Source organism: Allobosea sp. R86505 (assembly GCF_042466375.1).
Lineage (GTDB): Bacteria > Pseudomonadota > Alphaproteobacteria > Rhizobiales > Beijerinckiaceae > Allobosea.
In genome coordinates this window covers 3,187,354-3,244,818 of record NZ_JAXHPY010000001.1, presented here as the reverse complement: position 1 = coordinate 3,244,818, position 57,465 = coordinate 3,187,354, and the positions used below count along the sequence as shown (strand labels likewise).

47 protein-coding genes (1 of these 47 only partly in view) are annotated in these 57,465 nt (G+C 68.2%); 20 read left to right on the top strand and 27 right to left on the bottom strand.

Annotated elements, in window-relative coordinates; genetic code table 11:
• Positions 1–39: 39 nt before the first annotated feature.
• The gene (locus SJY11_RS15600; RefSeq protein ID WP_376987566.1) at positions 40–954 is read right to left on the bottom strand and encodes an AEC family transporter; all 915 of its coding nucleotides are present in this window, start codon (positions 952–954) and stop codon (positions 40–42) included.
• Between the two features lie 269 nt (positions 955–1,223).
• Between SJY11_RS15600 and SJY11_RS15595 the strand changes: the two genes are divergently transcribed.
• On the top strand, positions 1,224–1,598 hold the full coding sequence (locus tag SJY11_RS15595) for a hypothetical protein (protein WP_326912101.1): 375 nt from the start codon (positions 1,224–1,226) through the stop codon (positions 1,596–1,598).
• A 74-nt stretch (positions 1,599–1,672) separates the two neighbouring features.
• On the opposite strand, the gene ruvX is transcribed toward SJY11_RS15595, so the two are convergent.
• From ruvX to SJY11_RS15580, 3 genes are all read right to left on the bottom strand, one after another.
• A complete protein-coding gene (ruvX, locus tag SJY11_RS15590; protein WP_376987564.1) occupies positions 1,673–2,179 on the bottom strand; it encodes a Holliday junction resolvase RuvX in 507 nt (168 codons plus the stop codon).
• A gap of 65 nt (positions 2,180–2,244) precedes the next feature.
• Positions 2,245–3,222, bottom strand: coding sequence for a tripartite tricarboxylate transporter substrate-binding protein (locus SJY11_RS15585; RefSeq protein ID WP_376987562.1), 978 nt, complete (start codon positions 3,220–3,222; stop codon positions 2,245–2,247).
• A 78-nt stretch (positions 3,223–3,300) separates the two neighbouring features.
• Positions 3,301–4,065: a GntR family transcriptional regulator gene (locus SJY11_RS15580; RefSeq protein ID WP_376987560.1), complete on the bottom strand. Its 765-nt coding sequence runs from the start codon at positions 4,063–4,065 to the stop codon at positions 3,301–3,303.
• 86 nt (positions 4,066–4,151) lie between these two features.
• Between SJY11_RS15580 and SJY11_RS15575 the strand changes: the two genes are divergently transcribed.
• The 5 genes from SJY11_RS15575 to SJY11_RS15555 all read left to right on the top strand — a co-directional run bounded on the left by SJY11_RS15575 (position 4,152) and on the right by SJY11_RS15555 (position 8,880).
• Positions 4,152–4,439 (top strand): UxaA family hydrolase, encoded by a 288-nt coding sequence (locus SJY11_RS15575; RefSeq protein ID WP_376987558.1) that lies wholly within the window; start codon positions 4,152–4,154, stop codon positions 4,437–4,439.
• A 75-nt stretch (positions 4,440–4,514) separates the two neighbouring features.
• Complete coding sequence (locus SJY11_RS15570) at positions 4,515–5,795, top strand: UxaA family hydrolase (RefSeq protein WP_192641521.1); 1,281 nt, start codon at positions 4,515–4,517, stop codon at positions 5,793–5,795.
• Between the two features lie 90 nt (positions 5,796–5,885).
• Positions 5,886–6,950, top strand: a complete 1,065-nt coding sequence (locus SJY11_RS15565; RefSeq protein ID WP_376987556.1) for a YeiH family protein — start codon at positions 5,886–5,888, stop codon at positions 6,948–6,950.
• 23 nt (positions 6,951–6,973) lie between these two features.
• Positions 6,974–7,903 carry a hydroxyacid dehydrogenase gene (locus SJY11_RS15560; protein WP_376987554.1) on the top strand — a complete coding sequence of 310 codons (930 nt, stop codon included), beginning with the start codon at positions 6,974–6,976 and terminating at the stop codon, positions 7,901–7,903.
• The gene (locus tag SJY11_RS15555; protein WP_376987553.1) at positions 7,900–8,880 is read left to right on the top strand and encodes an Ldh family oxidoreductase; all 981 of its coding nucleotides are present in this window, start codon (positions 7,900–7,902) and stop codon (positions 8,878–8,880) included. The genes SJY11_RS15560 and SJY11_RS15555 overlap by 4 nt, the downstream gene beginning before the upstream one ends.
• 115 nt (positions 8,881–8,995) lie before the next feature.
• Here SJY11_RS15555 and ade read toward each other — a convergent pair whose 3' ends face one another.
• Complete coding sequence (ade, locus tag SJY11_RS15550) at positions 8,996–10,696, bottom strand: adenine deaminase (RefSeq protein WP_376987551.1); 1,701 nt, start codon at positions 10,694–10,696, stop codon at positions 8,996–8,998.
• A 244-nt stretch (positions 10,697–10,940) separates the two neighbouring features.
• Here ade and SJY11_RS15545 point away from each other — a divergent pair, with 244 nt between their 5' ends.
• The 3 genes from SJY11_RS15545 to ssb all read left to right on the top strand — a co-directional run bounded on the left by SJY11_RS15545 (position 10,941) and on the right by ssb (position 12,730).
• Positions 10,941–11,225: a GIY-YIG nuclease family protein gene (locus SJY11_RS15545; RefSeq protein WP_376987549.1), complete on the top strand. Its 285-nt coding sequence runs from the start codon at positions 10,941–10,943 to the stop codon at positions 11,223–11,225.
• A gap of 21 nt (positions 11,226–11,246) precedes the next feature.
• Positions 11,247–11,945: a metal-dependent hydrolase gene (locus tag SJY11_RS15540; protein ID WP_376987547.1), complete on the top strand. Its 699-nt coding sequence runs from the start codon at positions 11,247–11,249 to the stop codon at positions 11,943–11,945.
• Between the two features lie 254 nt (positions 11,946–12,199).
• Positions 12,200–12,730 (top strand): single-stranded DNA-binding protein, encoded by a 531-nt coding sequence (ssb, locus tag SJY11_RS15535; protein ID WP_326912112.1) that lies wholly within the window; start codon positions 12,200–12,202, stop codon positions 12,728–12,730.
• A gap of 121 nt (positions 12,731–12,851) precedes the next feature.
• On the opposite strand, the gene SJY11_RS15530 is transcribed toward ssb, so the two are convergent.
• The 11 genes from SJY11_RS15530 to SJY11_RS15480 all read right to left on the bottom strand — a co-directional run bounded on the left by SJY11_RS15530 (position 12,852) and on the right by SJY11_RS15480 (position 23,071).
• Positions 12,852–13,724 (bottom strand): flagellar motor protein MotB, encoded by an 873-nt coding sequence (locus tag SJY11_RS15530; protein ID WP_376987545.1) that lies wholly within the window; start codon positions 13,722–13,724, stop codon positions 12,852–12,854.
• A 22-nt stretch (positions 13,725–13,746) separates the two neighbouring features.
• The gene (motA, locus tag SJY11_RS15525) at positions 13,747–14,610 is read right to left on the bottom strand and encodes a flagellar motor stator protein MotA (protein ID WP_376987543.1); all 864 of its coding nucleotides are present in this window, start codon (positions 14,608–14,610) and stop codon (positions 13,747–13,749) included.
• A gap of 147 nt (positions 14,611–14,757) precedes the next feature.
• Positions 14,758–15,279: a hypothetical protein gene (locus SJY11_RS15520; protein WP_376987541.1), complete on the bottom strand. Its 522-nt coding sequence runs from the start codon at positions 15,277–15,279 to the stop codon at positions 14,758–14,760.
• A gap of 12 nt (positions 15,280–15,291) precedes the next feature.
• Positions 15,292–16,227, bottom strand: coding sequence for a nucleoside hydrolase (locus SJY11_RS15515; RefSeq protein WP_376987540.1), 936 nt, complete (start codon positions 16,225–16,227; stop codon positions 15,292–15,294).
• Positions 16,228–16,370: 143 nt separating this feature from the next.
• Positions 16,371–17,135, bottom strand: coding sequence for an ATP-binding cassette domain-containing protein (locus SJY11_RS15510; protein ID WP_376987538.1), 765 nt, complete (start codon positions 17,133–17,135; stop codon positions 16,371–16,373).
• Between the two features lie 135 nt (positions 17,136–17,270).
• Positions 17,271–18,212 (bottom strand): sugar ABC transporter substrate-binding protein, encoded by a 942-nt coding sequence (locus SJY11_RS15505; RefSeq protein ID WP_376987536.1) that lies wholly within the window; start codon positions 18,210–18,212, stop codon positions 17,271–17,273.
• 31 nt (positions 18,213–18,243) lie between these two features.
• On the bottom strand, positions 18,244–19,200 hold the full coding sequence (locus SJY11_RS15500) for an ABC transporter permease (protein ID WP_376987534.1): 957 nt from the start codon (positions 19,198–19,200) through the stop codon (positions 18,244–18,246).
• A gap of 4 nt (positions 19,201–19,204) precedes the next feature.
• Positions 19,205–19,984: an SDR family NAD(P)-dependent oxidoreductase gene (locus SJY11_RS15495; RefSeq protein WP_376987532.1), complete on the bottom strand. Its 780-nt coding sequence runs from the start codon at positions 19,982–19,984 to the stop codon at positions 19,205–19,207.
• Positions 19,985–19,988: 4 nt separating this feature from the next.
• Entirely contained in the window at positions 19,989–20,801 is an 813-nt protein-coding gene (locus SJY11_RS15490; RefSeq protein WP_376987530.1) for a BtpA/SgcQ family protein, read from the bottom strand.
• A gap of 6 nt (positions 20,802–20,807) precedes the next feature.
• Positions 20,808–22,346, bottom strand: coding sequence for a xylulokinase (locus tag SJY11_RS15485; protein WP_376987528.1), 1,539 nt, complete (start codon positions 22,344–22,346; stop codon positions 20,808–20,810).
• The gene (locus SJY11_RS15480; RefSeq protein ID WP_376987526.1) at positions 22,343–23,071 is read right to left on the bottom strand and encodes a GntR family transcriptional regulator; all 729 of its coding nucleotides are present in this window, start codon (positions 23,069–23,071) and stop codon (positions 22,343–22,345) included. The genes SJY11_RS15485 and SJY11_RS15480 overlap by 4 nt, the downstream gene beginning before the upstream one ends.
• 152 nt (positions 23,072–23,223) lie before the next feature.
• Between SJY11_RS15480 and SJY11_RS15475 the strand changes: the two genes are divergently transcribed.
• Complete coding sequence (locus tag SJY11_RS15475; protein ID WP_376987524.1) at positions 23,224–24,336, top strand: M20 family metallopeptidase; 1,113 nt, start codon at positions 23,224–23,226, stop codon at positions 24,334–24,336.
• Between the two features lie 252 nt (positions 24,337–24,588).
• Here the strand turns inward: SJY11_RS15475 and gyrA are convergent, their stop codons facing one another.
• On the bottom strand, positions 24,589–27,300 hold the full coding sequence (gyrA, locus tag SJY11_RS15470; RefSeq protein WP_376989342.1) for a DNA gyrase subunit A: 2,712 nt from the start codon (positions 27,298–27,300) through the stop codon (positions 24,589–24,591).
• Between the two features lie 497 nt (positions 27,301–27,797).
• Here gyrA and SJY11_RS15465 point away from each other — a divergent pair, with 497 nt between their 5' ends.
• Positions 27,798–28,430, top strand: coding sequence for a MarC family protein (locus tag SJY11_RS15465; protein WP_376987522.1), 633 nt, complete (start codon positions 27,798–27,800; stop codon positions 28,428–28,430).
• 119 nt (positions 28,431–28,549) lie between these two features.
• Positions 28,550–30,619: a caspase family protein gene (locus SJY11_RS15460; RefSeq protein ID WP_376987520.1), complete on the top strand. Its 2,070-nt coding sequence runs from the start codon at positions 28,550–28,552 to the stop codon at positions 30,617–30,619.
• 22 nt (positions 30,620–30,641) lie between these two features.
• On the opposite strand, the gene SJY11_RS15455 is transcribed toward SJY11_RS15460, so the two are convergent.
• The 8 genes from SJY11_RS15455 to SJY11_RS15420 all read right to left on the bottom strand — a co-directional run bounded on the left by SJY11_RS15455 (position 30,642) and on the right by SJY11_RS15420 (position 40,559).
• Complete coding sequence (locus tag SJY11_RS15455) at positions 30,642–31,838, bottom strand: E22 family MetX-like putative esterase (protein ID WP_376987518.1); 1,197 nt, start codon at positions 31,836–31,838, stop codon at positions 30,642–30,644.
• A 97-nt stretch (positions 31,839–31,935) separates the two neighbouring features.
• A complete protein-coding gene (locus tag SJY11_RS15450) occupies positions 31,936–33,693 on the bottom strand; it encodes an AsmA family protein (RefSeq protein ID WP_376987517.1) in 1,758 nt (585 codons plus the stop codon).
• A 217-nt stretch (positions 33,694–33,910) separates the two neighbouring features.
• The gene (locus tag SJY11_RS15445; RefSeq protein WP_376987515.1) at positions 33,911–35,563 is read right to left on the bottom strand and encodes an ABC transporter permease; all 1,653 of its coding nucleotides are present in this window, start codon (positions 35,561–35,563) and stop codon (positions 33,911–33,913) included.
• Positions 35,564–35,586: 23 nt separating this feature from the next.
• Positions 35,587–36,600, bottom strand: a complete 1,014-nt coding sequence (locus tag SJY11_RS15440; protein WP_376987512.1) for an extracellular solute-binding protein — start codon at positions 36,598–36,600, stop codon at positions 35,587–35,589.
• Positions 36,601–36,788: 188 nt separating this feature from the next.
• Positions 36,789–37,868, bottom strand: a complete 1,080-nt coding sequence (locus SJY11_RS15435) for a DUF2865 domain-containing protein (RefSeq protein ID WP_376987510.1) — start codon at positions 37,866–37,868, stop codon at positions 36,789–36,791.
• A 168-nt stretch (positions 37,869–38,036) separates the two neighbouring features.
• Positions 38,037–38,450, bottom strand: a complete 414-nt coding sequence (locus SJY11_RS15430) for an MAPEG family protein (protein ID WP_376987508.1) — start codon at positions 38,448–38,450, stop codon at positions 38,037–38,039.
• Between the two features lie 142 nt (positions 38,451–38,592).
• Entirely contained in the window at positions 38,593–40,086 is a 1,494-nt protein-coding gene (gene guaB, locus SJY11_RS15425; RefSeq protein WP_376987506.1) for an IMP dehydrogenase, read from the bottom strand.
• Between the two features lie 161 nt (positions 40,087–40,247).
• Positions 40,248–40,559 carry a hypothetical protein gene (locus tag SJY11_RS15420; RefSeq protein WP_376987504.1) on the bottom strand — a complete coding sequence of 104 codons (312 nt, stop codon included), beginning with the start codon at positions 40,557–40,559 and terminating at the stop codon, positions 40,248–40,250.
• Positions 40,560–40,802: 243 nt separating this feature from the next.
• Between SJY11_RS15420 and SJY11_RS15415 the strand changes: the two genes are divergently transcribed.
• The 4 genes from SJY11_RS15415 to SJY11_RS15400 all read left to right on the top strand — a co-directional run bounded on the left by SJY11_RS15415 (position 40,803) and on the right by SJY11_RS15400 (position 43,824).
• The gene (locus tag SJY11_RS15415) at positions 40,803–42,263 is read left to right on the top strand and encodes an MFS transporter (RefSeq protein ID WP_376989341.1); all 1,461 of its coding nucleotides are present in this window, start codon (positions 40,803–40,805) and stop codon (positions 42,261–42,263) included.
• A gap of 64 nt (positions 42,264–42,327) precedes the next feature.
• Positions 42,328–42,579: an AbrB/MazE/SpoVT family DNA-binding domain-containing protein gene (locus SJY11_RS15410; protein ID WP_376987502.1), complete on the top strand. Its 252-nt coding sequence runs from the start codon at positions 42,328–42,330 to the stop codon at positions 42,577–42,579.
• The gene (locus SJY11_RS15405) at positions 42,576–42,971 is read left to right on the top strand and encodes a type II toxin-antitoxin system VapC family toxin (RefSeq protein WP_376987501.1); all 396 of its coding nucleotides are present in this window, start codon (positions 42,576–42,578) and stop codon (positions 42,969–42,971) included. Before SJY11_RS15410 ends, SJY11_RS15405 begins: the two co-directional genes overlap by 4 nt.
• A 100-nt stretch (positions 42,972–43,071) precedes the next feature.
• Positions 43,072–43,824, top strand: coding sequence for a creatininase family protein (locus SJY11_RS15400; protein WP_376987499.1), 753 nt, complete (start codon positions 43,072–43,074; stop codon positions 43,822–43,824).
• A gap of 24 nt (positions 43,825–43,848) precedes the next feature.
• On the opposite strand, the gene SJY11_RS15395 is transcribed toward SJY11_RS15400, so the two are convergent.
• A complete protein-coding gene (locus SJY11_RS15395; protein ID WP_376987497.1) occupies positions 43,849–44,688 on the bottom strand; it encodes an RlmE family RNA methyltransferase in 840 nt (279 codons plus the stop codon).
• A 45-nt stretch (positions 44,689–44,733) separates the two neighbouring features.
• Positions 44,734–45,891, bottom strand: coding sequence for a Ppx/GppA phosphatase family protein (locus tag SJY11_RS15390; protein WP_376987495.1), 1,158 nt, complete (start codon positions 45,889–45,891; stop codon positions 44,734–44,736).
• A 251-nt stretch (positions 45,892–46,142) separates the two neighbouring features.
• Between SJY11_RS15390 and glpK the strand changes: the two genes are divergently transcribed.
• From glpK to SJY11_RS15370, 4 genes are all read left to right on the top strand, one after another.
• Positions 46,143–47,672, top strand: coding sequence for a glycerol kinase GlpK (gene glpK, locus SJY11_RS15385; RefSeq protein ID WP_376987493.1), 1,530 nt, complete (start codon positions 46,143–46,145; stop codon positions 47,670–47,672).
• Positions 47,673–47,914: 242 nt separating this feature from the next.
• Positions 47,915–49,630: a type I secretion system permease/ATPase gene (locus tag SJY11_RS15380; RefSeq protein ID WP_376987491.1), complete on the top strand. Its 1,716-nt coding sequence runs from the start codon at positions 47,915–47,917 to the stop codon at positions 49,628–49,630.
• Between the two features lies 1 nt (position 49,631).
• On the top strand, positions 49,632–50,948 hold the full coding sequence (locus SJY11_RS15375) for an HlyD family type I secretion periplasmic adaptor subunit (RefSeq protein ID WP_376987489.1): 1,317 nt from the start codon (positions 49,632–49,634) through the stop codon (positions 50,946–50,948).
• A gap of 364 nt (positions 50,949–51,312) precedes the next feature.
• On the top strand, positions 51,313–57,465 hold the 5' portion of the coding sequence (locus SJY11_RS15370; RefSeq protein ID WP_376987488.1) for a putative Ig domain-containing protein. The gene runs 5,418 nt beyond the window's last position; only the first 6,153 of its 11,571 coding nucleotides appear in the window; its start codon is at positions 51,313–51,315; its stop codon lies beyond the right edge, outside the window.

Sequence of the window (57,465 nt, the reverse complement as noted above, 5' to 3'; positions counted from 1 at the left end):
AACGTGTATCGACTCAAAATCTCAAGTGATTGTATCGGCCTATGTGAGGAAAACAACGGCCAGCGGCAGCGTCGCTAGGGCGAGCAGGGTCTGCAGCGTCGTGATCTCGGCCATCAGGGGCGCATCGCCGCCGAGATCGCGGGCGAGGAAATAGGCCGCCGTCGCCGTGGGAACGGACGCCGCGACGACCGTCATGGTCAGGGCAGGGCCCGAAAGGCCGAGATGGCGCGCGATCGTCCAGGCCAGCAGCGGCATCACCACGAGCTTGGTCACGACCGCGACGACATGGGCGATTCGGGGCCGCGCGAGGCTGCGCAGGTCGAGCCCGGCACCGACCGCGAGCAGCCCGACTCCCAGTGCCGCGCGTCCCATCACGTCGAGATAGCTCACGATGGCGGCCGGCAGCATCCATTGCAGCTGGTTGAGCAGGAGGCCGACGGCGGACGACCAGATGAACGGATTGAAGGCGATCGAGCGGATCGTCGCCAGCGGGCTCATCGGACGGCCATGGGCGAAGCGCGACAGCACCAGCACGCACATCACGTTGAGCAGGGGGATCATCGCCGCGACCGCGATCGCCATCAGCGTCGTCCCGTCGCGCCCCTGCAGGCCTGCCGCCAGCGCCAACGCGACGAAAGTGTTCCAGCGCACGGAGCCCTGGAAGATCGAGGTGAAGGCGGGACCGTCGACGCCCGCGCGCGCCAGCAGCGGGCGCGCCAGCAGCAGCAGGCCGGCGACGATCAGGATGGCCAGGACCAGGCTTAGCCCCATCGCCAGAACGGGCAGGCGGCTGAGATCGGCCACGGCGAGGGTGTGGATCACGACCGCCGGAAACAGCACCTGATAGGTCAAACGCTCGACGCCGAGCCAGTGGTTCGGCCCGACGATGCCGCGCGCCTTGAGGAACCAGCCCGTGGCGATGACGAGGAAGACGGCGATCAGGCTGGTCAGCATGGCTTTGGCGGGGAGAGGAGGGGCAGGGGCGCCCGGCGGTGCCCAGAAGGAACCGGTCCGGCCGTCGACCGTTGTCGCGGCAGACGGCGATGGCATCCGGAATGGATGGTCCGCTTCCATTTCATGGCCGTCGGCGGGGAGCAATGGCCCGGCCCTCTGGCCGCATTGCGTCTGCCGCAATCCGGCCGCGTTTGGTTCAGGCCGCATTCAACCGCCGGGGGCGAGACTGCCTCGAAATCGGGGCCGTTCCCGCAGACAGGAGATCCACCATGATGTCGCTGAGGAAGACCGCCATCGTCGCGCTCGCTTCGCTGAGCGTCGCATCCGTCGGGCTCGCCGCGCCGGCCATGGCCGCGGGCGCGCCCGCAGCCGTCGATCCGGCCCGGCTGGACAAGGCCCAGGCCGAGTACAGCCAGTACCGCTACCGCGGCCATCGCGGGGGCTGGCATCGCGGCAATCGCGGCGCGGCGATCGCCGCGGGCGTCGGGCTCGGCATTCTCGGCGCGGCGGTCATCGCCTCGCAGCGCCGGGCCTATGCCGATCCCTACTATGACGGCTACTACGCGCCGGCCCCGGTCTACGCGCCAGCGCCGGTCTATCGCCGCTACTATCACCAGCCCTACGACTTCCGCGACCATCGCTGAGCGTTGAGTAAAGAAGCGACTGAAGCCCGTGCGTGCAAACGCGCGGGCTTTTCGTTGACCCAGCCAGCCACTGCTCAGCGGCCTTCGGGAAAATCCTCGTCCGCGGCTGCAGCTTCCATCCGCGTTAGCCGGTCGAGCACGCCTTGGAGGATGTAGGCCGCCGCCATCTTGTCGACCACGCTGGCCCGCTTGGCGCGCGAGGCATCGGCTTCGAGCAGGGTGCGGGTGACCGCCAGCGTCGACATGCGCTCGTCCCAGAACAGGATCGGCAGCGGCGTCAGCGGCACGAGATGGCGCACGAAGGCGCGCGTCGACTGCACGCGCGGCCCTTCCGTGCCGTCCATGTTCAGCGGCAGGCCGACGACCAGCCCGGCGACGCCATACTTCGCGGCGATCTGCAGCAGCGCGGCGGCGTCCAGCGTGAACTTGATCCGCTTGATCGTCTCGAGCGGCGTCGCGATCCGGCGCTCCACATCGGAGAGCGCCAGACCGATTGTCTTGGTGCCGAGATCGAGGCCGAGCAGCCGCGCATGATCGGGCAGGGCGGCGAAGGTCTCGATCGGCACGACATTGCTGGACATGGCCGGCCCCTAGCATGCGCCGCCACGCGAGGCGAGCGGCGCATGCCATCGGCGGGGATCGGCCCTCAGCCCTGCGGCTTGACGCCCGCGGCCGCCAGCGAGGTCGCCCATTTGTCGACCTCGGCGGCGAACAGCTTGGCATGGGCCTCGCGGGTCATCTCGCTCTCGGGGAAGGTGCTGGTGCCGAAGGCCTTGAACTTCTCGACCACGGCCGGCGCCTTGATCGCGGTGCGCAGCGCGGCGTTGAGCTTGTCGAGCGCGGCGGCGGGCGTGCCCTTCGGCGCATAGAGGCCGTGCCAGATCGTCATGTCCAGCTTGGCTCCGGCCTCCGCCATCGTCGGAACGTCCGGAAGCACGCTGAGCCGCTGGGCCGAGGTCACGGCGTAGGCGCGGATGCTCTTGCCGGTGATCTGCGGGATGGCCGAGGTCGACTGGTCGCAGAGGATGTCGATCTGTCCACCGACGAGGTCGTTCATCGCAGGGCCTGTGCCGCGATAGGCGACCTGGTTGAACTTCGCCCCGAGTTGCTGGGACATCAGCACGGCGCAGAGATGCGAGTTCGAACCGACGCCCGCATGCGCGACCGTCAGCTTCTCGGCATTCGCCTTGATGTAGGGGAAGAACGACTTCGCGTCCGTCGGGGGCAGGGCGAGCTTGCTCGCGATCACCATCGGGCCGGTGTTGACCAGCCCGATCGGCGCGAAGGCGGTCTTGGTGTCGTAGCCGAGATTGTTGTAGAGCGCCGGCGCCGCGGCGAGCGCGAGGTGGTGGATCAGGATGGTGTGGCCGTCCGGTTCGGCGGCAGCGGCTCGCTTGGCGCCCGCCGTTCCGCCCGCGCCGGCGACGTTCTCGACCACGACCGGCTGGCCGAGCGCCTTGCTCATCTGTTCGCCGAGCAGGCGTGCAATCACGTCGCTCGGTCCGCCTGCGGCGTAGGAGACGATCACCGTGATCGGCTTGGTGGGAAAATTCTGCGCCTGCGCCGGCGCAGCCAGCCCCAGTGACAGCAACGCGGCCAGGGCCGCCCGTTTGGTTATGCTCATGCGTATTTCCTCCATGGGTCGTGATGAACGGCCGCTCTGCGTCGGCTTGGGTTGGATAGTTCAGGGACCTCGAACGCTTCAGCGCAGATCTGACAGGTAGTGAGCCTCCTCCGTCAGACACAGGCTGAACCGTCTCTCGACGGGCGAGTCCTCCAGCGACAGCGCGATCCGATCGATCGCGAGCGCCGGCGTTCCGGCGGCGACGCGAAGATGCAGCGCATCCTCGGCCGACAGGGCGACCGCCTTCAGGCGTTCGCGCGCATGGGCGACCGTGACGCCGTAGCGGGTCGCAAACAGGCTGTAGAGATTGTTCGGCACCGGCCCCTCGGCCAGGCCCGGGAAACGCTCTGCCGGCAGGCTCACCGTTTCGAGAACCGAAGGCCGGCCGCCCAGCGAACGGATGCGCCGGATGCGGATGACCGCTGCGTCCGGTCCCAGCTCCAGGGCAGCCTGCTCGGCCGCATCGACCGTCGCAACCTGGCAGGAGAGGACGGTGCTGTCGGGGAAGCGGGCCACTCCGTCATCGGGAACCAGCTTGAAGAACTGGAACAGGATGCGCTGCTCGTCATGCTCGGCGACGAAGGTGCCGCGGCCCTGCCGCCGCACCAGCAGGTTCTCGGCGGCGAGTTCGTCGAGCGCCTTGCGAACCGTCCCCTGGCTGACGCCGATCTCGCTCGCGAGCTGGCCTTCGCTCGGCAGCGCCATGCCGGGCGCCCAGGCGCCCTCGACGAGTCGCCGCACGAAATTCGCCTTTACCTGACGGTAAAGTGGCCGAAATCCGAGGATTTCGGCGCCGCCGCCGGTTTCGGCCGGCGCCGCAATTTCGAGCTTGTGCTCAGTCATGTGTCTTATATAAGACTTGCCGCGAGGCCGGTCGAGTCCTGAATTGCAGGCGGGAGCCGGGCGAAAGATCGCAGCGAGGAAATCCCATGAGCAAGCCCCACCTCCTGGTCCATGAGAAGAAGGACACCGTCGGCGTCGTCGTCGTCGAAGGCCTGAAGGCCGGCACCGACATGCTGTGCGTCGTCACCCACGACAATTCCGACTTCCGCCTGACCGCGAAGATGGACATCCCGATCGGCCACAAGGTCGCGCTGAAGGACATCAAGAAGGGCGAGACGGTCTGGAAATACGGCCAGGACATCGGCCAGGCCAAAGCCGATGTGAAGCAGGGCGAGCATCTCCACGTCCACAACGCCAAGACCAAGCGCTGGTGAGCGCTTCGCCGTTCTGACCGTGCCGCCAAGGGCTCCCGCAGGGTCGAGCCCGTCCAGCCAAAAGAGGAAACGTCCATGTCGATCGTCGCCAATTTCGATCTCGTCAAAGGCAAGCTCGCCCGCATCAAGGGTCGCAAGATCGAGGCCCCCGAGTTCAAGACCCCCGTCGTCCGCCGCCCGACCGGCCGCAACCTCGACTCCTTCTTCGGCTGGCGCCGCGAGAACGGTCGCGTCGGCGTTCGCAACCACGTCCTGCTGCTGCCGCTCGACGATCTCTCCAACGCCGCCTGTGAGGCCGTCGCCAACAACGTCAAGGGCACGCTGGCGATCCCGCACGCCTATGGCCGCCTGCAGTTCGGCGAGGATCTCGAACTCCACTTCCGCACCCTGATCGGCACGGGCTCCAACCCGAACGTCGCCGCCGTGGTCGTCATCGGCATCGAGGACGGCTGGACCAAGCGCGTCGTCGACGGCATCGCCGCGACCGGCAAGCCCGTCGTCGGCTTCGGCATCGAGGGCCATGGCGACATCTCGACGATTGCGCGCGCGTCCTATGTCGCCAAGGAATTCGTCCAGTGGGCGACCGAGCTGCAGCGCGTGAAGTGCGGCATCGAGGAGCTCTGGGTCTCGACGAAGTGCGGTGAGTCCGACACCACCACTGGCCTCTCCTCCTGCCCGACCGTCGGCAACATGTACGACAAGTGGATCCCGCGCGGCGTCTATGGCGTCTTCGGCGAGACCTCCGAGATCACCGGCGCCGAGCATCTCTGCAAGGCCCGCGCGGCGACGCCGGAAGTGGGCGAGCGCTGGTACAAGATGTGGAAGGCCTATCAGGACGACGTGATCGAGGCCCACAAGACCGACGACCTCTCGGATTCGCAGCCGACCAAGGGCAACATCGCCGGCGGCCTGACCACGATCGAGGAAAAGGCGCTCGGCAACCTCGAGAAGATCGGCCGCGAGTGCAAGTACATCGACATCCTCGAGCCGGCGCAGGCGCCGACCAAGGGGCCGGGCCTGTACTACATGGACACCTCCTCGGCCGCGGCCGAATGCGTGACCCTGATGGCGGCGGGCGGCTATGTCGTGCACACCTTCCCCACCGGGCAGGGCAACGTCATCGGCAACCCGATCGTCCCGGTCATCAAGATCACCGGCAACCCCAAGACGATGCGCACCATGCCGGAGCATATCGACGTCGACGTCTCCGGCATCCTGCGCCGCGACATGACGATCCCGCAGGCGGGCGATGCGCTGATCGAGAACATCGTGCGCACCGCCAACGGCCGACTGACTGCGGCGGAAGCACTGGGTCACCGCGAATTCTCGATGACCAAGCTCTACCGCTCGGCCTGAGCCGCTGCTAACAGCCGGGGCGCCGCCGCCAGTGGCGGCGCTCCGGCCGCCCTTTTTCCGCTCCGGCCTGCAATTCGGGAGCCGTCCGCCTTGTCCCCTGCGACCACGATCCGCGTCAGTGCCTGGCGTCCGCTCCTCGACGGCATCGCGCTGTCCGCCGCAGTCGCGGTCGCGGCCTACCTCGCCGAACCCCTGGTGAAATCCGCCGCCGGGGGCCGTTTCGGCATCCCGGCCGTGGTGATCGCCCTGATCATCGGCATGGTGCTGCATCCATTCGCGAACGCGCCGCGCTTCCAGGCCGGCATGACCTTCTGCGTCAAGAAGATGCTGCGCTGGGCGATCGCGCTGCTCGGCCTGCGCGTCGCGCTCGGCGACATCATCGCGCTCGGCCTGACGACCGCGCTCCTCGTCATCGTCGCGATGGCCGCCACGATCCTTTCCGGCTTCCTGCTGGCGCGCTGGCTCGGCCGCGAGACCGGCATGGGCGCGCTCGGCGGCGTCGCCACAGCCGTCTGCGGCGCCTCGGCTGCCCTCGCCACCGCCACCGTGGTGCCCGACTACAAGAGCAAGGCCGCCGACGTCGCCTTCACCGTCATCGCGATGAACGCGCTCTCGACGGTGGCGATGCTGGCCTATCCGCTGATCTGCGTCTGGCTCGGTTTCACGCCGTCGCAGACCGGCATCATGCTGGGTGCGACCATCCATGACGTCGCGCAGGTCGTCGGCGCTGGCCAGGCGGTCTCGGTCGAGGCCGCCAATGCGGCGATCATCGTCAAGCTGTTCCGGGTCTTCCTGCTGCTGCCCGCCGTGCTGATCGTCGGCTGGTGGCTGGTCCATGACGATGCGAAGCGGGCGGGAGACGTCGCCGGCAAGGCCAAGGTCCCGGTCCCGGTCTTCGCGATCATGTTCCTCGTGCTGTGCCTGGTGAACAGTGTGCTCGCGGTGCAGCCGGCCCTGGCCGGCGTCTATCCGCCGATCCGCACGCTCCTGCTGAGCGTCTCGACCTGGGGCCTGCTCGTCGCCATCGCGGCGCTGGGCTTGGGCACCTCGCTGGGCGCCATGGCGCGGCTCGGCTGGCGCCATATGGTGCTGGTCACCGGCACCAGCCTCGTCATCCTCGTCATCGTCACCGGCAGCCTGCTCGTGCTCGGCTGACGCCATCACCGGAAGGGCCTGCCATGACCGACATCGTCATCACGGAATTCATGGACGAGGCGGCGGTCGCGGCGCTGACGGCCCGCTACGACGTCCATCACGACCCCGAGCTCTTCGGCAAGCCCGACGAACTGGCGAAGCTGATCGCCGCCGTTCCCGCCCTGATCGTCCGCAACCAGACGCAGGTGAGGGGCGATGTCCTGGCGGCCGCGACGAAGCTGAAGGTCGTCGGCCGGCTCGGCGTCGGCCTCGACAACATCGACATGGACGCCTGCGAGGCGCGGGGCATCAAGGTCTTCCCGGCGACGGGGGCCAACAGCCTCTCCGTCGTCGAATACGTCATCGGCAGCGCCATGATGCTGCTGCGCGGCGCCTATTTCGCCAATGCCGCGATGGTGGCCGGCGAATTTCCCAAGACCAAGCTGATCGGCCGCGAGATCGCCGGCAAGCGGCTCGGTCTCGTCGGCTTCGGCGCCATCGCCCGCGACACCGCCGCCCATGGCCGTCTGCTCGGCATGACGGTCGCGGCCTACGACCCCTATGTCCCGGCCGACCATCCGGCCTGGGCTTCTGCCGAGCGGCTCGATCTCGATGCGCTGCTGGCGAATTCCGACGTCGTCAGCATCCATCTGCCGCTCACTCCCGAGACCAAGGGTCTCATCGGCCAGGATGCGCTCGCCCGGATGAAGCCCGATGCGATCCTGATCAACGCCGCGCGCGGCGGCATCATGGACGAGGCGGCGCTGGTCGCGGTGCTGAAGGCGGGCAAACTCGGCGGCGCGGCGATCGACGTCTTCGCCGAGGAGCCCCTGCGCGGCGCCGGCAAGCTCTTCGCCGATGTCCCCAACCTGATTCTGACGCCCCATATCGCCGGCAACACGGTCGAATCCAACGGCCGGGTCTCCGGGCTGGTGGCCGAGCGCGTCATGGCGGCGCTGGAGGGACGGCTGTGACCCGCGTCTCCTTCGAGCGGGCCGAGGCCCGCCTGACCGATCTCTTCGCCACTGCGGGCGCCTCGCCGGCCAATGCGGCCTCCGTCGCCTGGGCGCTGGTGATGGCCGAGGCCGACGGGCTCAAAGGCCACGGCCTGTCGCGCGTGCCGACCTATCTCGCCATGCTGAAATCCGGCAAGATCGACGGGCAGGCCGTGCCCAAGGCGAGCCGGCCGAAGCCCGGCGTGCTGGCGATCGATGCCGGCCACGGCTTCGCCTATCCGGCGATCGACCTCGCCATCGCCGAAATCCCCGATCTCGCCCGCGAGCAGGGCATCGTGGCGGCGCCGATCCGCCGCTCGAACCATTGCGGTGCCGCCGGCCTGCATGTCGAGCGGCTGGCGCAGCAGGGCCTTGTCGCGATGCTCTTCGCCAATACACCCGGTGCCATCGCGCCCTGGGGCGGTTCGAAGCCGGTCTTCGGCACCAACCCGATTGCCTTTGCCGCGCCGCTCGCCGGGCGCGAGCCGGTCGTCATCGACATGGCGCTGTCGAAGGTCGCGCGCGGCCCGATCGTCGCCGCCAAGCAGAAGGGGCAGGCCATCCCCGAGGGCTGGGCGCTCGACGTCCACGGCAAGCCGACGACCGATGCGACTGCGGCGCTCGCCGGCACCATGGTCCCGCTCGGAGACGCCAAGGGCGCGACTCTCGCCATGATGGTCGAGATCCTCGCCGCGGCGCTCGTCGGCGCACATTTCGGCTTCCAGGCCTCCTCCTTCCTCGACGCGGAAGGCGGCCCCCCCGATACGGGACAGCTCATCCTCGCCATCGACCCGCACGCCATGGGCGGCAACTGGTTCGACGAGCGCATGCGCGCGCTGGTCCACGCCATCGAGGCACAGGAGGGAACGCGCCTGCCCGGCGTCCGGCGCCTGACTCTGCGTGCCAAGGCGCGGGCCGAAGGGATTGATATGCCGGAGGAAATGCTGGCGGAGTGAACTTCGCGTCATGCTCGGGCTTGTCCCGAGCATCTCAGATAGGAGGAGGCCAAAGCCTTATCCTGCCCGAGATTCTCGGGTCTGCGCTGCGCTTCTCCCGAGAATGACGTGCCGGCTACACGAAGTCGAACGCATCGACATCGACGAGCCCCTTGTCGGTGATCTTCAGGTGCGGGATCACCGGCAGGGTCAGGAAGGCGACCTGCAGGAAGGGTTCGGCCAGCACGACGCCGAGCGCCCTGGCGGCCGCGCGCAGATCCTCGAGCCCGTGCCGCACGGTCTCGAAGGGCTGGTCGCTCATCAGCCCCGCCACCGGCAGCGCCAGTTCCGCCGTCACCACCCCGCGATCGGCCACCGCGAAACCACCGCCGATGGCGATCAGCCGGTTGGCGGCAGCGGCCATCGAGGCGGCGTCGACGCCGACCACGCAGAGATTGTGGCTGTCATGGCCGACGGAGGAGGCGATCGCGCCGCGCTTCATCCCGAAGCCATGGACGAAGCCCGTCGCGATGCCGCCGCTCTTGCCGTGGCGCTCGATCACCGTGACCTTGACCGCGTCCTGATCGAGATCGGGCAGGGCCTCGCCGTCGCGTGTTGGCAGCCGCAGCGCCAGCCGCTCGGTGATGATACGGCCCGGAACCACGCCGATCGCCGGCGTCTCGCCTTCGCGCGCCGCAACCCGGAAATCGGCCTCTGTAAGCGCCCGGCTCTTCACGCTGCCGAGCCCGACCGGCGCCACCGGCACGCGCTCAGTGAAGAGCCCATCCTCGACCAGCCGTCCGCCGGCGAAGACCCGCTTGACCGAGCAGGCCGCGAGGTCCTCGACGAGCACGATGTCGGCGCGCTTGCCCGGGCCGATGAAGCCGCGGTCGAACAGGCCGTAAAGCCGCGCCGCCGAGAGCGAGGCGATGCGGTAGGTCGCCAGCACATCGGCGCCGCGGGCGATGGCGGTGCGGATCATGAAGTCGAGATGGCCTTCCTCGGCGATGTCGAGCGGGTTGCGGTCGTCGGTGCAGAAGGCGAGGAAGGGCGAGGCGTCGCGCGAGATCAGCGGGATCAGCTGCAGCAGGTCCTTCGAGACCGAGCCCTCGCGAATCAGGATCGCCATGCCCTTGGCGAGCTTCTCGCGCGCCTCGTCGGCGGTGGTCGTCTCATGGTCGGTGCGGATGCCCGCGCTGAGATAGGCGTTGAGGTCCAGGCCGCGAACCAGCGGCGCATGGCCGTCGATATGCCGGTGCGAGAAGGCTTCGAGCTTGGCCAGGCAGCCGGGATCGCGATGGATCACGCCCGGAAAATTCATGAACTCGGCCAGCCCGATGACCTTCGGATGGTCCATCATCGGCGTCAGATCGCGGGCTTCCAGCCGGGCACCCGCCGTCTCCAGATGCGTCGCCGGCACGCAGCTCGACAGGTTGACGCGCAGATCCATCCGCATCGCCTCGGCACAGCGCAGGAAATAAGCGATGCCGTCGGCGCCGAGCACATTGGCGATCTCATGGGGGTCGCAGATTGCGGTGGTGACACCATGGGGCAGCACGCAGCGCTCGAATTCGAGCGGCGTCACCAGCGAGGATTCGACATGGAGATGCGTGTCGATGAAGCCCGGTACCGCGATCAGCCCGGTGGCGTCATGCTCGGCTTTGCCGGCATAGCGACCATGGGTACCGACGATCGTATCGCCGCAGAGCGCGATGTCCGATTCCACCAGCGCGCCCGTCACCAGATCGAGCAGCCTCGCGCCCCGGATCACGAGGTCGGCAGGCTCGTCGCCGCGCCCCTGGGCGATCCGGCGGGCGAGGGTGGCGGCATCGGTCATGGGGCGGACTTTCCGGTTGTGTCGATTCGCATGGGACCGGACTCTGGTCCCGCCACCACACCTATATCCAGCCTGACGTGGTCGTCCCGGGCAAGCGGCGCAAGCCGCGCCGACCCGGGACCCATTCCGGAACGATCCCCTATTGGCTCCGGTCGCCCTGTTCGTCCTTCTTCGGCGACTGTTCCGGAATGGGTCCCGGGTCTACGCTGCGCTTTGCCCGGGACGACCGCGCAGGGATGCTGGCATGTGGGTATATCTGCTCGCGAGCAAGAAGGGCGGCACGCTCTATGTCGGCGTGACCAACTCGCTGTCGCGCCGTGTCTGGGAGCACCGCCAACGCCGAGGCTCCGAATTCGCTTACGAGCATGTCGCTCTGCGCCTCGTTTACGCCGAACACTACAGCAATCCCGAAGACGCCATCGCGCATGAGAAGCGCATCAAGCACTGGCGCCGGGCCTGGAAAATCGCGCTGATCGAGCGCTCAAATCCCGACTGGAATGATCTATATGGCACCACCCATCTCGCCTGATCGCCTCGCAGGAGCCTTCGCATGAAACTGACCTGGTACGGCCATTCCGCCTTCCGCGCCGAGATCGACGGCGCCGTCATCCTGATCGACCCGTTCTTCACCGGAAACCCCGTCTTCGAGGGCAATGTCTCGGCGATCTCGCAGGGCGTGAGCCATATCGTCGTCACCCATGGCCATGGCGATCATGTCGGCGATACCCTTGCCATCGCGCAGAGCACTGGCGCGACCGTCATCACCAATTACGACCTCGCCATGCATCTGGCGTCAAAAGGCCTGAAGGCCTTCCAGCCGGTGAACACCGGCGGCACGATCGATCTCGGTGCCTTCAGCGTGACCTGGGTCCGGGCCGATCACTCGGCCGGCATGGGCGAGGCCGGGGTCCCCGTGCCGCTCGGCAACGCCAATGGCGCGATCATCAAGGCCAAGGGCGAAAAGACGCTCTGGCATATGGGCGACACCGACATCTTCTCCGACATGGCGCTGATCGCCGAGATCCACGGCGTCGAGGCCTGCATCTGCCCGGTCGGCGACCGCTTCACCATGGGCGGCAAGGTCGCGGCGCTGGCGATGACGCGCTTCGTCAAGCCGAGGGTGGCGATACCCTGCCATTACGGCACCTTCCCGCTCATCGACGCCAATGCCGACGCCTTCGTCGAAGGGCTGGCCGGCAGCGGTATCGAGGCACTGGTGCCGAATAAGGGCGAGGCATTCACGATCTGAGGCTCTCAAACTCTGCGTCGTCGTCCCGGCTCTGCGCGGCTTCGACGCTTGTCCGGGATGACGGTCCGCTTGTGGTTTTGTGCGGAGCCCCGGAAGGACGAACGAGACGGATGCGAGCCCGACGAAATCAGGGGACAACCTCGCGAAGGGGTCTTGAACAAAACAAGAACATCGTTGATAGTGCCGCGGTCGGCCGGTAGGGTCGCGCTCCGGTGGAAAGCCGGTTTCGATGTGCGCAGGAAATGGAGCCTCTCATGGCTGGTAGCGTCAACAAGGTCATTCTGGTCGGCAATCTCGGGCGCGACCCGGAAGTCCGGCGCCTCGGCTCGGGCGAGCCGGTCGTCAATCTGCGCATCGCCACCTCGGAAACCTGGCGCGACAAGCAGTCGGGCGAGAAGAAGGAGCGCACCGAATGGCACTCGGTCGTGATCTTCAACGAGAACCTCGCCAAGGTCGCCGAGCAGTATCTGAAGAAGGGCTCGAAGATCTATATCGAGGGCCAGCTCCAGACCCGCAAATGGCAGGACCAGTCTGGCGTCGAGAAGTACACCACCGAGATCGTTCTGCAGCGCTATCGCGGCGAGCTCACCATCCTCGATAGCCGCGGCCAGGGTGGCTCGGACGAGTATGGCGAGGGCGGCGGCATGATGGAGGATCGCTCCTCCGGCTCGTCCTTCGGCCGTTCGGGGCCGACGGGCGGCGGTGCGCGGCAGCCTGCGATGGCCGGTGGCGGTGGCGCCTCGCGCTCCTCGTCGAGCCATCTCGACGACGATATCCCGTTCTAGAGAGTACCGCGACCACGAGATCGAGCACGGAACATGAAGACGTTGTTTTGCAACGTCTTTTTGTTTGGTCGAGGGCGCCGGGGGCTGCTCGCCGGTCGGGCGTCGGCCGCGACGCCGGGCGTCAGCGTAGACCGCCCGGCGGCAGGGGCGGCGCCTCATTGATCAGGGTGATCGTCACCCGACGATTGGGCGAGAGATAGGGATTGTCGGGGAAGAACGGCTCGGTGTCGGCGCGTCCCGCCACGGCGGTGAAGCGGTCGCTGGGGAAGCCGGCACCCGACAGGATCTCGCGCACGGCGACCGCACGCCCGGCGGTCAGGCTCCAGGAATTGACGGCATGAACCGAGCCCGGGCGCGCGGCGGCCGTGTGGCCGGTGACGGACAGGCGGTTGGGCAGCCGGCGCAGTGTCGGCGCGAGCGCTTCCAGCACGCGGCGGGTGCGCTCATGGGGACGGGTCGAGCCCTCGGGAAACATCGAGCGGCCGTCCTGGTCCGCGAGGGAGACGTTCAACCCCTCCTTGGTCTGCTCAATGATGATGTTGCGCGAGATCTCGGCAAATTCCGGCATGGTCTGGAGCGCCTGCCGGATGCTGGCCGCGGCGCTGTGCTGGGACTGCGCGCCTTCGGCAGTGCGGCTGAGTTCGAGGTCGCTGGCGCGGCCTGTGCTGGACCGGCGCGCTCCCTCTTCCTTTCCGGAGGTGCCCATGGCCGCGTCGCGGGGCGTCGAGGATTTGTTGCCGGCCTTGTCCAGGGAGGTCCCCATCAGGATGCCGCCCGCGCCACTGGTTGTGGGGCTGACAGAGGCCGGCGCGAAGTATTCGGCCAGGCCGATCTTCTGCTCCTTCGTGGTCATGTTGATCAGCCACATCAGCAGGAAGAACGCCATCATGGCGGTCACGAAGTCGGCATAGGCGATCTTCCAGGCCCCGCCATGATGCCCATGGGCGGCCTTCTTGACCTTCTTGATGATGATCGGCTGGTCTGTCTTGGCCATCGTATTCCTGCTGGAGATTGGGTCAGACGGTGGCGGGGAGGGCGGAGGTCGCCGCCTCGACTTCGCTGAAGGTCGGGCGGACGTCGCTGAACAGAGCCTTGCGGGCAAATTCGACCGCCATCACCGGCGGCTGACCGCTGATATAGGCGAGGAGCCCTGCCTTGAGTGAAACGTAGTACTTGGATTCAGCCTCGAAGGTGCCCTTGAGCGAAGTCGCCATGGGCCCGAAGAAGCCGTAGGCGACGAAGACGCCGAAGAAGGTGCCGACGAGCGCGCCGCCGATCAGATGGCCCAGCACCTCCGGCGGCTCCGAGATCGACCCCATCGTCTTGATCACGCCGAGCACGGCGGCGACGATTCCGAGCGCCGGTGTTCCGTCGGCGAGCGACTGCATGGCTCCGACGATACGCTCCTGCTCCTGATGATGCGTCTCCAGTTCCTCATCCATGAGAGCGTCGATCTCATGGACGTTATCGGCGCCCAGCGACAGCATGCGCATGTAGTCGCAGACGAACTCGACCGCATGATGGTTCGCTGCAAATGTCGGGAAAGCGTTGAAGAGCGTCGAAGAGTGCGGATCTTCGATGTGCGGCTCGAGCGCGAGCAGGCCCTTCTGCTTCGCGAGCCTGAACATCGAAAACTGCATCGCCAGCAACTCGACATAGGCTTGCTGATTGTATTTGGGGCCTTTGAAGATGGTGCCGAACATGGCGGGCACGGCCTTGAGCACCGGCCCCTGGTTGGCGATCACGAAAGCGCCGATCGCGGCGCCGAGGATGATGACGTACTCCCAAGGCTGCCAGAGGACGCCGAGCTTGCCACCCATCGCTGCATAGCCGCCGAAGACGCAGAGAAAGACAACGATTGTGCCGACGATCAGCCGCATGGATTTGCCACCCTCGGTCCGCAGCGGGTACAGCCCCCGCCAAGCAACCACTGGACTGACCAAATGACCGATTAAGGTTAAGGGCGCGTTTAGAGCCGGCGGCCCCGAGCGGCCCCCAGCGGCGACTGCGACCGAGGGCGCGCCGCCTCAGCGGCAAAAATCGGCGCAGCCGGCCTCCCAAAAGGGTGCGTCGGGGCGCAACTCCGGCATCGAGGGCCGCGGCTTGGCGCCGGGCAGATCGACCGGCGTCGGCGCGACCAGTTCCCACCAGCGATGGGCGCATTGCGAGCGGAAGGCCATCTGCTCCGCAATCGAGGTGTCTTGCTTCGCCAGCGCCGCGTCGAGCGCCGCGCAGCTTTCGCGCAGCCTCGCGTCATGGCTGTCTGAGGGCTCGTTGGCATAGTCGTGAAAGGCGGCTGTGAAGGCCTCCATCTCGCGCGCGATGTGTGGCCAGTCGTGCCGGTTGAGATTCCAGGCGTCCATCCATTCGCGCACGACGGTCTCGACGGCGTCCGCCTTCGGCTGGTCCTTCACCTTGCGTGCCGTCGTCAGCATGTGCCGCATCAGCTCGGCGCGGGCATGGAGGCGCCGGGCGGAGAGCGCCGCCTCGCGCATATGGGCGATCGCCTCCGCCGCCTCCTGCTGCAGTGCGTCCACGAGATGGGGCATTGGCAATCTCCGTCAGGGCAAAGTGGCCAGCCGTTCGATCATCCGCTCGAACAGTGCTGTCGCCTCGACGGTGGCGACGACATGGGCGTTGGGCTGGCGCTTCAGCCGGCCGTTCCAGTCGATCGTGCTGCGGCCGCGCAGGGAGCCCGCGCCGGTCTCGATCTCGACGAAGCAGTCGCGCCCCGCAAACAGCTCCGGCCAGAGCAGGAAGGCGATGACGCAGGGGTCGTGCATCGGGTGGCCGGCCGTGCCGAGCCCGCCCGGGCGCGGGCGCGTCAGCATGCCGTGGACGGCCCGGCCGCAGGCGGTGCCGAGCGCGCCGATCCGCGCCACCTGCTCAGGGCTCGCGATCGCCTGCAGCGTGACGCCGAGCCCCATCATCACGATCGGTGCGCCGCAGCCGAAGACGATCGCCGCCGCATGGGGATCGACATGAACGTTGAATTCGGCCGCCGGCGTCATGTTTCCCAGCGCCAGTGCCCCGCCCATCAGCACGATGCGCCTGATCCTGGGCAGGATGTCGGGCGCCAGCCGAACGGCGAGCGCGAGATTGGTCAAAGGTCCCAGCGGGCAGAGCGTGATGCCGTCGTCCGGCGCCGCGCGGCAGAGCGCGATGATCGCCTCGACGGCGTGGCCCGGCGCAATTGCGCTCGCGGGCGATGGCAGGTCGGCGCCGGCGAGCCCGTCCGGCCCGCAGACGAATTCCGCGGTCTCGAGGGGGAAGAGCAGCGGCCCCTCGGCACCGGCATGGACAGGCACGCATGCCGCCCCGGCCCCGGCGAGGTCGCGGATGCGCAGCGCGTTGGCGGTGGTCTGCGCCAGCGGGACATTGCCGGCCACCGTGGTGATGGCGCGCAGGTTGAGCCGCTCGCTTGCGGAAAGGGCCAGCAGCAGCGCGACGGCGTCGTCCTGGCCGGGGTCGGTGTCGATGATGATGGCTTCGCGCATGTCTCAGCCCTCATCCTGAGGATCAGGCACAGCCTGCGTCTCGAAGGATGCTGCAGAGGGTTGCGGAGCCTCCTGAACCATCCTTCGAGACGCCGCTTCGCGGCTCCTCAGGATGAGGGCTCGTGTGGGTCGCATCGGCATCGTCACGCCGCCTTCGCGTTGCCGGCCATGATCAGATGGGCGATGTCGTCGGGCTTCATATCCCCGATCGGACGGTCGACGTATTTGCGGCCCGCGCCCATGATCACGACCCGGTCGGCCAGCGCCACCACGTCGCGCATGTTGTGGCTGATCAGGATGACGGTGCGCCCGTCGGCCTTGAGCTTGCGGATCAGGTTGAGCACCAGCGCGCTTTCCTTGACGCCGAGCGCCGCCGTCGGCTCGTCCATGATGATGATCTCGGCGTTCCAGCGCAGGGCCCGCGAGATCGCCACCGCCTGGCGCTGGCCGCCGGAGAGTCGCTCGACCGGGCGCGTCATGTCCGTCACCGCCGCCGAGAGCTGCGAGAGATAGCGCTGCGATTCCGCGATCATCTGCTTCTTGTCGAGCACGCGCAGGAAGGGCAGCAGCAGGGGCCTGGTCAGTTCCGAGCCCATGAACACGTTCTGGGCGATGGAGAGCCGCGGCGCGAGCGCCAGATCCTGGTAGATGGTGGCGACGCCGTGCTCCAACGCGTCATGCGGCGAGCCGAAGGCTACCGGCTTGCCGCGCATGCTGATCGACCCCGAGGTCGGCTCCTCGGCGCCTGAGATCACCTTGACCAGGCTCGATTTGCCGGCGCCGTTGTCGCCGCAGATGGCGACGACCTCGCCCGTGAAAATGTCGAGATCGACCTCGCGCACGGCGACGACGGGGCCGTAAGCCTTGCCGATGCCGCGCAGGGAGAGGAGGGGGGTGGGATCGGTCATGATCTGTCCGTCCGGCTACGGGGCAACGCGGCGTCATTCTCGGGCGGAGCGTAGCTCCGACCCGAGAATCTCATGCCGAGAAGGCACTGGTTTCCGAGATGCTCGGGTCTTCGCCCGAGCATGACGCGCATGGGTTCACTTCAGGAACTGCTGGACGTTGGTCTTGTCGACCAGCACGGCCTCCGTGAAGAGATAGGGCCCGCTGGTGACGGTTTCCTTCGGCTTCTTCTCGACGACGATCGTCTGGATCGCGTCGACCGCCTGCTTGCCCATCGCCTCGAAGGGGATGGCCACGGTCGCCAGGAAGCTCGAGGCGGGGTCGGCGATGCGGGCATAGGTCTCCTTGCCGCCATCGACCGAGACGAGCGGGATCTGGCCCTTCTTGACGCCTTGGGCCTGCAGCAGATCGTCGATGATGTAGGCCTGCCCGTCGAAGGAGGCCCAGATGCCGTTGATCTTGCCCTGGTTCTGCAGCAGCAGCGCCTGCATGCCGGCCCGGACGTCGTCGCGCCAGCTCTGGGTGCGCGCCATCGAGAATTTGCCGAGCTCCTTCACCGCCTGGTTCTCGGCCAGAACCGCGTCGAGGATGCGGCCGCGGATGCGCGAGGCGACGTTGAGGTCGAAGCGGGCGGTCACGATGTTGCCCTGGTAGCCGAGCTGGCCGAGCAGATAGAGCGCGGCATCCGCGCCGACCTTGTACTCGTTGGTCTGGATGTCGAAGAGCGCATGCGGGCTCGACCCCGACTGCACGGTGATGACGGGGATCTTGGCGTCCTTGGCGGTCTTGAACTGGGCGTCGGCCTCGACCGGCTTGCCCATGGCGATGATGATGGCGTCGACCTTCTTGGCGATCAGCGCGTCGAACTGCTCGGCATGCTTGGGCAGCGCGCCCTCCGAGTTGAGCAGCGTCACGCCCCAGCCCTTGGCCTTGGCGGCGGCGGCGGCGGCGTTGGCGACGCGGGCATGCGTCTCCGACGAGAACTGGAAGCCGATGATCGCGACCTCGAAGGCCTGCGCCTGCGAACCCAGCGCGACCATCGCGGCCGCGGCCAGCAGCATCTTCCTCAATCCGAACATGTGACCTCTCCCCTCGTTCTTGTGGTGGTTTTCAGACCTTGAAAGCCGCCTTCTTCATCGCGCTGGCCGAGAAGGCGACCGAGCCGATGATGATGACCCCGAGCACGATGTCCTGAACGTAATAGGGTGCGCCGAGCAGGACCAAGCCGTTGCCGAGTACCTTCAGCACCAGCGCGGCGAAAACGGTGCCGGCAATGTTGGGCTTGCCGGGCTCGAACATGGTCATGCCGAGCAGCACGGCGGCGATCGCATAAAGCAGATAGTCGCCCGCCATGTTGGGCGCCGCCGACGACAGGTTGGCCGCGAGCAGCGCCGCCATCAGCCCGGCGAAGACGCCCGCCAGCAGGAGACCGATGCGCTTCATCCGCGCCGTGGCGATGCCGGCGAGCCGAGCCGCCTCGTCCGCCTCGCCGGTCGCGACCATATGCGCGCCGGTGCGGGTCCATTTCACCAGGACCCAGGCAAACAGCGTCGCGCCGGTCATCCAGAGCACGAGATTGGGAATGCCGAAGCTGTAGCCGCGCGCCAGCCCGGTGAAGTTCACCGGCCAGCGCCCGGTGAAGGCGACGCCCTGGGTGATCATGAAGGCCAGCCCCTTGGCGATGGCAGCGGTGCCGAGCGTCATGATCAGCGAGGGGATGCGCAGCACCGTGACGCCGTAGCCGTTGAGGCTGCCGAGCACGATGCCGACCGCGATGGCGGCCCCGAAGGCGACGGCGGGCGGGTATTGCGAATGCACCATCCAGCCGCAGACCACCGCCGCTAGGCTCGCCATCTCGGCGATCGAGAGATCGAGCTCGGCGACCGTGAAGGCGAGCGCGAAGCCCAGCGCCAGGATGGCGAGGAAGCTCGTATCCTTCAGCACGTTGATGATGTTCATCGTGCTGGCGAAATTCGGCGCGAAGAGCAGGAAGAACAGGACCAGCGCGAGCCCGGCGATGGCCGTGCCGTAGCGCCCGATCACCTCGCGAACATCGAGCCCAGCCATGCCCTCAGGCCCCCTTCGCGATGGTCGAGATCGGGGAGAGGATCTCGATGCCGCCGGTGATCGGGATCAGCGCTCCCGTCACGAAGGCAGCCGAAGGCGAAAGCAGGAAGGCAATCACGGCAGCGACATCCTCAGGTCGTCCCAAACGTCCAAGCGGCGTGCGCAGGGCCGCACCGGCGACCAGCGCGTCGAACTGCTGCGCGAAGCCGCCGCGTACCATAGGCGTATCGATGATGCCGGGCGCAACCGCATTCACGCGAATCCCATGCGGGCCGAGCTGCTGGGCCATGCCGTAGGTGAGGGTCGCGACGCCGCCCTTGGCCGAGCCATAGGCGAGATTGGCCCCGCCATTGGCATGGGCGATCGAGGAGATGTGGACGATGGCGCCGCCTTCGCCCTGGCCGATCATCTGGCGCGCGGCCGCCTTCGAAATGCGGAACACGGCGGAGAGGTTGATGTCGACGAGCCGGTCCCACTCGTCATCTTCCATCTCGACCAGCGGCACGGGGCGCGACGCGCCGGCCCCGGTCACGAGATGGTTGAGCCGGCCGAAGCGCTCGACCGCAAGATCGACGCAGGCCTGGGCGAGATCGCGCTCGCGGACATCGCCGGCGAGCGTCGCGATGCCAGTACCCTGCGCAGCAAGATCGTTAGCCAGCGCATCGAGGCCGCTCTGGTCGAGCCCCGACAGCACCAGACGGTGGCCCTGTTGCGCCAGCAGCGCGGCGAGCGCGCCGCCGATGCCGCCCGAAGCGCCCGTGACGAGCGTGACCGGTCCCGCCATGGCTTCAGGCCGCCTTCCGGTTTTCATAGGCGCGCACCAACGCCTGGGCGCGGCGCGGCTCGACCGGGTTCAGCGTCTGGCGGTCGTATTTGATCGAGGTGCCGACGATGAAGAGCTCGGCGACCTCCGCCAGCCGCGCGATGTTCTCCTCGGCCACGCCGGTGCCGACCGCGACGGGCGTATCGGGCACCTGCCGGGCGACGCTCTCGATCACGGCGATGTCGGCCTCCTTGCCAGCGGCGGGGCCGCCAACGCAGACGATGTCGGCGAGCCCGATGAAGACCGCGCCCGAGGCCTTCTGCTCGACGGGACGGGTGTCGAGATTGATCGAGAAGCCTGGGGTGACATTGCAGATGATGCGGATGTTCTCGGCGCCGAGATGGGCGCGCAGGCGCAGCGCGCGGGCGCCGTCCGGCGTCATCATGCCGATGTCGCCGACCAGCCCGCCGGTCAGGAAGGCGCGCACGAAGCGCCCGCCGGTGGCATGGGCCACCGCGATCGAGGCCGGCGGGTCGATCAGCATGTTGACGCCGTGGGGCAGCGTGGTCTGCGCCTGGCACTCGGCGATCACCTCGGTCATCGCGGCGACGACCTCGATCGGCATGTTGGCCTCGTAGGGCATGTCGGATTCATTGGTGTAGAGCAGCGCGTGGAAGCCGGCCTCCTCGAGGATCTTCGCCTCCTCCTTCGCCTGCCTGACGATCTTCCGCATGCCGCCGCTGCGGTCGTAAAGCGGGGTGCCGGGCAGGGCGAGCGTGTGGACGCAGCCGATGAGGAGATGATCGCGGCCGAAATCGGTCTGGACGAGGGTCTTCATGGGCGGTCAATCCTTGGTGGCGGTCAGGGGCGCGGCGTGAATGCCGGGCAGGGCACCGGCGCTGCGCGAAAGGGAGGCGAGATCGGCGGAGAGGGGCGCGAGCGCCGCCTCGCTGCGCCGGTACAGCGAAAACAGTGCGTCATAGGCCGGCTTGCGCTCCGGTTCCGGCGTGAAGCGCCGCGCCGGCCGCACCAGCGTCTCCTGGGCCTGGGCCAGCGAGGCGAAACGCCCGAGCCCGGTCCAGGCGACGATTGCGGCGCCGAGCAGGCCCGGCTCTTTCGAGGCGCCGACCACCACGGGCCGCCCGCAGATATCCGCCTTGATCTGGCTCCAGACCGGATTGGCCGCCGCACCGCCGCCGAAGCGGATCTCGCCGACGGCTGAGCCGAGTGCGGCCTCGGCCCGCTCGAGCACGATCCGGTTCAGGAACGCGACGCCTTCCAGCACCGCATAGGCGAGGTCGGTGGCGCCATGCTGGCGGCCGAGCCCGAGGATCGCCCCGCGCAGCGCAGGGTTCCAGTAGGGCACGCGCTCGCCCTGAAGATAGGGCAGGAACAGCAGCGGCTGCGGATGCCGGCGTCCGGCGAGCAGCGCGTCGATGCGCTGGCCGGTCGAGCCCTGATCCGCGCCCTCCCGCGCCAGCAGCGAAAGCAGCCAGGAGACGGTGTCCGCCCCGTTCTGGCTCGGCCCGCCGATCTGCCAGAGGCCGCGCCAGTCCACGCTCAGCAACCCGTCGGCCTCGACCGGCTCCAGACCGACGGCACCCAGCACCTCCGTGGTGCCGGAGATGTTGTAGGCATAGCCCGGACGCAGCGCGCCGAGGCCCGCTACCGCGACCCAGGTGTCGCTCGACGAGCAGAACACGGGCACGCCGGCCAGCCGGTCGAGCGGCGCGGGCAGGCCCGGCTGCACGGGGCCGACCGTGTCGCAGGGCTCTAGCATCGGCGGCAGGATGCCGGCGGCCAGACTGATCACGGCGAAGGGATCGACGCCGCCGACGGCCTCGCGGGAGGCCAGCAGCCGCGCCATCGAGACCGGGTCGCCGGCATGCCTGCCGGTCAGACGGGCATTCAGATAATCCTTGGGCTCGAGCACGCAGGCGAGCGCGCGGAAGCAGGCTTCCTCCTCCTCCCGCAGCCAGGCGAGCCGCGCCAGCGGATGGAAGGCATTGATGCGCTGGGCCTCGGGATGCTCGCCCAGGCGCTCGCGCAGCCGTCCCGCGGCGGCTTCCGAGCGCGTGTCCTTCCAGGTCATCGCCGGGCGCAGCTGGCGCCCGTCGCGCCCGAGAAAGACCTGCGTGCGCGTAACGCCGCAGATCGCGATGGCCTCGATCTCGCCAAACAGGGCGGGCTCGGCTTCGGCGAGCTGCCCGGCCGCCTCGACGAGGATGCGCCACCAGGCCGTCGCATCGATCTCCGACCAGCCCATCCGGTCGATCGCGGTCGGGCCGAGGATCATGGCCTGGGCGCGGGTCGTGCCGGTTTCGTCAATCAGCGCGGCGCGGAAGCTGGTGCCGCCGAGATCGCAGGCGAGGACGACGCTCATGCCGTGGCTCCCGGGGCGGCATCCGTGACATCGCGATGGATGGTGAAGCGGTAGATGTCGCTACGGATCAGGTTGTCGCTGACCTCGACCACGAGCCCTTCCGCATCCCGCGCCACGCGCTGAGATCGGAACACGGCCGCGCCGGGCGCGATCGCGAGCGGGCCGGCCTCTTCGGCTCTGACGGCCCAGGGCTCGAGCGTCTCCTCGACCGTCGTCACCCGCACACCCCGGCATTCGGCGAGATAGCGGTAGAGGGAGGCGTTCTCGAGGTCGGCGGCCGTGGTTTCACCGAGCGTCGCGAGGCCGAGGCGCGAGCGCTGCAGCACGGCGGGCTGATCGTCGAGGCAGCGCAGGCGGGTGAGGGCGACGAGCCCGGCAGCGGCAGCCGGCCCAAACAGCGCCGCCTCGTCGGCGGCGGCCGGCCGCGCGACGAGCGAGAGCACGTGCGTCGTCGGCACACGGCCAGCCATGCGCGCCTCGGTGTGGAAATCGACGAGGCTGCCGAGATGCTTGGCGATGTGGCGGGGACGGTAGAAGGTGCCCTGGCCCTGGCGGCGCTCGATCAGCCCGCGCTCCTGAAGCTGCTTCAGCGCGGCGCGGATCGTGGTGCGGCTGGCGCCGTAGCGCTCGCAGAGGTCATGTTCGGAGGGCACCGCCCGGGCGCCGCCGCCGCCGGCCGTCAGACCGCGTTCGAGGCTTTCGGCGATTTCCTGATAGCGGACCACGCGCGCATCCCGGATGAGGAAGCCGCATGAAAGATACAAATCCAATACAAGTCAAGCCGACATCAAAGCCCGTGCCATGCGATCAGGGCAGGGCGCCAATGCCCGTCTCTTCGCTTGCCGGCCGGCCCGCACCCGGCCAAGGTCGCGCAATCATGACCACGCCCGATCCCGTCTCCGCCCTTTCCGCCTGGCTCGCTTTGGAGAGCCCCACCCATCACGCCCCCGGCGTCAACGGCATGATGGACCTCGTCGCCGCCGAGGTCGCAGGCCTGCCGATCGCGGTCGAGCGCATTCCCGGCAGGGACGGGCTGGGCGACGCCCTGATCCTGCGGGCCGGCCTCGCCACGGGCGAGCCCGGCCTCGCGGTGATGTCGCATCTCGACACGGTCCATCCCGTCGGAACGAGCGCGCGCGACTTGCCCGTGCGGGTCGAGGGCGACCGGCTTTACGGGCCCGGCGTCTACGACATGAAGGGCGGTGCGTTTCTGGCACTGCAGGCCTTCAAGCAGGTGGCGCTGGCGGGGACGGCGAAGCGGCCGCTGGTCTTCCTGTTCACGCCGGACGAGGAGATCGGCTCGCCGACGACGCGCGGGCTGATCGAGGAGATCGGCCGTAACTCCGCGGCGGTGCTGGTGACCGAGCCGGCGCGCGAGGGCGGCAAGATCGTCACGGCGCGAAAAGGCGTCGGGCGCTTCGAGGTCAAGCTCGAGGGGCGGCCGGCCCATTCGGGCGCGCGCCATGCCGATGGCCGCAGCGCGATCCGCGAGGCGGCGCATCAGATCCTGGCGATCGAGGGCCTGACCGACTATGCCCGCGGCGTCACCACGACGGTTGCGCTGATGGGCGGCGGCACGGCAGCCAATGTCATCCCGCAGCATGCCTGGTTCAGCGTGGATCTGCGCGTCGCCACTGCCGCCGACGGCGCCGCGCTGGAGCGCCAGATCCTCGGGCTCGCGCCGAAGGACCCGGATGTCCGGATCACCGTGACCGGCGGCATGAACCGGCCACCTTACGAGAAGTCGCCCGAGGGGGCGGCGCTGTTCGAGACGGCGAAGCGCATCGCGGCCGGCATCGGCTTCGACCTGCAGGACTGCCCGATGACGGGCGGCGGCTCGGACGGCAACTTCACCGCCGCGCTCGGCGTGCCGACCCTCGACGGGCTCGGCATCGACGGCGAGGGCGCGCATACGCTGTCGGAATACGCGCTGATCTCGTCGATCGCCCCGCGCCAGGCACTGATCAAGGGGCTGCTGGAGACGGTGTGAGCGCGCAGGCGGCGCCGCCTTTGGCTCAAACACGTCCAACAAAGCGCCGTCATTCCGGACAAGCGGCGAAGCCGCGCTGATCCGGAATCCCTCGTAGAGCCAAGACCTTGGTCCGTTTTGCTCTACGATGGATCCCGGCGCTCCGCTTCGCTGCTGCCGGGATGACACGCGTCTCCTGAACCGCTCAGACCTCAACAGAAAAGAGGCTGCATCGCTGCAGCCCCTTTCGTGTTTTCGCCGGCAGTGAAGCGCTTACGCCTCGCTCGGGCTCTCCGGCGCCGGGCCGGCTTCGGCCTCGCCCTCGTCGCCTTCGCCCTCGTCGCCGATGCGCTCGACCGAGACGACCTTCTCGCTGGCGTCGGTGTTGAACACCGTCACACCTTGCGTCGAGCGGCCGGCGATGCGGATGCGGTTGCCCGGCCCGGCATCGACCGGCACGCGGATGACCTGGCCGCCATCGGTGACCAGCATGATCTGGTCGCGGTCGTCGACCGGGAAGGAGGCGATCAGCTTGCCGTTGCGGTCATTGACGACCATGGCGACGATGCCCTTGCCGCCGCGGCCGGTGACCCGGTACTCGAAGGAGGAGCTGCGCTTGCCGTAGCCCTTCTCCGACACCGTCAGGATGAACTGCTCGGCAAGCTGCATCTCGAGCCGCTTGGCGCCGAGTTCGACCTCGCCGCCCGTCTCCTCGCCATCGCCATTGACTGGCGCTTCCGCCGTATCCTCGGCCTCGCCGTTGAGAGCGCGGCGCTGGGCGGCGGCATCCTTCAGATAGGTGGCGCGCTCCTCCGGCGTGGCATCGAGATGCTTCAGGATCGCCAGCGAGATCACCTCGTCGCCCTTGCCCAGGGTGATGCCGCGCACGCCGGTCGAATTGCGGCCCTTGAACACACGCACCTCGGTGACCTCGAAGCGGATGCACTGGCCGGCCGAGGTGGTCAGCAGCACGTCGTCATTCTCGGTGCAGATCTGGACGTCGACGATATGGTCGCCCTCGTCGAGCTTCATCGCGATCTTGCCGGCGCGGTTGACGTTGACGAAGTCCGACAGCTTGTTGCGCCGGACGCCGCCGGACGCGGTCGCGAACATCACGTCGAGCGTCTCCCAGCTCGCTTCGTCCTCCGGCAGCGGCATGATCGTGGTGATGCGCTCGTTTTTATCGAGCGGCAGCATGTTGACCAGCGCCTTGCCCTTGGCGTTCGGGGCGGCCAGCGGCAGACGCCAGACCTTTTCCTTGTAGACCTGGCCGAGCGAGGAGAAGAACAGCACCGGTGTGTGGGTGTTGGCGACGAAGAGGCGGGCGACGAAATCCTCGTCGCGGGTCGCCATGCCGGAGCGGCCCTTGCCGCCGCGCTTCTGGGCCCGATAGGTCGAGAGCGGCACGCGCTTGATGTAGCCGGCATGGGACACGGTGACGACCATGTCCTCGCGGGCGATCAGATCCTCGTCGTCGAGGTCGGAGCCCCAATCCTGGATCACGGTGCGGCGCGGCGTGGCGAAGGCGGCCTTCACCGCCGCCAGCTCGTCCTTGATGATCGACTGGATGCGGAGGCGCGAGCGCAGGATGTCGAGATAATCCGCAATCTCGGTGGCGAGCTTCTGCAACTCGTCGCCGATTTCGTCGCGGCCCAGAGCCGTCAGGCGGGCGAGGCGCAGTTCGAGGATCGCCTTGGCCTGGGCGTCCGACAGGCGATAGGTGCCGTCGGCGTTGATCGGGTGGCGCGGATCGTCGACCAGCGCGATCAGCGGCGCGATGTCCTCGGCCGGCCAGTCGCGGTCCATCAGCGAGGCGTGGGCTGCGGCCGGGGTCGGCGCGGTGCGGATCAGGCGGATGACCTCATCGATATTGGCCACGGCCGTCGCCAGGCCGCACAGCACATGGGCGCGCTCGCGGGCCTTGTTGAGCAGGAAGCGCGTGCGCCGGGAGACGACCTCCTCGCGGAACTCGACGAAGGCGACGATGAAGTCGCGCAGGTTGAGCACCTCGGGCCGGCCGCCGTTCAAGGCGACGAAGTTGCATCCGAACGAGGTTTGCAGCTGGGTGAAGCGGTAGAGCTGGTTCAGCACGACGTCGGCCAGCGCATCGCGCTTGATCTCGATGACGACGCGCACGCCCTCGCGGCTGGATTCGTCGCGCAGGTCCGAGATGCCCTCGATGCGCTTCTCGCGCACCATCTCGGCGATCTTCTCGACCATCGAGGCCTTGTTGACCTGATAGGGAACCTCGGTGACGACGATCGCCTCGCGCTCCTTGCGAAGCTCCTCGATATGCGTCTTCGAGCGCATCACCACCGAGCCGCGGCCCGTGTGATAGGCCGCATGGATGCCGCTGCGGCCCATGATCGAGGCGCCGGTCGGGAAATCGGGGCCGGGCACGATCTCGATCAGCTCGTCGATCGTGATCTCGGGGTTGTCGATCAGCGCCACGCAGGCGTCGATGACCTCGCCGAGATTATGCGGGGGGATGTTGGTGGCCATGCCGACGGCGATGCCGCCGGCGCCGTTGACCAGCAGGTTCGGGTAGCGCGCCGGCAGGACCGTCGGCTCCTGCTCCTTGCCGTCATAGTTCGGCTGGAAGTTGACCGTGTCGAGGTCGAGATCCTCGAGCAACGGCATCGCCGCCTTGTCGAGGCGCGCCTCGGTGTAACGATCGGCGGCGGCGGAATCGCCGTCCATCGAGCCGAAATTGCCCTGGCCGTCGATCAGCGGAAGGCGCAGCGAGAAATCCTGCGCCATGCGCACCAGCGCGTCATAGACCGCCAGATTGCCGTGCGGATGGTATTTACCCATCGTGTCGCCGACGATGCGGGCGCATTTGGTGTAGGGCCGGTCGGGCAGGTTCTTGTTCTCGTGCATCGAGAACAGGATGCGCCGGTGAACGGGCTTCAGGCCGTCGCGGACGTCGGGCAGAGCGCGGCTCACGATCACGCTCATGGCGTAATCGAGATAGCTCTTCTTCATCTCGTCGGTGATGGCGATCGGCTTGATCTCGCCGCCGAACTGCGGCTCGTCCGGGCGCTTGTCGTCTGTGTCGTCGCTCAAGGGATAGGTCCCGATTCCGGTTCTTTTTCAGCCTTCTGGCTAGCCGATTCCGCCGGTTTAGGCCAGCTTCGCCGGCAGCTTTTCGGTGGAAAATAAGCGTAGAAATTTCAACGACTTGCGCCCTATGACGGTGGCGCCTGCCGTTGCGCTCCACATTGCCGCCTTGTTTGGAGGTAGCCGTGAGCGAAAATGGGTCGAACGGCCATCGCCGCGCGCTGGCCGGCCCTCAAACCCTCATCCTGAGGAGGTCGCTTCGGCGACCGTCTCGAAGGATGCTCCAGCGCGTTCCAGAGCCTCCTGGACCATCCTTCGAGACGCTGCTGCGCAGATCCTCAGGATGAGGGTTGAGTGCAGGGTGCTGGGCTTCGCGGCTCTGCCCCTTCCCGTGTGAAGCTCGGCATGTCTTTAGTGCGGTCATGCCGTTCGACTTCATCACCTCCGCGCTCGTGACGCTGCTCGTGACGCTCGATCCGCCGGGGCTCGCGCCGATCTTCCTGTCGCTGACGCAGGGCATGTCGGTGGCTGAGCGCCGGCAGGTCGCGATCCGCGCCTGCATCATCGCCTTCGGCATCCTCGCCTTCTTCGGCGTGGCTGGCGACGTCGTGCTGAAGGCGCTCGGCGTCTCGCTGCCGGCCTTCCGCATCGCGGGCGGTCTGCTACTGTTCTGGATCGCCTTCGAGATGGTTTTCGAGCGGCGCAGCGAGCGCAAGCAGCAGACCGCGACGACCGCGATCACGCAGGACCACATCCGCAATGTCGCGGCCTTTCCGCTGGCGATCCCGCTGATGGCGGGGCCGGGTGCACTCACAGCAATCATCCTGCTCGCCGGCCGGGCGGAAGGCGATCCGCTGCGGCTGGCGGCACTGGCGATCATCTGCGGGCTCGTGATCCTCTCCTGCCTCGTCGTCTTCCTGCTGGCGACGCCGCTCGCCCGCCTGCTCGGCATCACCGGCAACATCGTCCTGACCCGCCTGCTCGGCGTGATCCTCGCGGCGCTGGCGGTGCAGTTCGTGATCGACGGGGTGAGGGCGGTGGTGCGGGCAGGGTAGGCGACGGTTCATATCCGTCAGGAGCGAAGGGCGCCGCACCTCCGTCAATTGGATGACGCCGGTTCCGGTCCTGCCGGCGATACTTCCGCGGGGGAATCACTGGCTTCGGCGGAGGCAGCATGCGATTTCGGTCTTGGAGGTTCACCGCGTTCATCGCGATGGCGGTGATCGCGAGCGCGCTGGTACTCGCGTCGCAGACGGTTCGGGCGCAGGCTCCCAACGGTGCCAAGCGTCTCGCCTTCGTCATCGGCAACGGCGCCTACACCGCGATCCCGCCCCTGCAGAACGCCCTCAACGACGCCACCGCCACGCGCAGCGTGCTGCAGGAGGCCGGCTTCGAGGTGGTGCCCGCCACTGATGCGACGCTTTCCGACCTGCGCGGCGCGCTCGACCGTTTCATCCAGCGGGTGCGCGAGGCCGGCCGCGGGACGACGGCGCTGGTCTACTATGCCGGGCATGCGGTGCAGCTCGACGGCACCAATTATCTGCTGCCGGTCGATCTCCGGCCGCAGCGTTCCGCCGATATCCCCGCCCAGGCGCTCTCGCTCAGCGACATCCTGCGGCGCCTCGACGGCACGGGGGCGGTGTCCAAGATCGTCGTGCTCGATGCCTGCCGGAACAACCCTTTCGCCACCGCCGAATTGTCGCGCGGGCTCGCGCTCCAGCTCGTCGACGGCGCGCAGGACGGCATCCGCTCCGAGGCGGGGCTGGCGCGCATCGACTCTGGCAGCGGCACCTTCGTGGCCTTCTCGACCTCGCCGGGTGCGACCGCGGCCGACGGCGCCGGCGCCAACAGCCCCTTCACCACAGCCTTCCTGCGCGAGATCCGCGAGCCGGGCCTGCCGGTCGAGCAGCTGTTCCGGCGCATCCGGCTCTCGGTCCACGATGCCACCGGCGGGCAGCAGATTCCCTGGGACACCTCCTCGCTTATCACCGATTTCGCCTTTTTCCAGAGCCCGGCAGCGGCCGCTGGCACGGCGCCCCCGACCGCTCCGGCGACGGCCCAGACACCCTCCCTGACGCTGCGCCCGACGGCGGCTTCGCTGCGTGCGATGGCGCCGGCCGCGGCCTATCGGGCCGCGATCGCCTGGGACCGCCGCGACCTCTACCGGGCCACGCTGGAGGCGCATCCCGACGACGAGCGGGCGCTGCGGCTGCATCGCACGCTGGCGCTGCGGACCGAGGAGACGGCCTGGGCCGAAACCGTCCGGGCCGGCGACGCGGAGTCCTTCCGGCTGTTCGCGCGGCTCTATCCAGGCTCGCAGCATGTCGCGGAGGCGCTGCGTCTGGCACCGGGCGCACCCAGCCGCAATCGCGTCCAGACGGCCGCCATTTGCCCGGTCTGCCCGGCCTTGGCGCCGCGCAGCCGCCGCGCCGATTATACCCCTCGCGCGGAGGCGCCGGCCCGTGTCGCACCGGCTCGTTCCGCGCCTCCGCCGCGGCCGGCGCCGCCGAGCGCGGCGCCCGCGCCGGCCGGGGGTGTCGAGCCCTTGCCGCCGGCCCTGCTGCCCGGAAAGCCGCGCTGGACGGGCTTTTATGTCGGCGGCTCCGTCGGTGGGGCCGACCAGCGCTCGCCGACGGTGATCCAGGGCGTCGGCCCGCGTGACTCGGTTGCGACCTCGATTGCGGCCGGCAATGTCGCGTCGCGGCTCTCGCCCTCCGGCAGCAACGCCGTCTTCACCGGGCAAATCGGCTTCAACTACCAGCTCGGGCCGATGGTGCTCGGTGCCGAGACGGATTTCTCGGCGATGCATACCGGCGGCCGCAAGGCCTCGACCGTCAATCCCTTCGGCGTCGAGGTGACGACGCAGGCGCAGACCGAGCTGTTCACGCTGGGCACCGTGCGGGCGCGGGCGGGCATCGCCTTCGGCGATCTCCTGGTCTTCGCCACCGGCGGCTATGCCTATGGGCATCTCGGCCAGCGCGGCGCCATCGCGCCGGTGCCGACGAACAACCCGACCTATGCCGGGTCCAATCCGCAGATGACCTCGGGCTGGGCGCTCGGCGGCGGCCTCGAATATGCGATGGGGCCGATGCTGTCGGTGAAGCTCGACTATCTCCATTACGACCTGGGAACACAGCGGCTGGTACTGGGCGAGACGGCCGGGTTCTTCACCGACGAATACGCGACGATGCGGGCGAAGACGCGCGGCGACATGGTCCGCATGGGGCTGAACATCGGGTTCTGAGGGCGGGCCGCGCGTGAGCGCCCTACTTCTCCAGGAACGCCCGGATCGCGCCTTCCGCCTGTTTCATCGAGATGACGCCGTCGAGATGGCCGCGCGAGCCCTGGATGTGGACATGGGTGACGTCGACGCCGCCCTTCTTCAGCGTGTCGGCGGTGCGGTCGACCATGTCGGCGGTGAAGACGAGGTCCTTGGGCTGGGTGATCAGCAGCACCGGCGCCTTGATCTTCGTCGCCGCATCCGTGAGCGAGGTGCCGCCGGCGGCGAAGAGTTGGTTCGCCTTGACCAGATAGAGGAAATGATTGGCGTCGGAGACCTTGGCGCGGGCCTCGCCGGCATTGTCGAGGATGCTCTGGATCTGGAAGCGGTTGCCGAGCGCCTTGGCCGGGTCCTCGCCCTCCTTGGCGGCGCGCCGGCCGAAGGTGGCGTTGGCCCAGTCGGCATGGTTGGCCTGCAGCGTCACTACGGCGAGTGCCTTGGCGAGGCCGGTATTGGGGGGCGTCCTGCCGTAATAGTCGCCCTTGTTCCAGTTCGGATCGACCAGGATCGGCGCGGCCCAGACGTCGAGCCAGGCGATCAGCTGGGCATCAGCCTCGCCCGCGCCGATCACCGGCATCGCCTTGGCGACCATCTCGGGGTAGCGCGCCGCCCATTCGAAGGTCTGGAGCGAGCCCATGGAGGGACCGGCGACCAGGGCCAGCCGCTTGATGCCGAGGCTCTCGACCAGCGCCTTCTGGACATTGACGAAGTCGGCGATGGTCACGACCGGAAAGGCGAGCGCATAGGGCTTGCCCGTGTCGGGGTCGATCGAGGCCGGTCCGGTGGTGGTGGTCTTCGGGTCGCCGGTGTTGAGGTTCACCAGCGTGTCGGAGGAGAGGACGAAATACTTGTTCGTGTCGATCGCCTTGCCCGGGCCGATGATCGCGTCCCAGTAGCCGGCCGCGGCGTCATTGGCCGCGTATTTGCCGGCGGCGTGCGAGTTGCCCGAGAAGAAGTGGCAGATCAGCACGGCGTTGGACTTGTCGGCGTTGAGCGTGCCGTAGCTCTCCCAGCCGATTTTGACGTCCTTGAGGGTGCGCCCGCTTTGCGTGGTGTAGCTTTGCAGAGTGAAGACCTTCTTCTCGGTCATCAGGTCCTGGGCCGCCGCCGGGGCGCCGCCATTCAAGAGATCCATCGCCACCCATCCCAAAAGGCCGGCCGTGGCCGCGATCCAGTGCTTCATCACCCGCTCTCCCGTCGCCGTCCCGGTCGGCCGTCACGCGGCCTTGCCGCATCCAAGCGCAAGGCGGCCGGCGACGGAAGGGGGATTGCGCGCCGCGTCAGCGCGAGGGCGGCTGCTCGGCCTCGCCGGCCGCCGCCGGACGCAACAGCGCCTCGGCCTGGAGGTCCAGGACGGGGGCCGCGAGCGAACCCTTAAGGCGGAAGGGCAGCCGCAGCGGGCCGGTGGCGGGCTGCAGCAGCGCCGCCATGTCGAGCTGCGCATCGGCGAGGTCCGCCGTGCCGACGAGGGTGAGGCGGTAGCCCTGGCCGGTCATCTGCGCGTCGGCGAGGGTGAGGATTCCGTTGGCGATGGTGGCCGTGGCGCCGGCACTTTCGAACACCGTCTTGCCCTGGCGCCAGTCGCGCAAGGCGACGCTGGGATTGCGCTCGGCGCGGCGCATCAGTTCCCCGAAGGCGAAGCCGGCCAGCTCGCCCTGACGAAGGGCGAGGCTGCCCTTGCCGCTCAGCGACGCGACCAGTTCCGGCAGGGTGTGGCCCAGCCCGTCGAGGGCGAACTGGAGACCGGCGGTCCCGTTCAGCCGCGCGATCTGTGGCAGGTCGGCGCCGGCGCGGCCGAGATTGACCTTGTCGAGCCCGCCGGTGAGCTTGAGGTCGATTCCGGCCGGGGTTGCGGTCGCCAGCAGGCGGCTCTTGAGGCTCCCGCCATAGGCGCTGGCGCGGCCGATTCCGGCCTCGAAGCGCCCCTTCTTGACCAGCAGATAGGTCGCCACGTCGGTCAGTCTGGCGCCGTTCAGCCGCGCGGTTTCGACGGAGATGCGCAGATCGAGATCCTGCGCCGTCCAGGCTTCGAAGGGCAGGGGCGCGGCGTCGGCGGCGAGCGAGACGGAGGGCCGCTCCAGCCGGCCCAGCAGGCGGCCGATATCCAGCGTCGCGCCCGCCAGCGTGCCCGAGAGCGCGGTGCGGCCCGCGGCCGTCGCGAGGTTGAGCGCGCCGTCGAGGCGGTCGCCGTCGAGACGCAGGGCGACATTGGTCAGGGCGGCGTCGCTCGGCCGCAAGCGCAGATCGGCGCTGAGGGAGAGCGGCCCGATCGCGCCCGCCAGGCGAGGCGCCTCGCCGAACCAGCCGAGCAGTTCCGGCAGGGAGCGCGTCGCCAGCGTCATCTGGCCGGTGGTGATCGTCTCCGGAGGGCTGCTGCGCAGACCTTCGAACTGCAGCTTCATGAGCGGCGCGTCGACGCTCAGCATCGTGCGCCCCCGCGCATTGGCGACCGGCCAGAGCAGGCTGACTTCGGCCGGCACGCCGCGCCAGGTGAAGGTGCCCGCCACCGACAGCGGCTCGAGCGTCTCGCGCTCGGCCAGGACCAGGTTGACGTCGCGCAGGATGCTGCGGATCGCACCCTCCGCGCGCAGGAAGATCGAGCCGGCGGTGATCACGATGCGGCTCTGCCCGCGCAGACGCTGCAGGTCGTCGAGCGGGCCGGCCAGCCAGTCGGCCAAGCCGTCACCGGCCTGGGCGACGGCAACGTCGAGCTGCGGTCCGACGAGGTCGATCCGGTCGACATCGATCCGGCCGGCCAGCAGCGGCAGAAGCCGGGCCTGGGCGCGCAAACGCAGCGCCCGGCCGGCGAGAGAGCCGTCCCGCTGGGTGAAGGCGACCTGCGACAGGCTGATCCGCGGCAGCGGCAGGAAGGCGATCTCGGCGCGCTCGAGCGATGTCACGGTCAGGCCCGTGCGCGCCTCGATCGCTCCGATGACATGTCGCTCCACCCGCGCGACCGCGATGCTCCAGGACTGAAGGCCGAGGAGACCGAGCCCGAGGATCAGGCTGTAGACGAGGATCGAGGCGCGGCGCGTCATGAAGCTTGGGGGCGAGAATCCGAGGAGCGAGAGTGGCGGCGACGGCCGGGGAGGCGCAGCGAACGCCGGCGGGCCGCCGTCCGGGAGATCGTCAGCGGCGCAAGACCCATGCCGGCAGGCCTCCCAAACTCTCGGCGCGGCGGAAGGCGCCGCCGCCCGGCTCCCCGTTCCGCTCTTGTCCCGGTTTAGGACGATGGCCCGAGCTTGTCGAGCCGGCTCAGGCCGGCCGCCCACCGGCGCGGGCCAGCCGCACCGCCGGGTAGAGGCCGGCGAGCACGATCAGCAATCCAGCCAGCGCCCCGTCCTCGAAGGCGCCGCGCGAGGCGTGGCCGTAGACGGTGGTGGCGAGCGTCTCGACATTGAGCGGGCGCAGCAGCAGCGTCGCCGGCAGCTCCTTGAGGCAATCGACGAAGACGAGCAGGGCGGCGGCAGCGACGGCCGGGCGGGCCAGCGGCCAGTGCATCCGGCGCATCACCTCGGGCGCGCTGGCGCCGAGCGTGCGGGCGGCGTCGTCGATCCGCGGCGAGATGCGCGAGAGCCCGCTCTCGACGCCCGACACGGCGATGGCGAGGAAGCGGACGACATAGGCGAGCACGAGCGCCGCCCCCGAGCCGATCAGCAGCAGGCCGCTGTTCAGGCCGAACCAGTGGCGCAACCCGTTCGCGACGATGTTGTCGAGCGCCGCCAGTGGCACCAGCAGGCCGAGCGCGAGCACGGTGCCCGGCACGGCATAGCCGAGGGACGCGAGGCGCGACAGCGCCGGGAGCCAGGGCTCACGCCCCTGGCGCCGGGCCGCGGCGATGCCGACGCCCAGCAGGATGACGATGCCGGAGGCGAGGGCCGAAAAGGCGAGCGCGTGGAACAGGGCGCGCAGCATGGCGCCGTCGAGCTGCTGCCAGAGATCGCGGCGCAGCACCTCGGCCGCGAGGAAGCCCATCGGCAGCAGCGCGCCGAAGAAGACGGGCAGGGCACAGGCCAGGGTCGCGACGGCTGCCTTCCCGCCGCGCAGCGGCGCGCGGCCCACGGCCCGCGGCTGGCGCACTGGCAGCGCGAAGCGCCGCTGGCCGCGCAGCCTGGCCTCGATGCCCATCAGCAGCACGACCAGCAGCAGCATGACGCAGGCGATCTGGGCGGCGCCGGCGAGCGAGTTGCGGTTCACCCAGGTGGTGTAGATCGAGAGGGTCAGCGAGCGGACGCCGAGATATTCGCTGGCGCCGATGTCGTTGAGCGTCTCCAGCAGCACCAGCGTCAGCCCCGCCGCCAGGGCCGGCCGCGCCATCGGCAGCCCGATGCGCCAGAACAGACGGCCCGGCGCGGCACCCAGCGTGCGGGCGGATTCGACGATCGCGGCGGCCTGCAGCCCGAACAGGGCGCGGACGCTGAGATAGACGTAAGGATAGAGCACGATCGCCATGATGCAGATCGCGCCGGGCAGGTTGCGCGGATCGGGAAACCAGTAGTCGCGCAGCGAATGCCAGCCGGTCAGGGCGCGCAGGGCGCTCTGGAACGGACCCTGGAAGCTGAAGATTTCGACATAGACATAGGCCGTGATGTAGGTCGGCAGGGCGAGCGGCAGCACCAGCAGCCACTCCAGGCTGCGCCGGCCCGGAAACTCGAACTGCGTCACCAGCCAGGCGGTGCCGACGCCGACGACGCCGCAGAACAGGCCGACGCCGAGCAGCAGCAGGGCGGTGTCGCGTAGCGCGGCCGGCAGAACATTGGCCGCCAGATGCGGCCAGATCTCCGCCGCCTGCGAGGACAGGGCCGTCAGCCCGAGCGCCAGCACGGGCAGCAGGACGAGGCCCGCTCCCAGCAGCGCGACATAGACCAGACGAGTTGACGGCCGCCACAGGCGTGGCGGCCGTCGCATCTCAGCGCCGGAAACGCTCAGGCTCAATTGTCGAAGCCGACCTTGTCGACAAGGTTCGCCGCGGCCTTGCGGTTCTTGGCGACGTCGCCGAGCGGCGTGGTGTCCGGGGTGATCGTGCCGAGGAGCTTGACCGCGGCGCTCTGCTTCACATCTGCGTTCACCGGGAATTCGAAGTTGCCGTCGGCATAGAGGGTCTGCGCCTTCTCGCCGAGCATGTACTCGACCAGCTTGACGGCGTTGTCCTTGTTCGGCGCGTTCTTGGCGATGGCCGCGGCCGAGACGTTCACATGGGTGCCGCCATTGGCGAAGCTGGACTTCAGCGGCTTGATCGCCTCGTACCAGCTCTTCTGCTCGTTCTTCGCCTCGCTCATCAGACCGATGTAATAGGTGTTCATCACCGCGATGTCGCACTGGCCGGACAGGATGTCGCGCGCGACATCGCGGTCGCCGCCGCCGGGCTTGCGAGCGAGATTGGCCTTGAGGCCCTTCAGATAGCTTTCCGTCTTCTCGGCACCGTTGCGGGCGAGATAGGCGGCGAAGAAGGCGTTGTTGTAGGGGTGCTGGCCCGAGCGGATGCAGAGCTTGCCCTTCCATTTCGGGTCGGCGAGCTCCTCATAGGTGATTGCGTCCTGCTTCACGCGATCCTTGGAGACGACGACGATTCGGGCGCGCTGGGTGAGCGTGACCCAGTTGTCGGACGGGCCGCGCAGCGCGGCCGGCACGGTCTTCTCGACGAGCGCGGACTTGATCGGCTGGGTGATCCCGGCGTCGACGAGGGCGTCGATCTGGCCGACATCGACCATCAGCATGACGTCGGCGGGGCTGTTGGCGCCCTCGGCCGCGACGCGCTCCTGCAGGCCGTCCTTCAGGAAGACCGCGTTGACCTTGATGCCGGTGTCCTTGGTGAAGGCGTCGAGGACCGGGTTGAGCAGAGCGGGCTCGCGCGTCGTGTAGAGATTGACGGTCTGGGCCATGGCCGGGGCGGCCAGCAGGCAGGAGGCGAGCGCCAGAGCGGACAGTCGGGTCGCGTGGATCATGTTCTTGCTCCTTCGGGTTCAAGGCCCGTTTCTTCGCGTTGCGTCAGGAGCGGTAGTGGCCAGCAACGCGGCCGTCAATAAAAAAGCCTGTTAGAACAGTGGCTTAGACTGTTTCAAAACTGTGCCGTGTTTTGACGAGTTCTAAAATGGGCGAGCCGGATCGGGCCAGGCCGGCACGCCGGACGCCGTCAATCCTCGGCGACCATCGAGATCACCCGGACGGGGCCGCGGCGCACCGGATCGAGCGAGCCGCGCAGGACGAAGCGGTCGGCGTCACTGGCGATGCTGTCGTCCCGCAGGCTGGCCTCGCGCAGCATCATCTGCCGGCGCACGCCGCGCGCCTGGGCCTCCAGGCGGGAGATGCCGACCCGCTGGTCGATTTCGCGGCGTTGGCTCTTGGAGAGTTCGCCGGCGCTGCGGAAATCGCGGAAATCGCGCGGGCTGTAGGGCCAGCGCGAGCCGCCGACGAAGGTGCGGACCTTGCCGTCGAGCACAACGCTGTCGCCGGGCCGCAGCGTGAAGTCGCGCAACAGGGAAACGCGGCGCTCGCCGGCCTGGACGATGGCGGGGCGGCAGGCGGCGGCATCGCGCGTGGTTTCGTGGCTGTAGGCCATGGGCAGCGCGCGGTAGCGCTGGCCATCGCCCGATTGGGCCTCGCCGATGTCGGCGACACCGGCGGCGAGACGGAAGACCTTGACCGGGATACCCGGGTTGTTGGCCTGGCAGAGGGCCTCATGGGCCTTCAGGTCGGAGCCTGCCCGGAGATGGCCGAGAGGGGCGTGGAAACCGTCGCACAGCCGCACGCAGAAGGTCCGCGCCACGTCGGTCGCTCCCGAAGCGGCATCGATCCGCGCCTGCCGGCTGCGCTTGGCGGACTTGCGGGTGGCGTCGGCGGCGCCCGGGCGAAAGGGGTTCAGATCGACAGGCGGGTGGGCGATGCGGCCATCCGCCTGCATCTGCAGCAGCGGCACCTGCCAGCCCGAGCGAGCCGGCGCATAGGCTGCGGCCTGCGGCTGCGGCCGGCCGGCACCATAGGCTCCACGGCGGGCGGCCTGGCGGTTGGCCGCCTCCTGGAGGTGGAAGGCGTGGATTCCGGCATCGTCCTCGGCCTGGACGATCGACACCGTCAGCAGCGTGCCGGCCGAGCCGAGCGCGATCCCGGCGGCGGCGAGGACCGCGAGGCGAAGGGGGCGTCCATGGGGTGACGGCATCGCCCGGGACGGGCGCTCGACAAAAGCAGCATCGGCGCAGGACGAACCCTGCGTCATAGTCTCCCGGACACGCAACATCGCGTCGACTCCACTCTACGCTCGATGACCCGTCCGCCGCCCGAAGGGTGTAGTTTACTTTTCGTTAAGCTTCAACGCCGGGCCGACCCGTTCCCCGCAAAACGGGGCGGATGCTTAACGCGACGGGCTGGAGCGGGACTGGCGCGGTCAGAGGACTGCGAGAACGACGCCGATCCACATGCCAAACAGCACGACGACTCCGAGCCCGAAGGCCGGCGCGCGCAGGCGCAGATCGTTCGAGCCGACATGGATCAGCGTGTGGGCGACCCGGCTGGCGACGTAGAGCCAGGCGAGCACCGCCATGCCATAGCTCGTCGCGCCGACCTCCATCGCCAGCATGATCAGGGCGAAGAAGATCACCGGCGTCTCGAACTGGTTGGCAAAATTGGCCGCCGCCAGGCGCGCGGGCTGGGGATAGGCCTCGGTCGAGACCGCGACGTCGGCCATGCGGACCTGCTTGCCGGCAAACGCAGCCTTGCGCCGCAGGAACAGGATGCCGAGCACCACGAACATCCAGAGGATCAGCGCGAGGGCCGGGTAGACCAGCTTGAGCGACATCATGCGTCTCCGACCGCCTGCCGCGGCGGATCCGCCGGCCGGGCACATCGCGAGCCAAGCAACCCGACATGGCGAAAGCAAGCGTGGCGTCCCCGCGAAGAGACGCCACGCAGAAAAAGTCGGTGGATAGACGCCGAAGGCGTGGTCAGGAGCGCGTCGGGTAGTTGGGGCTCTCGCGCACGATCGTCACGTCGTGGACATGGCTTTCGCGCAGGCCCGCGCTGGTGATGCGGATGAAGCGGGCCTTGGACTGGTAGTCCTTCAAGTCCTTGCCGCCGACATAGCCCATCGCGGCGCGCAGGCCGCCGGCGAGTTGGTGCAGCACGCTCGAGACCGGGCCCTTGTAGGCGACCTGGCCCTCGATGCCCTCGGGCACGAGCTTGAGCGCGTCCTTGATGTCCTGCTGAAAGTAGCGGTCGGCCGAGCCGCGCGCCATGGCGCCGACCGAGCCCATCCCGCGATAGGATTTGTAGGAGCGGCCCTGGTAGAGGAAGGTTTCGCCCGGCGTCTCGTCGGTGCCGGCCAGCAGCGAGCCGACCATGGCGCAGGAGGCGCCGGCGGCCAGCGCCTTGGCGAGGTCGCCGGAATATTTGATGCCGCCATCGGCGATGACCGGGATGCCGTGCTTGCTGGCGGCATTGGCCGCATCCATCACCGCGGTGAGCTGCGGCACGCCGACACCGGCGACGATGCGCGTCGTGCAGATCGAGCCCGGGCCGATGCCGACCTTGATCGCATCTGCGCCGGCATCGATCAGCGCCTGGGCGCCGCCGGCGGTGGCGACGTTGCCGGCGATGACCTGAACGGCGTTGGAGAGCCGCTTCACCCGCGTCACCGCCTCCAGCACCTTGGCGGAATGGCCATGGGCGGTGTCGACGACGATGATGTCGACGCCGGCGTCGATCAGCATCTCCGAGCGCTCGAAGCCGAGATCGCCGGTCGTGGTCGCAGCCGCCACCAGCAGGCGGCCCTTGGCGTCCTTGGCGGCACTGGGATGGGCGACCTGCTTCTCCATGTCCTTGACGGTGATCAGGCCGATGCAGCGGTGATGGTCGTCGACCACGAGCAGCTTCTCGATGCGGAACTGGTGCAGAAGGCGGCGCGCCTCCTCCTGGGTGACGCCCTCGCGCACCGTGATCAGCCGGTCCTTGGTCATGATCTCGGAGACCGGCTGCTCGGGATTGGCGGCGAAGCGGACGTCGCGGTTGGTCAGAATGCCGACGAGCTTGCCCTTGTGCCCCTGCGGGCCGCGCTCGACCACCGGAATACCCGAGATCGAATGGTGCCGCATGATCGCGAGGGCATCGCCCAGCGTCTCGTCGGGGAAGATCGTGATCGGGTTGGCGACCATCCCCGATTCGAACTTCTTGACGAGGCGGACCTGGGCTGCCTGCTGGTCGGCCTCGAGATTGCGGTGGACGACGCCGAGGCCGCCGGCCTGCGCCATCGCGATCGCCATCTTCGCTTCCGTCACCGTGTCCATGGCGGAGGCGATGATCGGCAGGTTCAGGGAGATGGTCTTGGTGAGCTGGGTGCGGATGTCGACATCCGCCGGCATGACCTCGGAGGGGCCGGGCTCCAGCAGCACGTCGTCGAAGGTGAGACCGTCGCGAATCAGGCCATCGAGCATAAGCGTCATCGTCAACTCCGACACCGGCCCGGGGCCGGTTCTGCTGCGGTCTTGCGGGAGGCGCCCGCGACCGGGTTGACGAGGCCCGTTAGCATGGGCTCCCCGCCGCCGCTAGAGCGCCGCGCCACAAAATTTGCTGCGGCGCGGCGAAGCGTGTCGGCCGGCCCGTTCTAGCGCGGGTTCGCTGGCCTTGCGGCGGCGGAGGGAGCGTCGGGCGGCACGCCGAAGCAGCCCATGCCTGTCATGACGCCACCGCGGACGTCGGCCATCACGGTGCAATCGCGCAGGCGTATGCAGACCATCTCGCGCGCCATCTCGGCCGCACCTTGGGGCGAGCTCTTGAAGGAGCACACCTTGTGCCAATCGGTATCCATCGCTCCTGTCGGAGCCGTGGCCGCCAGCAGGCCTGCACTGGCGCAGAAGGCGAGCGCCGCGAGCCGCAGGCTGCAGTGGAGGATGGAGGGGAGGGGGCGGTCGAGCATCTGACGTCTCCAGACAACGGATGACTGCAAGCATGTTCGCATGTCCTGGATACGACGGATATCCCCGGGATCGGAGGTGACGCTGCGACGGCCTCCCCTTTGTTACGCCAGACAGAACCGCCGACGGCCGCGGCGAGATCGTCAGGACATGGCGGCATTGCAAGGCGCGAGGTTCGCGGGCACCGCGTGCCTCTCGCCGCATCCCGTTCTGGCCGTTATGGCAGGGCGGAGATCATCTTGAGGATGCCCGTCTTGCAGCGCGCCAAGCTCCTGCCCCTGATCGTCGCCTGTGCGCTGTTCATGGAGAACACCAATTCGACGGTGATCGCGACCTCGCTGCCGGTGATTGCGCAGTCGCTCGGCGAGGATCCGATCGCGCTCAAGCTGGCGCTGACCTCCTATCTCGTCAGTCTCGCGGTCTTCATCCCGATCTCGGGCTGGATGGCGGACCGCTATGGCGCGCGCACAATCTTCCGGGCGGCACTGGCGGTGTTCATGCTGGGCTCGGTGCTGTGCGCGCTATCGAATTCACTCGGCGCCTTCGTCGGCGCGCGCTTCGTGCAGGGCATGGGCGGGGCGATGATGGTGCCGGTCGGTCGGCTGGTCATCCTGCGCAGCGTCAGCAAGTCGGAACTCGTCGGCGCGCTCGCCTATCTGACCGTGCCGGCGCTGGTCGGGCCCGTGGTGGGGCCGCCGCTGGGTGGGTTCATCACGACCTATTTCGACTGGCGCTGGATCTTCTTCATCAACATCCCGATCGGGATCGCCGGAATCGTGCTGGCGAGCCTGTTCTTCGAGGATGTGCGCGAGGAGGACGTCGCCCCGCTCGACATCCGCGGCTTCCTGCTCTCGGCCTTCGGCTTCGCCAGCCTGATGCTGGGCTTGGCGACGGGCGGGCGCCATCTCGTGCCCGCCGCCGTGTCCTATGGCTGCGTCATTGCGGGCATCGCGGCGCTGGTCGCCTACTGGTTCCATGCGCGACGCGTCGCCCATCCGGTGCTGAACCTCGCGCTGCTCAAGATTCCGACCTACCGAATCGGCGTGATCGGCGGCTCGATCTTCCGCACCGGGATCGGCGCCATTCCCTTCCTGCTGCCGCTGATGCTGCAGCTCGGCTTCGGGCTGGACGCGCTGCAATCGGGGCTGATCACCTTCGTTTCGGCTGCCGGCGCGCTGCTGATGAAGACGGCGGCCAAGACCATCCTCGCCCGCTACGGCTTCCGGCGCGTGCTGACCTTCAACGCCGTGGTCGGCGCGGCTTTCCTGGCGGCCTCGGGGCTGTTCACGCCCTCGACGCCGCACTGGATCATGCTCTGCGTGCTGCTGGTCGGCGGCTGCTTCCGCTCGCTGCAGTTCACGGGCATCAACGCGCTGAGCTATGCCGATGTCTCCAACCGGGACATGTCGGGCGCGACCAGCCTGTCGAGCGTGGCCCAGCAGCTCTCGCTCAGCATGGGCGTCACCATCGGCGCCTTTGCCCTGGAGGCGGCCAACCTCGTCCATGGCGGGGGCGCGCTGGGTGCGGCCGATTTCTGGCCCGCCTTCGTGCTGGTCGGGATGATCTCGGCCTCCTCGGTGCTCATGATGGTGCGGCTCGCCCCCGATGCCGGGGCCGAGGTGTCCGGGCATATCCTGACCGAGGCGCCGACCAGTGTGCGGAAGGCGACGGCGCAGGCGATTTCGGACCAGAAGCCGCTGGAGTGAGGTTGCTACCGTTTGAGTATAATGCGGTAGTGCATTATCTTTTCGCTTCTGGGAGGGCGGCTGCATGGCGACATTGACCGTGACCGAGCGCGGGCAGGTGACGTTCCGCAAGGAGATCCTGCAGCATCTCGGCATCAAGCCGGGCGAAAAGATCGAACTCGAACTGCTGCCCGATGGCCGAGCCGCCTTGAGCGCGGCGCGGCCGCCCGGGACCATCGACGGCTTTCTCGGTTTGCTCGCCGGGAAAACGACGACCGTGGCGACGATCGACGAGATCAACGAGGCCGCCGCCAAAGGCTGGGCCGGTGAGGAATGAGGATCACCGTCGATACCAACATCCTCATCCGCGCCGTCGTTCGCGATGATGCAGAACAGGCGAGACGCGCCGACCGGTGCCTGAGGGAGGCGACCGTGATCGCGGTCACCCTGCCGTGTCTGTGCGAATTCGTCTGGGTGCTGCGCCGCCTCTATGGCTTTCAGCCGGTCGAGATTTCGGCGGCGATCCGGGCCCTTCTTGCCGTCGCCGCAATCGAGACCAACCGGCCAGCCGTCGAGGCCGGCCTTGCCATGCTCGATGCAGGAGGCGATTTCGCTGATGGCGTGATCGCCCAGGAGGGCGCCTGGTTGGGTGGATCGACCTTTCTGTCCTTCGACCAGAAGGCAGTGACCCTGCTCACGGCACAGGGCAGAGAGGCGAGGGGGCCCTAAGACATCTCGTGGCTTCCGCAACGCCGCGGCCCGCCCGATGGCCGGAGGAGAGTTGCAAAGATTGCGCCTCGGAAACAGCACGAGCATTGGCAGGTCGGCAATGACATCCGTTCTCTGGAATGAAATGACGGCAGAAGAACTCCGCGCAAAGGCTGCTGCCGATGCAATTGTGGTCTTGCCGGTTGCGTCTGTCGAACAGCATGGACCGCATCTGCCGGTCGGTGTCGATACGATCCTCTGCGAGCGGATATGCAAGGCGGCGGCCGAGCGTGTGGATGGTAACGAGGTGGTGGTCGCGCCGACCGTTTGGTGCGGCATGGCCGAGCACCACATGGCCTTTGGCGGCACCTTCACCTTCGACATCCCGACCTATCGCGCGGTGCTGCTATGCCTGCTGAAGAACCTGGAGCGTCACGGCTTTCGCCGCGTGGTTATCGTTAACGGGCATAGCGGCAACACATCGGCGCTGATGGCATTTCTGCCGGATTTCGCTTGCGAGACCAAACTGCGCGTGCGGGCCGCGATGTATTTCTCCGCTGCTGACCGGGCGGTGATGTCCGTTCTGGAGGACGCCACGGGAACGCATGCCAACGAGTTTGAGACGTCGATGATGATGGCCCTGGCGCCGGAACTGGTCAGGGATGATCGCCTGCGGGACGCATTTGGCGGGCAGGAGCCCGAGCGTAAGGGAGCGCCAATTCTTAAAAGGACCGCAAGGCACCGCTCGTTCAAGGACAAGACGGACAGCTGTGTCATTGGCGATGCAAGGCGCGCCAACGCCAAGAAGGGAACTGCGTTGGTCGAGGAGTGCGTAAGATCGCTCGCCGCTATACTGAGCCACGAAAGGGTCTGAACTGCAGGGCCACCGCCCAGATCTTCAGCCTTCCGCCTCGTCCTCCGGTGCCAGTTCGGCCCTTCGCCGGAACCCCGTCGCCAGCACGTAGAGCTCCGAGGAATCCGAGCGGCTCGAGGCCGGCTTGATGTTGCGCACGGTGGTGAAGTCGCGCTTCAGCCCGCCCAGCAGGGTCGCGCTGTCGCCGCCCTGGAACAGCTTGGCGAGGAAGAAGCCGCCGGGAGCGAGGACCGAATGGGCGAAGTCGAGCGCGGCTTCTGCCAGCGCGATGATCTTGATGTGGTCGGTCTTCTTGTGGCCGGTGGTGTTGGCGGCCATGTCGGACATGACGCCGTCGGCGCGCCCGCCCAGGCGCTGGGTGAGGAGGGCGGGGGCCTCCTCGTCCATGAAGTCCATCTCGACCAGATCGACGCCGGGGATGGGGTCGACCGGCAGCAGGTCGATGCCGACGATGCGGCCCTTGCCCTTGTCGAGGCCGATGCGCGCCGCCGCGATCTGGCACCAGCCGCCCGGCGCGCAGCCGAGATCGATCAGCTTCTGGCCCGGCTTCAGGAAATGGTACTTGTCGTCCATCTCCTCGAGTTTGAAGGCGGCGCGGGAGCGGTAGCCCAGCTCGCGGGCGCGCTTTACATAGGGGTCGTTGAGCTGGCGTTCGAGCCAGAGCTGCGAGGAATGCTTGAGCTTGCCGGCCTTCTTGACCTTGACGCGCATGTCGCGCGCGCCGCCGCCGCCGGCCACGGTCTTGGGAGCCTGCTTGCCGGGCACGCGCGCGCCGGCCCCGCCGGCCTTGGCCGCGCCCGTCTTCGGGGAGCCCGTGCCCTTACTCCCGGCCTTGCCGCTTCCTGCCTTGCCGCCGCCGCTCATGCCGGGGGCCGGATCGCGAAGGCGGGTCGTGGGGACAGCGTCATTTCATCTCCGGCGCCAGGCGCGGTCTTCATGCATCATCCTGAGCAGGATGCCCTCGCGCAGGCCGCGATCGGCGATGCGGACGCGCTCGCTGGGGAAGGCGCGGCGGATCGCTTCGAAGATGGCGCAGCCGGCCAGCACGAGATCGGCCCGCTCGCGGCCGATGCAGGCATTGGCCGCCCGGGCTGCGTAGTCCATTTCGACGAGCCGGTCGATGACCGCGAGGATGTCGTCCTGCCGCATCCACAGCCCGTCCACCTCGCGCCGGTCATAGCGGGCGAGGCCCAGATGGACGCCGGCGACCGTCGTCACCGTGCCGGAGGTCCCTAGCAGGTGAAAGTTGCGAGCGCCGTTGGCCGCCGCGGCCTTTGCGGCGAAGTCCTGCAGTTCGCGGGCACAATCCTCGACCATGGTCTCGAACAGCGCGCGGCTGACGTCGACGCCGCCATAGCGCTCGGCCACGGTGACGACGCCGATCGGCAGCGAGGCCCATTCGCGGATGCGCGCGGCCGGGTCGCGCGCCTCGTTGCGGCCGCCCATCCAGATGATCTCGGTCGAGCCGCCGCCGATGTCGAAGACGATCACGCCCTCGGCGGCTGGATCGGCCAGTGCGGCGCAGCCGGAGACGGCCAGCGCGGCCTCCGTGCGCTGGTCGATGATCTCGAGCTCGAGCTGCGCCTCGACCGTGACGCGGCGGACGAAATCGGACCCGTTGATCGCCGCGCGGCAGGCTTCCGTCGTCACCAGCCGGGCGCGCGTGACGTTGCGGTGGAGCATCTTGCCGCGGCAGATCTTGAGCGCCTCGACGGCGCGGTCCATCGCCGCGTCGCAGAGGCGGCTGCTGGCGGCCAGACCCTCGCCCAGCCGCACGATCCGCGAAAAGGCGTCGACGACGCGGAAGCCGTGCTGCGCCGGCCGTGCGATCAGCAGGCGGCAATTGTTGGTGCCGAGATCGAGCGCGGCATAGGTCGCGGCCGGATGGCGCGGCGCGGCTTGCGGATCGGCCGCCGGGCGGGGACCGCTGAAGGGTGCGCCGGGTCCGGAGAGGGGCTGGCCGAAAGCCGCGCCGAGCAGAGCGCCGGCCGGTGGCGGGCTGGTGCCGTGGCCATGCGGCAGCGTCGCCGCCGCCATCATTCGCTCCTGCCGGTCCTCGACCTCCACGCCGCCGTTCCCCTGACCTGCCGCCGGGCCCGCCTCGCGGCGGATGGCCCTGCGGACGCATCGGGCGAAAGCCCTGACACGCCTTGGATTCGAAGCGTAACAACAGCGGGACCGCAGTGCCAAGCGGAACCTTCTGTCACGGCCCGTTCGGCGGTGGAGGTCCGGGCCTTGCCCTGGCGGGGAGGCTTGCGCCAGTCTCCGCCGCCACGGGCCCGGCAGGACGGGCCGCAGCCGCAGAAAGGGAGGCCGACATGGCCGCCGCACGTCATCTCCTCGCGATCGACCAGGGCACGACCTCGTCGCGCGCGCTCGTCTTCGATTCGGGTCTCGGGCTCGTCGCCAGCGCCCAGCGCGAGTTCGCCCAGCATTTTCCGGCCTCCGGCTGGGTCGAGCACGAGCCGGAGGACATCTGGGAGAGTGTGCTGGCGACCTGCCGCGAGGCGATCGCCAAGGCCGGGGTGACCGCCGCCGACATCGCCGCGATCGGCATCACCAACCAGCGCGAGACGACGCTCGTCTGGGACCGGAAGACCGGCCGCGCCATTCACCGCGCCATCGTCTGGCAGGACCGCCGCACGGCCCCGGCCTGCGCTGCGCTCGTCGCCGCTGGCCATGAGGGGCTGGTCGCGGCCCGCACCGGCCTGCGCATCGATCCCTATTTCTCGGCGACCAAGATCGCCTGGCTGCTCGACAATGTGCCTGGCGCGAGGCGTCGCGCGGAAGCCGGCGAACTCGCCTTCGGCACGGTCGACAGCTTCCTGCTCTGGCGCCTGACCGGCGGGGCCGTGCATGCGACCGATGCAACCAACGCTTCGCGCAGCCTGATCTTCGACATCCATCGCGGCGTCTGGGACGAGGAGCTGCTTTCGCTGTTCGACATCCCGGCCTCGCTGCTGCCGCAGGTCAAGGACTGCGCCGGCCTGTTCGGCGAGACCGACCCCGCGCTGTTCGGCGGGTCCATCCCCGTGCGCGGCATCGCCGGCGACCAGCAGGCGGCGACGATCGGCCAGGCCTGCTTCGCGCCGGGCATGGTCAAGTCGACCTATGGCACCGGCTGCTTTGCGCTGCTGAACACCGGGGAGGCGCCCGTCGCCTCGCAGCACCGCCTGCTCAGCACGGTCGCCTATCAGCTGGAGGGCCGGCGCACCTATGCGCTGGAGGGCTCGATCTTCATCGCGGGCGCGGCCGTGCAGTGGCTGCGCGACGGACTCGGTCTGATCAAGGAGGCGAGCGAGACCGGCCCGCTGGCGCGCGCCGCCGATCCCGCGCAGGAGGTCTATCTGGTGCCCGCCTTCGTCGGGCTCGGCGCGCCACACTGGGACGCCGAGGCGCGCGGCGCGATCTTCGGGCTGACCCGCAATTCAGGCCCGCGAGAATTCGCCAAGGCGGCGCTGGAGGCCGTCTGTTACCAGACGCTCGACCTGATCGAGGCGATGCATGCCGACTGGGGACAGAGCGCGGGCGGCGCCGGGCAGGGGACAGGGCAAGTCGCGCGCTCGGTGCTGCGGGTGGATGGCGGGATGGCGGCGTCGGACTGGACGATGCAGCGCCTCGCCGACCTGCTCGACCTGCCGGTCGATCGCCCGAGCCTGCGCGAGACGACGGCGCTGGGCGCGGCCTATCTCGCCGGTCTCGACGCAGGGCTTCTCCCCGAACCCGACCGCTTCGCCGATCTCTGGCGGCTGGAGCGCCGATTTACGCCCGGCATGGCCGACAGCGAGCGCCACCGCAAGATCGCGGGCTGGCGCGACGCGGTGCGGCGCACGCTGAGCGACCCTTGAGGCTGCAGCCCCGCGCGAGGCGGCCTGTCCCTCGGCCGTTGACCGTGTCGGCAGATCGTTCGCCCGCTTCCGGGAAAGCCCCTTGTCCGAAGGGAAGCCCGGCCCGATGATGCGGCCATGGCAGCGAGACGGGGCGGGGGCTTCCGGTTGGGCGGGTCTTGGGACGACAGGGCGCCATGCGGCGGACCCCGCCGCGCAGCGGCGCGGCGGGTCATGGTTGTCGGGCGGCCATGAAGCCGGATGTGCTGACGTCTGCCCTGGCCGAATGCCAGCGCGCTTTCTGGTCTGTCGGCCTGGTGAGCTGCGTCACCAACCTGCTGATGTTCGCTGGCCCGATTTACATGCTGCAGGTCTATGACCGGGTCATTCCCGGCCGCAGCATCCCGACCCTCGTCGGCCTGACTGCGATCCTGATCGCCGCCTTCGCCTTCCAGGGCTTCCTCGACGCGCTGCGCAACCGGCTCGTCATCCGCATCGGGCGGCTGCTCGACGAGCGCCTGGCCGGGCCCGTGCACGGTGCGGTCCTGCTGCTCGCCCGGCAGAACCGCCCGCCCGGCGAAAGCAGCCAGCCCCTGCGCGACCTCGACATGATCCGGGTCTTCCTCTCCGGGCCGGGGCCGGCGGCGATCTTCGACATGCCGTGGATCGTCGTCTTCGTCACGGTCTGCTTCCTGATCCACCCGATCGTCGGCCTGGCCGCGATCGTAAGCGCGCTCCTGCTCATCGGCCTGACCGTGCTGACGGAGCTGAATGGCCGCGAGGCCCAGCGCGAGACTCTGCGCGAGACGGCCGGGCGGCAATCCCTGATCGAGGCGGCGCGGCAGAACGCGGCGATGGTCAAGGCGCTCGGCATGACGCCGGCGCTGCGCGAGCGCTGGCTGCGCGTCAACCGCCGCTATCTCGATGCCATGCAGCGCAGCAGCGACACGATCGGCGGCTTCGGCAGTGCGTCGCGGACAATGCGGCTGCTCGTCCAGTCTCTGGTGCTCGGTCTCGGCGCCTATCTGGTGATCCAGGGCGAAATGACCGCCGGAGCGGTGATCGCCTGCTCGATCATGATCGGGCGGGCGCTGGCGCCTGTCGAATCGGCGATCGGGAGCTGGGCCGGGTTCACCCAGGCACGCCAGGCCGTCTCGCGCCTGAAGCGCCTCTTCGCCGCGCTCCAGGCGCCGGGCGAGGCCACGCAACTGCCGGCGCCGGTGGCGTCGCTGCAGGTTGAGGCTCTCGTCGTCGCCGCCCCCGGCGCGATGGGCGCCCTGCTGCAGCAGATCGCTTTCGGGCTGAAGGCGGGCGACGCGCTCGGCATCATCGGCCCCAGCGCCGCTGGCAAGAGTTCGCTCGCGCGGGTCCTGGTCGGTGCCTGGCCGGCGGCGCGCGGCGCGGTGCGGCTCGACGGGGCGCTGATCGACCACTGGGACCCGGTCGCGCTCGCCCGCCATGTCGGCTACCTGCCGCAGGATGTCAGCCTGTTCGACGGCACCGTGGCGGAGAACATCGCCCGGATGGCGGTCGATCCCGATCACGCCGCGGTCGTCGCCGCTGCCAAGGCGGCCGGCGCCCATGAGATGGTGCTGCGCCTGCCGGGCGGCTACGACACGGTGATCGGAGAGGGCGGCGTTACGCTCTCTGGCGGACAACGCCAGCGCGTCGCGCTCGCCCGGGCGCTCTACGGCGATCCCTTCCTCGTCGTGCTCGACGAGCCCAATGCCAATCTCGATCGCGACGGCGAGGCGGCGCTGGCCGAGGCGATCCTCGGCGTCAAGGCGCGTGGCGGCATCGTCGTGGCGATCGCACACCGGCCGAACGCTGTCGGCGTCTGCGACTATGTGCTCTATCTCGGCCAGGGCACGCAGCTGGCCTTCGGACCGCGTGACGAGGTGCTCCGCAAGATCATCGCCGCGACCTCCGCCGGCGCGAACGACGGCCGACAGGTCGAACGCCGCAGCGAGGTCGCCTGAGATGAAGACGTCCGGCAGCCCTCTGGCCCAGGTCCAGGCCAGCCTCGCCCGCCTCAACCGCATCGGGCTGGTGAGCGTCGCGATCTTCCTGTTCGGCATCGGCGGCTGGGCCTGGGCGGTCAATCTGTCGGGCGCCGTGCTCGCGGCCGGTCAAGTCGTCGTGGAGGGCAGCCTGCGTCGTGTGCAGCACCCGACCGGCGGGGTGGTCGGCCAGATCTTCGTGGCCGAGGGGCAGGCCGTGGCGGCCGGCGACGTGCTGCTGCGCCTCGACGACACGCTGACGCGCGCCAATCTCGGCATCGTCCGCTCGCAGATCGACGAACTTGAAGCGCGCGAGGCGAGGCTCTTGGCCGAGCGCGACGGCGAGCGCGCGATCCGCTTTCCCGACGCGCTGCTGTCGCGGCGCGCCGATCCGTCCGTCGAGCGGGCACTCTTCGGCGAGGAGAAGCTGATCGAGGCCCGGACCCGCTCGCGCGAGGGGCAGAAGGCGCAGCTGCGCGAGCGCGCGGCCCAATTCGCGGAGGAGACCCAGGGCATCTCGGTGCAGATCGGGACGAAGGAAAAGGAGGAGGCGCTGATCGCCGAGGAGTTGCGTGGCGTCGCCCAGCTGTTCAAGCAGAACCTGACCTCGATGCAGCGCTTCACGGCGCTGCAGCGCGACCAGACCCGCGTTTCCGGTGAGCGCGGCCAGCTTCTGACCGAGCGGGCCCGGGTGCGCGGCAAGATCGCGGAGGTCGAACTGCAGATCCTCCAGCTCGACCAGGACATGCGCACACAGGTCCTCGGCGATCTGCGCGACACCCAAGGCAAGCTCGGCGAATTGCGCGAGCGGCGCATCGCGGCCGAGGACCAGCTCGCGCGGGTTGAGATCCGCGCGCCGATCGGCGGGCTCGTCCACCAGCTGACCGTGTTCACGGTCGGCGGTGTGATCAGCCCCGGCGAGACCCTGATGTCGATCGTTCCTCATGACGAGGCACTGGTGGCGGATGTCCGGGTCGCGCCCACCGATATCGACCAGCTGGCGGCGGGGCAGGAGGCGATCGTGCGTGTGCTGGCCGGCAACCAGCGCACCATTCCCGATCTGCGCGGGCGGCTGGTGCGCCTCGGCGCCGATCTGACGCGCGAGCCGCAGACCGGGTTGAGCTACTTCACGGCCCGCATCGCTCTGCCGGAGAGCGAGATCCGCCAGCTGCGAGACCTCAAGCTGGTTCCAGGCATGCCGATACAGGCCTTCATCAAGACGCAGGACCGCTCGGCTCTGGACTATCTGGTCCGTCCGCTGATCGAGCAGGCGGGTCGCGCCTTTCGCGAGCGCTGAAGCATCAGCTCAGCAGGGACCGCTTTCATCACGCTCGACGTGGATATTTTTGCGACGGTCTGCATAATTTTTCGGCAACCTGAGGATCATCTTGCCCGGATTGAGGCGTTGCGAGCGATATATCAATTGAAATTTTTAGGTATCATTCAATTCTATTGATAAGCTCGCTTTTAATTACGATCAATTGTCATTTTATACATCCAAGGCGCGTCTGTTTATGTAAATACTGAAAAGAAAATATTTATACTATGAGCCGGCTTTATTGTTTGAGGTATTTTGCTTATGCGGGTCCTTTACGGCGTGGCCTACCCTGCGTAATGATAGGCGCGCGGTAACACTTCATTAAGTTTACTTCGGAGCTGCCATGCCCGCCCCGACCGGCCTCTCGCTCTCCAATCTCGCCGTCATCGAGAACAGCTCCTTCAACACGATCGTCGGCCTGCTGTCGGCCACGGATCCAGATCCGGGCGACGGCATCGCGCGCTACGAGTTGGTCACGCCGGGCACGCCGTTCAGCATCTTCAACAACGAGCTGCGCGTCGTTGGCCCCGTCGATTTCGAGACACAGCCGAGCTGGACCCTGACGATCCGGGCCTATGATTTCGGCGGCAATTTCGTCAGCGCCGATTTCACCATCGCGGTCCGCGATGCGATCGAAGGCACGGCGAACGCGGATACGCTCAACGGCACGAGCGGCGACGACATCATCCAGGGTCTCGCCGGCAACGATTCGCTGACGGGGCAGGCCGGCGCCGACCTCATCGATGGCGGCTTCGGGCGCGACCGCGTCAATTACGGCAACGAGACCGGTACGGGCCCGGCGATCGTCAACCTCTCCAACGCGGCCATTGAGTATGATGCCGACGGCGTCGGGCCCGGCACGCCGGTGACGGTTGAGGCTGGGACCGGCATCGACACCTTCGGGGCGGTCGATACGCTCGTCGGCATCGAGGATGTCCGCGGGACCTCGCTGGCGGACCATATCGTCGGTGGCAACGACGCCAACCTGCTGCATGGACGCGGCGGTGACGACTATATGCGCGGCAATGGTGACTTCGACGAGTTCATTGGCGGCGCCGGCAATGACACGCTCGACGGGACCGATGTCGTCAACGACGGCGACCCCACTGATCTGGTTTTCGCGCAATTTGCCAGCGGCGACCCGCTTGCAACGGGCGTGATCGTCAATTTTGGGGACGCTGCCGTGACCGTCGGCGTCGAGACGGTCGCCGGCCATACGACGCGCGACGCCTATGCCTCGACCGATACGCTGATCGACATCGAGATGGCGCGCGGCACCTATACTGTCGACCACTTTTTCGGCGGCGACACCGGCAATGACGATTACGAGGGCTTCGAGGGGCTTGCCGGTAATGACCTGATCGACGGCGGCAGCGGCTTCGACGAGGTTCGCTACACCAATGACGCAGTCTACCAGAATGCGGCCGGGCAGATCGGCGGTCAGGGCGTCGTGGTCAACCTCTCGGCCACCGCCAAGACGGTCGATCGCGATGGCGCGGGGCCGGGCGCGCCCATCACCGTCGCGGCGGGTACGGCCCGCGACGGCTACGGCGACACCGACACGCTCATCTCCATCGAGGGCGTCCGCGGCACCAATTCGGCGGACTGGATCTACGGGGGCGACGCGAATGAACGGTTCCGCCTCTTCGGCGGAAACGACGTCGTCGATGGCGGAGCCGGCATCGACCAGGTCGACTACCGTCGCGAATGGACGGGCGGCAACGGCGTCACCGTCGTGCTCGGCGGCACCGCGACGATCAATGGAGTGGGACCAGGGACAGCGCGTGATGCGAGCGGCGCGACCGATACGCTGATCGACATCGAAGACATTCGGGGCACCGACGGAGCCGACGTCATCGTCGGCGACCACGGAGCGAACTGGCTGCGCGGTCAGGGCGGCGGCGACAACCTGACGGGCAATGGCGGCTCGGACATCCTCGACGGCGGCGGCGGCATCGACCGCGCCAATTACGGCAATGAGACCGGCGGCATCGCCGGCCGCGGCGTCATCGTCAACCTGTCGACACAGGCGATCACGGCCGATATCGGAGCCGGGCCGACCCTGGTTGCGGCCGGGTCCGCGATCGACACCTATGGTGACACCGACACGCTGATCTCGATCGAGAACGTGCGCGGCACCAGCAATGCGGACCATATCGTCGGCGACGGCCAGTCCAACACCGTGTTCTCGAGGGGCGGCGCCGACGTCATCATCGGCGGCGGCGGCAACGACTTCATCCACGGCGGCGGCGGCGCCGACATCATCGACGGTTCGGTCGCGGGCGGAGACGGCTTCGACGTCGATACCGCCTTCTACCAGTCCGACCTGACGGACACGCTGACGACCGGCATCCACGTCAACCTCTCGAGCGTCGCGGTGACGCTGACCGACCCCGTTCCCGGCGCGGGGACCATCACGATTGCGGCCCATTCGGCCAAAGACCCGCTCTACACCGGGGCCACCATCGAGGCGGTCGATACGCTGATCGACATCGAGGCCGTGCGCGGCACGATGCTGTCCGATGTCCTGATCGGCGGCGATGTGCAGAACGACGCCTATGAGAGCTTCGAGGGCCTCGGCGGCGACGATGACATCGACGGCGGCTCGGGCTATGACGAGGTCAGCTATGCGAACGGCACGTCGGTCGGCGGCACGCAGGGCGCGATCGTCAATCTGAGCGCGGCCGACCGCGTCGTCGACGGCGTCACGGTCGCCGCGCAAACGGCGCGCGACGGCTTCGGCGGGATCGACCGGCTCATCAGCATCGAGGGCGCGCGCGGCTCGTCCTTTGCCGACACGCTGATCGGCGGCGACGGCAACGAGCGCTTCTCGGGCCTTGCCGGCGCCGACGTGATCGACGGCGGCGGCGGCAGCGACACCGTATCCTACCTGTTCGATGCCGGATTCGGCGGTACGCAGGGCGCGCAGGTCAATCTCGGCGAGACGGCGGTCGGCACGCTTGCGGCCGGCACGGCGCGCGACGGTTTTGGGTCCGTGGATACGCTGGTCTCGATCGAGAACGCCCATGGCACCAATTTCGCCGACACGTTGGTGGGCTCGTCAGCCGCCAATGGATTCAATGGCTTCGGCGGCAATGATTTCATTTCGGGCGGCGCCTTCGTGCAAGCCAGCGTCTTTACCGGCGATGTCAATGACCGGGTGTTCTACAGCGGCTCGCTCGCCGACTACACCATCACACGCGGGATGTTCGGCGCTACCTATGTTGTCACCGATCTGCGGGCGGGCTCGCCGGATGGCACCGACCAGATCTCCAACATCGAGTATCTGAATTTCGCCGATCAAGTGCTGGACTTGCGCCAGACCTTCAACGGTGCGCCGACCGCGATCAATTTCATCAGTTCGCAGGTGCAGGAGAACGTTCAGGGCGCGTTCGTTACGGGGCTCAACGTCTCGGACCCGGATTTCGAGACCGTCTTTTCCTTTGCGGTGTCGGATGTCCGGTTCGAAGTCGTCAATGACGGCTTCTACCAGCTCAGGCTGAAGGCCGGCGTCGCGCTCGATTTCGAGGCTGCACCGACGGTTACTTTCGACGTCACCGCGACCGACAATTGGGGCGGCAGCGTCACCCAGGCTGTGACGCTCACCGTCCAGAACATGAACGACGCGCCGGTCGTCGCGAGCCCGATCCCGGACCAGACGGCGACCGTTGGCCAGCCCTTCAGCTACGTCATTCCGGCGGGCACCTTCTTCGACCAGGACGGCAACGCGCTCCAACTCTTCGTCCAGAACCTGCCGACCTGGATGATCTACGATCCGGCGACGCGGATGCTGAGCGGCACACCGACGCCGGGTGCCCCGAGCACGATCGTCACGGTCTCGGCCAATGACGGCGCCGGCGGCCAGGCGTCGGACAGCTTCCAGCTCACCGTCAGCGGTCCACCGGTCAACCAGATGCCGGTCGTCGTGACGCCGATCCCCGACCAGGTCGCCACGATCGGGCAGGCCTTCAGCTACACGATTCCGGCCGGCGCCTATGTCGATCCCGAGGGCCAGCCGCTGACCATCACCGTCATGGCGCCGGCGGCGTCCTGGCTCAGCTATGATCCGACCACGCGGACGATGTCGGGCACTCCGCCGGCTGGTTCATCGACCGTCGCCGTCAATGTGATGATCTCGGACGGTTCGGGCGGCTTCGCCTCGGACAGCTTCAACCTGTCGATCGGCAGCGTCGGCCAGAACCTGCCGCCGACGATTCAGTCGGAGGTGTTCAACCAGACTGTCAGTATCGGACAGCTCTTCAGCTACACGATTCCGGCCAACGCCTATTTCGACCCCGAGGGTCAGCCGCTGACTCTCAGCCTGGTCGGCCAGCCGGCCTGGCTCAGCTTCGATCCGGCGACGCGCACGATGTCGGGCACGCCGCCGGTCGGCTTCACGCAGGCTGCCTTGTCGATCGCGGTCTCGGACGGGGTCAATCCGCCAGTCCTGGACGGCCTCATCATCACCCGCCAGGGCTACTTCAACCAGATGCCGGTGGTTGCGGCGCCGATCCCCGACCAGGTCGCCACGGTCGGGCAGGCCTTCAGCTACACGATCCCGGCTGGAACCTTCGTCGATCCCGAGGGCCAGCCGCTCGCCATCACTGTGATCGCACCGGCCACCTGGCTCAGCTACGACGCGGCGACGCGCACCATCTCCGGCACGCCGCCGGCCGGGGCCACGACGCTCTCGGTCAGCGTGAACGTCAGCGACGGCTTCGGCGGCATCGCCTTCGACAGCTTCAACCTCTCGATCGGCAGCGCGGGCCAGAACCTGCCGCCGACGATTCAGAGCCCGGTGCCGAACCAGATCGTCACGGTCGGAGTACCTTTCAGCTATACGATCCCTGCCGGCGCCTACATCGATCCAGAAGGTCAGCCGCTGACGCTCAGCCTCGTCGACCAGCCGGCCTGGCTGAGCTTCGATCCTGTCAACCGTACCATGTCTGGCACACCGCCGGCTGATTTCAACCAAGCGGCGCTTTCCATCGCGGTGTCGGACGGTGTCAATCCGCCGGTGATCGATCCCATCACCATCACCCGTCAAGGCTACTTCAACCAGATGCCGGTCGTCGCGGCACCGATCCCCGACCAGGTCGCCACGATCGGACAGCCCTTCAGTTACACGATCCCGGCTGGAACCTTCGTCGATCCCGAGGGCCAGCCGCTCGCCATCACTGTGATCGCACCGGCGCCCTGGCTCAGCTACGACGCGGCGACGCGGACGATCTCCGGCACGCCGCCGGCCGGCACCTCGACGCTATCGGTCAGCGTGAACGTCAGTGACGGCTTCGGCGGCATCGCTTTCGACAGCTTCAACCTGTCGATCGGCAGCGTCGGCCAGAACCTGCCGCCGACGATTCAGTCGGAGGTGTTCAACCAGACTGTCAGTATCGGACAGCTCTTCAGCTACACGATTCCGGCCAACGCCTATTTCGACCCCGAGGGTCAGCCGCTGACTCTCAGCCTGGTCGGCCAGCCGGCCTGGCTCAGCTTCGATCCGGCGACGCGCACGATGTCGGGCACGCCGCCGGTCGGCTTCACGCAGGCTGCCTTGTCGATCGCGGTCTCGGACGGGGTCAATCCGCCAGTCCTGGACGGCCTCATCATCACCCGCCAGGGCTACTTCAACCAGATGCCGGTGGTTGCGGCGCCGATCCCCGACCAGGTCGCCACGGTCGGGCAGGCCTTCAGCTACACGATCCCGGCTGGAACCTTCGTCGATCCCGAGGGCCAGCCGCTCGCCATCACTGTGATCGCACCGGCCACCTGGCTCAGCTACGACGCGGCGACGCGCACCATCTCCGGCACGCCGCCGGCCGGGGCCACGACGCTCTCGGTCAGCGTGAACGTCAGCGACGGCTTCGGCGGCATCGCCTTCGACAGCTTCAACCTCTCGGTCGGCAGCGCTCCGTCTAACCAGTCCCCAACCGCGATCGCGCTGTCGAACCTTACCGTCGCGGAAGGCGTGCAAAATGCCGTCGTCGGCACGGTCACCGTGACCGACGCCGACAGCACGAGCTTCACCTTCACCGTGTCGGATGCGCGCTTCGAGGTGGTCGGCACGCCGGGTGCCTATGTCCTGCGTCTGGCCGGCGCCAACGTCCTCACCGCCGAACAGGCGGCGAGCATCTCGCTGACCGTGACCGCTACAGACGGCACCGGCAACAGCTTCGCGCAGGGCTTCGGCCTGACCGTCCTGAACACGCAGATCGACGGCACGAATGCCGGCGAGTTCATCTTCGGCGACGATACCGCGCAGGTGATCAACGGCCTCGGCGGCAACGACTTCCTGTTCGGCCAAGGCGGCGACGACACGCTGAACGGCGGTAGCGACAATGACGGCCTTTCAGGCGACGCCGGCAATGACACGCTGATCGGCGAGGACGGGTTCGACTACGCCCAGTACAACCTGCCCGCCGATGCCGGCGCTTTGACCTACGCCGTCAGCGGCGACAGCGCGACCGTCTTTGCCGGTGGGGTTGCGGTTCTCGCA

What these genes read in the sequence shown, in the direction of transcription:
- SJY11_RS15540 (WP_376987547.1), top strand. Translation starts at nt 11,247, where the DNA reads ATGAAACTGACCTGGTACGGCCATTCCGCCTTCCGCGCCGAGATCGAC.
- SJY11_RS15410 (WP_376987502.1), top strand. Translation starts at nt 42,328, where the DNA reads ATGGCGACATTGACCGTGACCGAGCGCGGGCAGGTGACGTTCCGCAAG.
- SJY11_RS15400 (WP_376987499.1), top strand. Translation starts at nt 43,072, where the DNA reads ATGACATCCGTTCTCTGGAATGAAATGACGGCAGAAGAACTCCGCGCA.
- SJY11_RS15455 (WP_376987518.1), bottom strand. Translation starts at nt 31,838, where the DNA reads ATGAAGCACTGGATCGCGGCCACGGCCGGCCTTTTGGGATGGGTGGCG.
- SJY11_RS15520 (WP_376987541.1), bottom strand. Translation starts at nt 15,279, where the DNA reads ATGCCCCATCTCGTGGACGCACTGCAGCAGGAGGCGGCGGAGGCGATC.
- SJY11_RS15570 (WP_192641521.1), top strand. Translation starts at nt 4,515, where the DNA reads ATGTCGATCGTCGCCAATTTCGATCTCGTCAAAGGCAAGCTCGCCCGC.
- SJY11_RS15575 (WP_376987558.1), top strand. Translation starts at nt 4,152, where the DNA reads ATGAGCAAGCCCCACCTCCTGGTCCATGAGAAGAAGGACACCGTCGGC.
- SJY11_RS15600 (WP_376987566.1), bottom strand. Translation starts at nt 954, where the DNA reads ATGCTGACCAGCCTGATCGCCGTCTTCCTCGTCATCGCCACGGGCTGG.
- SJY11_RS15585 (WP_376987562.1), bottom strand. Translation starts at nt 3,222, where the DNA reads ATGAGCATAACCAAACGGGCGGCCCTGGCCGCGTTGCTGTCACTGGGG.
- SJY11_RS15515 (WP_376987540.1), bottom strand. Translation starts at nt 16,227, where the DNA reads ATGCGCGAAGCCATCATCATCGACACCGACCCCGGCCAGGACGACGCC.
- SJY11_RS15495 (WP_376987532.1), bottom strand. Translation starts at nt 19,984, where the DNA reads ATGGCGGGACCGGTCACGCTCGTCACGGGCGCTTCGGGCGGCATCGGC.
- SJY11_RS15505 (WP_376987536.1), bottom strand. Translation starts at nt 18,212, where the DNA reads ATGTTCGGATTGAGGAAGATGCTGCTGGCCGCGGCCGCGATGGTCGCG.
- SJY11_RS15435 (WP_376987510.1), bottom strand. Translation starts at nt 37,868, where the DNA reads ATGACGCAGGGTTCGTCCTGCGCCGATGCTGCTTTTGTCGAGCGCCCG.
- SJY11_RS15580 (WP_376987560.1), bottom strand. Translation starts at nt 4,065, where the DNA reads ATGACTGAGCACAAGCTCGAAATTGCGGCGCCGGCCGAAACCGGCGGC.
- SJY11_RS15465 (WP_376987522.1), top strand. Translation starts at nt 27,798, where the DNA reads ATGCCGTTCGACTTCATCACCTCCGCGCTCGTGACGCTGCTCGTGACG.
- gyrA (WP_376989342.1), bottom strand. Translation starts at nt 27,300, where the DNA reads ATGAAGAAGAGCTATCTCGATTACGCCATGAGCGTGATCGTGAGCCGC.
- SJY11_RS15475 (WP_376987524.1), top strand. Translation starts at nt 23,224, where the DNA reads ATGACCACGCCCGATCCCGTCTCCGCCCTTTCCGCCTGGCTCGCTTTG.
- SJY11_RS15490 (WP_376987530.1), bottom strand. Translation starts at nt 20,801, where the DNA reads ATGAAGACCCTCGTCCAGACCGATTTCGGCCGCGATCATCTCCTCATC.
- guaB (WP_376987506.1), bottom strand. Translation starts at nt 40,086, where the DNA reads ATGACGCTTATGCTCGATGGCCTGATTCGCGACGGTCTCACCTTCGAC.
- SJY11_RS15460 (WP_376987520.1), top strand. Translation starts at nt 28,550, where the DNA reads ATGCGATTTCGGTCTTGGAGGTTCACCGCGTTCATCGCGATGGCGGTG.
- SJY11_RS15450 (WP_376987517.1), bottom strand. Translation starts at nt 33,693, where the DNA reads ATGACGCGCCGCGCCTCGATCCTCGTCTACAGCCTGATCCTCGGGCTC.
- SJY11_RS15510 (WP_376987538.1), bottom strand. Translation starts at nt 17,135, where the DNA reads ATGACCGATCCCACCCCCCTCCTCTCCCTGCGCGGCATCGGCAAGGCT.
- SJY11_RS15530 (WP_376987545.1), bottom strand. Translation starts at nt 13,724, where the DNA reads ATGGCCAAGACAGACCAGCCGATCATCATCAAGAAGGTCAAGAAGGCC.
- ade (WP_376987551.1), bottom strand. Translation starts at nt 10,696, where the DNA reads ATGACCGATGCCGCCACCCTCGCCCGCCGGATCGCCCAGGGGCGCGGC.
- SJY11_RS15405 (WP_376987501.1), top strand. Translation starts at nt 42,576, where the DNA reads ATGAGGATCACCGTCGATACCAACATCCTCATCCGCGCCGTCGTTCGC.
- SJY11_RS15560 (WP_376987554.1), top strand. Translation starts at nt 6,974, where the DNA reads ATGACCGACATCGTCATCACGGAATTCATGGACGAGGCGGCGGTCGCG.
- SJY11_RS15440 (WP_376987512.1), bottom strand. Translation starts at nt 36,600, where the DNA reads ATGATCCACGCGACCCGACTGTCCGCTCTGGCGCTCGCCTCCTGCCTG.
- ssb (WP_326912112.1), top strand. Translation starts at nt 12,200, where the DNA reads ATGGCTGGTAGCGTCAACAAGGTCATTCTGGTCGGCAATCTCGGGCGC.
- motA (WP_376987543.1), bottom strand. Translation starts at nt 14,610, where the DNA reads ATGCGGCTGATCGTCGGCACAATCGTTGTCTTTCTCTGCGTCTTCGGC.
- SJY11_RS15545 (WP_376987549.1), top strand. Translation starts at nt 10,941, where the DNA reads ATGTGGGTATATCTGCTCGCGAGCAAGAAGGGCGGCACGCTCTATGTC.
- SJY11_RS15500 (WP_376987534.1), bottom strand. Translation starts at nt 19,200, where the DNA reads ATGGCTGGGCTCGATGTTCGCGAGGTGATCGGGCGCTACGGCACGGCC.
- SJY11_RS15445 (WP_376987515.1), bottom strand. Translation starts at nt 35,563, where the DNA reads ATGCGACGGCCGCCACGCCTGTGGCGGCCGTCAACTCGTCTGGTCTAT.
- SJY11_RS15430 (WP_376987508.1), bottom strand. Translation starts at nt 38,450, where the DNA reads ATGATGTCGCTCAAGCTGGTCTACCCGGCCCTCGCGCTGATCCTCTGG.
- SJY11_RS15415 (WP_376989341.1), top strand. Translation starts at nt 40,803, where the DNA reads ATGCCCGTCTTGCAGCGCGCCAAGCTCCTGCCCCTGATCGTCGCCTGT.
- SJY11_RS15485 (WP_376987528.1), bottom strand. Translation starts at nt 22,346, where the DNA reads ATGAGCGTCGTCCTCGCCTGCGATCTCGGCGGCACCAGCTTCCGCGCC.
- glpK (WP_376987493.1), top strand. Translation starts at nt 46,143, where the DNA reads ATGGCCGCCGCACGTCATCTCCTCGCGATCGACCAGGGCACGACCTCG.
- SJY11_RS15375 (WP_376987489.1), top strand. Translation starts at nt 49,632, where the DNA reads ATGAAGACGTCCGGCAGCCCTCTGGCCCAGGTCCAGGCCAGCCTCGCC.
- ruvX (WP_376987564.1), bottom strand. Translation starts at nt 2,179, where the DNA reads ATGTCCAGCAATGTCGTGCCGATCGAGACCTTCGCCGCCCTGCCCGAT.
- SJY11_RS15595 (WP_326912101.1), top strand. Translation starts at nt 1,224, where the DNA reads ATGATGTCGCTGAGGAAGACCGCCATCGTCGCGCTCGCTTCGCTGAGC.
- SJY11_RS15395 (WP_376987497.1), bottom strand. Translation starts at nt 44,688, where the DNA reads ATGAGCGGCGGCGGCAAGGCAGGAAGCGGCAAGGCCGGGAGTAAGGGC.
- SJY11_RS15420 (WP_376987504.1), bottom strand. Translation starts at nt 40,559, where the DNA reads ATGCTCGACCGCCCCCTCCCCTCCATCCTCCACTGCAGCCTGCGGCTC.